The 57671-nt window shown below is 62.1% G+C and carries 48 protein-coding genes (1 of these 48 running past the window's edge); 28 read left to right on the top strand and 20 right to left on the bottom strand.

The annotated features are described in order from the left end of the window. On the top strand, positions 1-612 hold the 3' portion of the coding sequence (locus ILT44_RS18425; RefSeq protein WP_204241073.1) for an efflux RND transporter permease subunit. It extends 2472 nt beyond the left edge of the window; the window shows 612 of its 3084 coding nt (coding positions 2473-3084); the start codon falls outside the window, past its left edge; it ends in the stop codon at positions 610-612. Between the two features lie 81 nt (positions 613-693). Here the strand turns inward: ILT44_RS18425 and ILT44_RS18420 are convergent, their stop codons facing one another. The 7 genes from ILT44_RS18420 to ILT44_RS18390 form a co-directional block, all read right to left on the bottom strand. After that, positions 694-1146 (bottom strand): Fur family transcriptional regulator, encoded by a 453-nt coding sequence (locus tag ILT44_RS18420; protein ID WP_204241072.1) that lies wholly within the window; start codon positions 1144-1146, stop codon positions 694-696. A 199-nt stretch (positions 1147-1345) separates the two neighbouring features. Beyond that, positions 1346-1756 (bottom strand): Fur family transcriptional regulator, encoded by a 411-nt coding sequence (locus ILT44_RS18415; protein WP_204241071.1) that lies wholly within the window; start codon positions 1754-1756, stop codon positions 1346-1348. 124 nt (positions 1757-1880) lie between these two features. Continuing rightward, positions 1881-3056, bottom strand: a complete 1176-nt coding sequence (locus ILT44_RS18410; RefSeq protein ID WP_204241070.1) for a Gfo/Idh/MocA family protein — start codon at positions 3054-3056, stop codon at positions 1881-1883. 18 nt (positions 3057-3074) lie between these two features. Continuing rightward, complete coding sequence (locus tag ILT44_RS18405; RefSeq protein WP_204241069.1) at positions 3075-4136, bottom strand: sugar phosphate isomerase/epimerase family protein; 1062 nt, start codon at positions 4134-4136, stop codon at positions 3075-3077. Positions 4137-4255: 119 nt separating this feature from the next. After that, entirely contained in the window at positions 4256-5206 is a 951-nt protein-coding gene (locus ILT44_RS18400; protein WP_204241068.1) for an ABC transporter substrate-binding protein, read from the bottom strand. Positions 5207-5270: 64 nt separating this feature from the next. Continuing rightward, entirely contained in the window at positions 5271-6269 is a 999-nt protein-coding gene (locus ILT44_RS18395) for an ABC transporter permease (RefSeq protein WP_204241067.1), read from the bottom strand. Next, complete coding sequence (locus ILT44_RS18390) at positions 6266-7786, bottom strand: sugar ABC transporter ATP-binding protein (RefSeq protein ID WP_204241066.1); 1521 nt, start codon at positions 7784-7786, stop codon at positions 6266-6268. Before ILT44_RS18390 ends, ILT44_RS18395 begins: the two co-directional genes overlap by 4 nt. Before the next feature lie 255 nt (positions 7787-8041). Between ILT44_RS18390 and ILT44_RS18385 the strand changes: the two genes are divergently transcribed. Together ILT44_RS18385 and ILT44_RS18380 are read left to right on the top strand one after the other, a co-directional pair. Continuing rightward, positions 8042-9100 carry a LacI family DNA-binding transcriptional regulator gene (locus ILT44_RS18385; RefSeq protein WP_204241065.1) on the top strand — a complete coding sequence of 353 codons (1059 nt, stop codon included), beginning with the start codon at positions 8042-8044 and terminating at the stop codon, positions 9098-9100. A 119-nt stretch (positions 9101-9219) separates the two neighbouring features. Beyond that, positions 9220-9627, top strand: a complete 408-nt coding sequence (locus tag ILT44_RS18380) for a hypothetical protein (RefSeq protein ID WP_204241064.1) — start codon at positions 9220-9222, stop codon at positions 9625-9627. 7 nt (positions 9628-9634) lie between these two features. Here ILT44_RS18380 and ILT44_RS18375 read toward each other — a convergent pair whose 3' ends face one another. Further along, positions 9635-10015, bottom strand: a complete 381-nt coding sequence (locus tag ILT44_RS18375) for a hypothetical protein (RefSeq protein ID WP_204241063.1) — start codon at positions 10013-10015, stop codon at positions 9635-9637. A gap of 344 nt (positions 10016-10359) precedes the next feature. On the opposite strand from ILT44_RS18375, the gene ILT44_RS18370 reads away from it, so the two are divergent. Then, positions 10360-10773, top strand: a complete 414-nt coding sequence (locus tag ILT44_RS18370; protein ID WP_204241062.1) for a VOC family protein — start codon at positions 10360-10362, stop codon at positions 10771-10773. A gap of 27 nt (positions 10774-10800) precedes the next feature. On the opposite strand, the gene ILT44_RS18365 is transcribed toward ILT44_RS18370, so the two are convergent. Continuing rightward, positions 10801-12432, bottom strand: a complete 1632-nt coding sequence (locus ILT44_RS18365; protein ID WP_204241061.1) for an alpha-D-glucose phosphate-specific phosphoglucomutase — start codon at positions 12430-12432, stop codon at positions 10801-10803. A 321-nt stretch (positions 12433-12753) separates the two neighbouring features. Between ILT44_RS18365 and ILT44_RS18360 the strand changes: the two genes are divergently transcribed. Further along, entirely contained in the window at positions 12754-13740 is a 987-nt protein-coding gene (locus ILT44_RS18360) for a Bug family tripartite tricarboxylate transporter substrate binding protein (protein WP_204241060.1), read from the top strand. A gap of 118 nt (positions 13741-13858) precedes the next feature. On the opposite strand, the gene ILT44_RS18355 is transcribed toward ILT44_RS18360, so the two are convergent. Continuing rightward, positions 13859-14653, bottom strand: a complete 795-nt coding sequence (locus ILT44_RS18355) for a DUF1194 domain-containing protein (RefSeq protein WP_204241059.1) — start codon at positions 14651-14653, stop codon at positions 13859-13861. 235 nt (positions 14654-14888) lie between these two features. On the opposite strand from ILT44_RS18355, the gene ILT44_RS18350 reads away from it, so the two are divergent. From ILT44_RS18350 to ILT44_RS18335, 4 genes are all read left to right on the top strand, one after another. Further along, positions 14889-15308, top strand: a complete 420-nt coding sequence (locus ILT44_RS18350; RefSeq protein ID WP_204241058.1) for a DoxX family protein — start codon at positions 14889-14891, stop codon at positions 15306-15308. 190 nt (positions 15309-15498) lie between these two features. Then, a complete protein-coding gene (locus tag ILT44_RS18345) occupies positions 15499-15789 on the top strand; it encodes a hypothetical protein (RefSeq protein WP_204241057.1) in 291 nt (96 codons plus the stop codon). 856 nt (positions 15790-16645) lie between these two features. After that, entirely contained in the window at positions 16646-17410 is a 765-nt protein-coding gene (locus ILT44_RS18340) for a LuxR C-terminal-related transcriptional regulator (protein WP_204241056.1), read from the top strand. 259 nt (positions 17411-17669) lie between these two features. Next, positions 17670-17885: a hypothetical protein gene (locus tag ILT44_RS18335; RefSeq protein ID WP_204241055.1), complete on the top strand. Its 216-nt coding sequence runs from the start codon at positions 17670-17672 to the stop codon at positions 17883-17885. A gap of 100 nt (positions 17886-17985) precedes the next feature. Here the strand turns inward: ILT44_RS18335 and ILT44_RS18330 are convergent, their stop codons facing one another. After that, positions 17986-18186, bottom strand: coding sequence for a hypothetical protein (locus tag ILT44_RS18330; protein ID WP_204241054.1), 201 nt, complete (start codon positions 18184-18186; stop codon positions 17986-17988). Between the two features lie 150 nt (positions 18187-18336). After that, complete coding sequence (locus ILT44_RS18325; RefSeq protein ID WP_204241053.1) at positions 18337-19227, bottom strand: LysR family transcriptional regulator; 891 nt, start codon at positions 19225-19227, stop codon at positions 18337-18339. 435 nt (positions 19228-19662) lie between these two features. Between ILT44_RS18325 and ILT44_RS18320 the strand changes: the two genes are divergently transcribed. The 4 genes from ILT44_RS18320 to ILT44_RS18305 are packed head-to-tail and all read left to right on the top strand — an operon-like array spanning position 19663 to position 27602. After that, positions 19663-21357 carry a peptidase domain-containing ABC transporter gene (locus ILT44_RS18320; RefSeq protein ID WP_204241052.1) on the top strand — a complete coding sequence of 565 codons (1695 nt, stop codon included), beginning with the start codon at positions 19663-19665 and terminating at the stop codon, positions 21355-21357. After that, entirely contained in the window at positions 21354-23540 is a 2187-nt protein-coding gene (locus ILT44_RS18315) for a peptidase domain-containing ABC transporter (protein WP_204241051.1), read from the top strand. Before ILT44_RS18320 ends, ILT44_RS18315 begins: the two co-directional genes overlap by 4 nt. Further along, positions 23540-24988 carry an HlyD family type I secretion periplasmic adaptor subunit gene (locus ILT44_RS18310; RefSeq protein ID WP_204241050.1) on the top strand — a complete coding sequence of 483 codons (1449 nt, stop codon included), beginning with the start codon at positions 23540-23542 and terminating at the stop codon, positions 24986-24988. Before ILT44_RS18315 ends, ILT44_RS18310 begins: the two co-directional genes overlap by 1 nt. 13 nt (positions 24989-25001) lie before the next feature. After that, on the top strand, positions 25002-27602 hold the full coding sequence (locus tag ILT44_RS18305; RefSeq protein WP_204241049.1) for a hypothetical protein: 2601 nt from the start codon (positions 25002-25004) through the stop codon (positions 27600-27602). A gap of 54 nt (positions 27603-27656) precedes the next feature. On the opposite strand, the gene ILT44_RS18300 is transcribed toward ILT44_RS18305, so the two are convergent. Further along, a complete protein-coding gene (locus ILT44_RS18300; RefSeq protein WP_204241048.1) occupies positions 27657-27827 on the bottom strand; it encodes a hypothetical protein in 171 nt (56 codons plus the stop codon). Between the two features lie 217 nt (positions 27828-28044). Here ILT44_RS18300 and ILT44_RS18295 point away from each other — a divergent pair, with 217 nt between their 5' ends. Next, on the top strand, positions 28045-29217 hold the full coding sequence (locus ILT44_RS18295) for a YihY/virulence factor BrkB family protein (RefSeq protein WP_204241047.1): 1173 nt from the start codon (positions 28045-28047) through the stop codon (positions 29215-29217). 54 nt (positions 29218-29271) lie between these two features. Here the strand turns inward: ILT44_RS18295 and ILT44_RS18290 are convergent, their stop codons facing one another. The 3 genes from ILT44_RS18290 to ILT44_RS18280 form a co-directional block, all read right to left on the bottom strand. Further along, positions 29272-31698, bottom strand: coding sequence for an AI-2E family transporter (locus ILT44_RS18290; protein WP_204241046.1), 2427 nt, complete (start codon positions 31696-31698; stop codon positions 29272-29274). A gap of 254 nt (positions 31699-31952) precedes the next feature. Continuing rightward, a complete protein-coding gene (locus tag ILT44_RS18285; protein WP_204241045.1) occupies positions 31953-34370 on the bottom strand; it encodes an ATP-binding protein in 2418 nt (805 codons plus the stop codon). A 50-nt stretch (positions 34371-34420) separates the two neighbouring features. After that, positions 34421-36592 (bottom strand): GGDEF/EAL domain-containing response regulator, encoded by a 2172-nt coding sequence (locus tag ILT44_RS18280; RefSeq protein ID WP_204241044.1) that lies wholly within the window; start codon positions 36590-36592, stop codon positions 34421-34423. A gap of 566 nt (positions 36593-37158) precedes the next feature. Between ILT44_RS18280 and ILT44_RS18275 the strand changes: the two genes are divergently transcribed. Next, positions 37159-38115, top strand: a complete 957-nt coding sequence (locus ILT44_RS18275; RefSeq protein ID WP_204241043.1) for a crotonase/enoyl-CoA hydratase family protein — start codon at positions 37159-37161, stop codon at positions 38113-38115. 153 nt (positions 38116-38268) lie between these two features. Here the strand turns inward: ILT44_RS18275 and ILT44_RS18270 are convergent, their stop codons facing one another. Both ILT44_RS18270 and ILT44_RS18265 read right to left on the bottom strand, forming a co-directional pair. Continuing rightward, a complete protein-coding gene (locus ILT44_RS18270) occupies positions 38269-38775 on the bottom strand; it encodes a GAF domain-containing protein (protein ID WP_204241042.1) in 507 nt (168 codons plus the stop codon). Positions 38776-38928: 153 nt separating this feature from the next. Beyond that, on the bottom strand, positions 38929-39978 hold the full coding sequence (locus ILT44_RS18265) for an endo-1,4-beta-xylanase (RefSeq protein WP_239468351.1): 1050 nt from the start codon (positions 39976-39978) through the stop codon (positions 38929-38931). A 72-nt stretch (positions 39979-40050) separates the two neighbouring features. Between ILT44_RS18265 and ILT44_RS18260 the strand changes: the two genes are divergently transcribed. From ILT44_RS18260 to ILT44_RS18250, 3 genes are read left to right on the top strand one after another with little or no spacing between them, the layout of a single operon-like run. Then, positions 40051-42045 carry a PP2C family protein-serine/threonine phosphatase gene (locus ILT44_RS18260; protein ID WP_204241040.1) on the top strand — a complete coding sequence of 665 codons (1995 nt, stop codon included), beginning with the start codon at positions 40051-40053 and terminating at the stop codon, positions 42043-42045. Next, entirely contained in the window at positions 42032-42367 is a 336-nt protein-coding gene (locus ILT44_RS18255) for an STAS domain-containing protein (RefSeq protein WP_204241039.1), read from the top strand. Before ILT44_RS18260 ends, ILT44_RS18255 begins: the two co-directional genes overlap by 14 nt. A gap of 32 nt (positions 42368-42399) precedes the next feature. Then, the gene (locus tag ILT44_RS18250; RefSeq protein WP_204241038.1) at positions 42400-42843 is read left to right on the top strand and encodes an ATP-binding protein; all 444 of its coding nucleotides are present in this window, start codon (positions 42400-42402) and stop codon (positions 42841-42843) included. Between the two features lie 8 nt (positions 42844-42851). Here ILT44_RS18250 and ILT44_RS18245 read toward each other — a convergent pair whose 3' ends face one another. After that, complete coding sequence (locus ILT44_RS18245; protein WP_204241037.1) at positions 42852-43316, bottom strand: hypothetical protein; 465 nt, start codon at positions 43314-43316, stop codon at positions 42852-42854. 319 nt (positions 43317-43635) lie between these two features. Here ILT44_RS18245 and ILT44_RS18240 point away from each other — a divergent pair, with 319 nt between their 5' ends. Together ILT44_RS18240 and ILT44_RS18235 are read left to right on the top strand one after the other, a co-directional pair. Continuing rightward, complete coding sequence (locus ILT44_RS18240; protein ID WP_204241036.1) at positions 43636-44403, top strand: PIG-L deacetylase family protein; 768 nt, start codon at positions 43636-43638, stop codon at positions 44401-44403. 5 nt (positions 44404-44408) lie between these two features. Next, entirely contained in the window at positions 44409-44735 is a 327-nt protein-coding gene (locus ILT44_RS18235) for an STAS domain-containing protein (protein ID WP_204241035.1), read from the top strand. 114 nt (positions 44736-44849) lie between these two features. Here ILT44_RS18235 and ILT44_RS18230 read toward each other — a convergent pair whose 3' ends face one another. Then, entirely contained in the window at positions 44850-46601 is a 1752-nt protein-coding gene (locus tag ILT44_RS18230) for a glycosyltransferase family 2 protein (RefSeq protein ID WP_204241034.1), read from the bottom strand. 273 nt (positions 46602-46874) lie between these two features. Here ILT44_RS18230 and ILT44_RS18225 point away from each other — a divergent pair, with 273 nt between their 5' ends. From ILT44_RS18225 to ILT44_RS18190, 8 genes are all read left to right on the top strand, one after another. Then, positions 46875-50042: a tetratricopeptide repeat protein gene (locus tag ILT44_RS18225; protein ID WP_204241033.1), complete on the top strand. Its 3168-nt coding sequence runs from the start codon at positions 46875-46877 to the stop codon at positions 50040-50042. Positions 50043-50380: 338 nt separating this feature from the next. Further along, on the top strand, positions 50381-51388 hold the full coding sequence (locus ILT44_RS18220) for a LacI family DNA-binding transcriptional regulator (RefSeq protein WP_204241032.1): 1008 nt from the start codon (positions 50381-50383) through the stop codon (positions 51386-51388). Positions 51389-51455: 67 nt separating this feature from the next. Continuing rightward, positions 51456-52739, top strand: a complete 1284-nt coding sequence (locus tag ILT44_RS18215) for an extracellular solute-binding protein (protein ID WP_204241031.1) — start codon at positions 51456-51458, stop codon at positions 52737-52739. 62 nt (positions 52740-52801) lie between these two features. Then, a complete protein-coding gene (locus ILT44_RS18210; RefSeq protein ID WP_204241030.1) occupies positions 52802-53653 on the top strand; it encodes a carbohydrate ABC transporter permease in 852 nt (283 codons plus the stop codon). Positions 53654-53697: 44 nt separating this feature from the next. Further along, positions 53698-54510: a carbohydrate ABC transporter permease gene (locus ILT44_RS18205; protein WP_372441182.1), complete on the top strand. Its 813-nt coding sequence runs from the start codon at positions 53698-53700 to the stop codon at positions 54508-54510. A gap of 11 nt (positions 54511-54521) precedes the next feature. Next, the gene (locus ILT44_RS18200) at positions 54522-55571 is read left to right on the top strand and encodes an ABC transporter ATP-binding protein (protein ID WP_204241028.1); all 1050 of its coding nucleotides are present in this window, start codon (positions 54522-54524) and stop codon (positions 55569-55571) included. An 18-nt stretch (positions 55572-55589) separates the two neighbouring features. Next, on the top strand, positions 55590-56867 hold the full coding sequence (locus ILT44_RS18195) for an MGH1-like glycoside hydrolase domain-containing protein (RefSeq protein WP_204241027.1): 1278 nt from the start codon (positions 55590-55592) through the stop codon (positions 56865-56867). A gap of 91 nt (positions 56868-56958) precedes the next feature. Next, entirely contained in the window at positions 56959-57438 is a 480-nt protein-coding gene (locus tag ILT44_RS18190; protein ID WP_204241026.1) for a GNAT family N-acetyltransferase, read from the top strand. Positions 57439-57671 lie beyond the last annotated feature (233 nt).

Raw genomic sequence — 57671 nt, 5'->3', positions numbered from 1 at the left:
GTCATGCCGCAGGGCTTCTACGAGGATTATGCCGGTCAGTCGCGCCTGGAAATCCAGGAGGGCAACTCGATCTTCCTGGCCTTCGGGCTTGCCGTCATCGTGATCTACCTGGTGCTGGCGGCGCAGTTCGAGAGCTTCCGCGACCCGTTCATCATCATGATGTCGGTGCCACTTTCCATGTTCGGCGCCATGATCTTCCTGAACTTAGGTATGGCAACTCTCAACATCTATACGCAGGTGGGCCTGATCACCCTTGTGGGCCTGATTACCAAGCACGGCATTCTGATGGTGGAGTTTGCCAACGAGCAGAAGGAGAAGCATGGGGTCAGCAAGCGCGAGGCCATCGAGGAAGCGGCTCGCGTTCGTCTGCGGCCGATCCTCATGACCACCGCTGCCATGGTGCTCGGCGTCGCGCCGCTGCTCTATGCCAGCGGCGCCGGTGCTGCGGCTCGCTTCTCCATGGGCCTGGTGATCGCGTCCGGCATGTCGATCGGAACGATCTTCACCCTCTTCGTGGTACCGATGTTCTACACCTTCATCTCACGGGAGACGGTGCGGGCCGGTCGGGCGGAGGACAAGCCTCATCGCCATCAGGCTCTGGCGGCGGAATAATGAGAAAAGGCCGGGCGTTGCCCGGCCTTTTAAGCATCAGTCTCAAGAGGCAGGGTCGATGCCGACTCTGCCTCTTCTGCATTAATGGGCGATTTCGCCTTCGACTTCCATGAAGGGGGAGACCGACTTGAAGCCAGCCTGCTCCGCGGCCTTGCGGACCGCTTCGGCGACCTCGGTCGAGTGAACCTCAATGGTTTCGCCCGTCTTCGAATCGACGAACATGATCTTCATCGCGTTCACGTCCGGCTGGCCATGGGAGATGACGTAGGAGTTCTGGGTGGCCAGACGGTGGACGAGGCCTGCATCGCGCAGGAAGTCCAGAGCGCGATAGATGGTAACGGGAGCAAGACGCTTCTTCTCATTGCTGAGACGGTCGACCAGATCGTAAGCCCCGACCGGGCCTCCGCTCTGGACCAGTTCGCGATAAACGCGTTCGCGGATTGGCGTGAGCCTGAGATTGTTCTGCCGGCACAGATCATCTGCACGGCGAAGGAGGCTTTCCTCTTCTTCTTTCCTGAGGGCCTTGGTGCTCATGAGCCACACTCCTGTTATTACGGAACCTATATATTCATATAGGTAAAATATGCGTCTGACAATGTGCTATCGTTGCGAAATGTGCTTCTAGCTGTGCTTTTTCCGCTACGGAAGTATTATTAGGAGCATAATATAACTGAATTCAGCAATCTATCTTACGTAATAACGTACTAAAACCGGCATGGTTCCGCCAGCTGGGCTATTTTGTGCAATCCGCGCAGCGGCCACGGATCTCGACCGTCACCTTCTTGGCTGAAAAGTCGTGATCGTCGCTCCAGTGGGACAAGCGCTCGCTGATGTGAGGATCCGTGAACTCCTTCACGAAGCCACAATTCTCACAAATGGCAAAGGCCGCCATGTCATGCCCATGATGAGGGTGCTTGCAGGCCACATAGGCGTTGAGGCTCTCGAGGCGGTGGGCGAGACCCTTCTCGATCAGCTTGTCCAGGGAACGGTAGACAGTTGGCGGCGTGACGGCCCCTTTGGCCCGCATCTTGTCGAGAACCTCATAGGCCGAGAGCGGATTCTGGGCGGAGCACAGAATCCGGTGAACCCGCTTCTGGGTCTCGTTCAGGTCCTCGAGGCCGTGGTGGTGATGCGTGGAAACCATCTGAAATCATCAATTCCGCTTACGGGTGTGATCCCCCTATACGTCATGATTGCGGAAGCGATTTCAAGACAATCACGAGGAGGCCCCACCGGTTCGGCAGGGCTTTCCTTATGCCAGGAGCGGCTTAGAGCTCGACCCAGGCTGCCTTGCGTTGCGAGGAACGCACGGACGCCTCAATGAACCTTACGCCGCGTACCCCGTCGTCGACGGTTGGAACCTGGAGCGAAAAGGGATTGGGCTCGCGCTTCTCGATCCGCGCCGTGATCTGCTCGGCCACGTCCGTATAGAGCTGCGCAAAGCCTTCCAGATAGCCTTCCGGATGCCCTCCCGGAATGCGGGATGCGGCCCGGGACGCCTCATCGGCCCCATACCCGTTGCGGCGGATAATGCGGGGCGGCTCGCCGAGAGGAGAGAAAGTGAGGTAGTTCGGGTTCTCCTGGTGCCATTCGAGTCCGGCCTTCTCGCCATAGACACGGATGCGCAGGCCGTTCTCGAGGCCGGCCGCCACCTGGCTGCACCAGAGCATGCCCTTCGCGCCCGACGCAAAGCGCAGCATCATGTGCGCGTTGTCGTCGAGCCGGCGGCCTTCCACGAAGGTATGCAGCTCTGCGGAGAGCGATGCGACCTCGTCGCCCACGATGAACTCGGCGAGGTTGAAGGCATGGGTGCCGATATCGCCAACCGCACCGGCGGGACCCGAGCGGGCCGGGTCCGTGCGCCATTCGGCCTGCTTGCTGCCAGTCTCTTCCATGCGGGTAGCAAGCCAGTCCTGGGCGTATTCCACCTGCACGACACGGATCGCCCCCAGTTCGCCTGACTGCACCATGGCGCGAGCCTGCCGCACCAGAGGATAGCCGGTGTAGTTGTGGGTCACCGCAAAGATGAGCCCGGATTCACGCGCGAGCTTCGCGAGCTGGTCGGCCTCGCGGCGCGTGGTCGTCAGCGGCTTGTCGCAGATCACGTGGATGCCGGCCTTCAGGAAGGCCCGGGCGGCGGCGGCATGCGCATGGTTAGGCGTCACGATGGCCACCGCGTCGATGCCGTCCCTCAGCCGCCGCTCGCGGCGGGCCATTTCGTTGAAGTCGCCATAGATGCGGTCCGGCTTCAGGAGAAGATCCTCGCCGGAGGCCTTCGCCCGCTCCGGATCCGAGGAGAGAGCGCCTGCCACCAGCTCCCACCGGTCGTCGATGCGGGCGGCGATGCGGTGCACCGCGCCGATGAAGGCGCCGCGCCCGCCACCGACCATGCCGAGGCGCAAGCGGCGGTTCAGCTTCTGATCCGGAGATCCTGCAATCGTCATGTCCTGCCCCCTTCTCGCTTATGCCGCGCCGATGCCGAGCATCCGGCGGTTGGCCGCCTCATCCGTTCCGCCGGCGGCAAAGTCGTCGAAGGCCTTCTCCGTGACGCGAATGATGTGCGCCTTGATGAACTCGGCGCCTTCCCGTGCGCCGTCCTCCGGATGCTTCAAGGCGCATTCCCATTCAAGCACGGCCCAGGAATCGTAGTCGTACTGCGCGAGCTTGGAGAAGATCGCGCCGAAATCCACCTGCCCGTCGCCGAGCGAGCGGAACCGGCCGGCGCGTTCGATCCAGCTCTCGTAGCCGCCATAGACGCCGATGCGCCCGGACGGGTTGAACTCCGCATCCTTGGCGTGGAATGCCTTGATGCGCTCGTGATAAAGATCGATGAAGGCGACGTAGTCGAGCTGCTGCAGCAGGAAGTGGCTCGGATCGTAATTGATGCAGGCGCGGGCATGCCCGCCCACCGCATCGACGAAGCGCTCGAAGGTAGCGCCGTCATGGATATCCTCGCCGGGATGAATCTCGTAGCAGACGTCGCACCCCGCTTCCTCATACGCATCGAGGATGGGGCGCCAGCGCCGTCCCAGTTCCTCGAAGGCAGTCTCGACGAGGCCTGCGGGGCGCTGCGGCCACGGATACATGAAGGGCCAAGCCAGCGCGCCGGAGAAGGTGACGCTGGCTGCAAGGCCGAGACGCTTCGAGGCGCGGGCTGCCATCCGCATCTGCTCGACGGCCCATTCCTGGCGCGCCTTCGGATTGCCTCTGACCTCAGGCGCCGCAAACCCGTCGAAAGCCTCGTCATAGGCAGGGTGCACCGCTACGAGCTGACCCTGAAGATGCGTGGAGAGCTCCGTGATTTCCATGTCGTGCGAACGGACGATTCCCCGGATCTCGTCGCAATAGGCTTCAGACTCCGCTGCTTTCTTGAGGTCGATGAGGCGTGAATCCCAGGTGGGAATCTGCACCCCTTTGTAGCCGAGGGAGGCCGCCCATCGACAGATCGCGTCCAGAGAATTGAACGGAGCCTCATCGCCTGCGAACTGCGCAAGGAAAAGGCCGGGTCCCTTCATGGTCTTCATGGGTTAACTCCCGAAACGGCGTGAGTGAAGGCGAAATTCGGCAAGGGGAAGCCGCCCTGATCGGGAGCAGCTTGCCGTTGCCTCGCCCCTATCTGACGAAGGGGCGAGAGCCACGTTGCTTAGAAGGGCGAGTTCGGGAAGTAGTGGTCCTTGGCGTTGTCCTTGGTGATAAGCTGCGCATTCAGGACGAAGGTGCCGCGCATGGGCGCATTCGTGTAGAAGTTCGCAGCCGTCACGTGCATCGCGGTCGCGACCAATGCCGGCGGATAGGTGACGTTGACGGGGATCATCTTGTCGCCGTCCATGACGCGCTTGACCATCTCCTTCATGCCGGCGCCGCCGACCACGAACTTGATGTCCTCGCGCTTGGCTTGGCGGATGGCTTCGAGAACGCCGAGCGCCATGTCGTCGTCGGCTGCCCAGACGGCATCGATCTTCGGATGCTTGGAGAGGAAGTCCTGCATCACCTTGAAGGCGTCGTCCCGGTTCCAGTTGGCATACTGCCTGTCGAGAATCTTGACCCCAGAGCCTTGGATTGCCTTCTCGAAATTCGTCACGCGCTCGTCGTCGAGCACGGTCGGAATGCCGCGCAGCACGACGATATTGCCCTGCTTCAAGGTGTCGGCAAAGTACTTGCCGGCAATCCGCCCGAAGCCGGGATTGTCACCTGCCACGTAGATGTCCTGGATCGACGGATCCTTCAGGCCACGGTCGATGACGGTGACGAGGACACCCTTGTTCTTCACCTGCCTGACGGGATCCGTCAGCTCGTCGGAGTTGAAGGGTAGCACCACGAGCGCATCGATCTTCTGTGCTGTGAGATCGTCGAGGGCATTTGCCTGCGAGGCGCCATCCGGAGATGTCTTGACGATCACTTTCAAGCCGGGATGCGCCTTCTCGAGGGCCTTGGCGGTTTCCTGCGCATGGTAGACGGCTCCGCCAGTCCAGCCGTGCGTGGCGGCCGGAATTGAAACGCCGATCGTCACGTTCTTCTGCTGGGCGATCGCGCCGGTAGCAACGCCGGCCATGAGGCCTGCTGCCATCGCGATCTTCAGTACCGTTGCTTTCATCTCATTCCTCCCTGGGGGGTTGGTTTGGAGCCTTTGTCCCTTGGCCGGTAGGCCCGCACCGGTTTCATCGCCCGCGGTGAACTGACCGCTGCACGAGCATGGCGATAATGATGATGGCGCCCTGAACCGCTCCCACGAGAAACTCGGAGACGAAGTTCGACAGCACCATGATATTTGCGACGAGTTCGAGGATCACTGCGCCGACGACGGTGCCCCAGACGCGGCCGATGCCGCCTTTGAGGGCCGTGCCGCCGATGACGACGGCGGTAATGGCCTGCAGCTCCCACAACAGGCCTGTGGTTGGGGTGGCGGAGCCGAGGCGCGGCACGTAGACCAGGACGGCAATGCCGACGCATATGCCTTGAATGATGTAGGTCAGGGTCCGCACGCGCCAGATCGGCACGCCGGAATAGCGGGCGACGTCCTCATTGGAGCCGAGTGCCACCACATGACGGCCGAAGGAGGTGCGATAGAGGATCAGTGCACCGATGGCCGCCACCACCATAAAAGCGATGATCGGAACCGGGATGCCGAAGACGTTTCCGAAATAGACAGGGCGATAGAGTTCGCGCAGCTCCAGGTTGCGCATGGTGATGGTGCCGCCCGCCGCCAGCCAAATGACGAGCGAGCGGAAGATGCCCATGGTGCCGAGCGTCACGATGAAGGGCTCGATGCGCCCGAAGGTTACGATGAGGCCGTTCGCCAACCCGCAGGCGGCACTCAGGGCAATGGCCGCCAGCATGCCCAGCGCCAGGGTGCCCATGTCGGCGCTGCCCTGCGAATTCAGGGTCAGGATCATGATGCCTGCGGTCAGGGCCGCCATGGAACCGACCGACAGATCGAGCCCGCCGCTGGCGATCACGAAGGTGGCGCCCACTGCGATGATGGCGATGAAGGCCGAGCGCGTCACCACGTTGAGCAGGTTCGACGCGGTCAGGAAATCGGGATTGATCAGCGCGCCTGCAATGATGAGCACGATCAACGCGATGAAGGGCGAGAGTGCCCGCATGTCGATGGCGAACTTGCGCTTTTCGGCGCGGGTGGGAAGCACGGTTTCGGTCATGCGTGGCCCGCGGCGATTTCCGCCGCCCTTTCTTCATGAACACCTGTGGCGAGATAGACGATGGCATCTTCCGACAAGTCGGACTGGGATACTTCTCCCGCGACGCGCCCGTTGCGCATCACGACAACCCGGTGGCACAGGCCGATCAGTTCCTGCATCTCGGAGGAAATGACGACGACGGCCTTGCCCTCGGCGGCAAGGGAGGCGATGAAGCGGTAGATCTGCTCCTTGGTGCCGATATCGACACCACGCGTCGGCTCGTCGATGATGACGATGCGCGGCTCCAGCAGCATCATCTTGGCCAGCAGAAGCTTCTGCTGGTTGCCGCCGGAGAGCTGGCCTGCCAGCAGATCCCGGCTGCGGGTGCGGATGTCGAAATCCTTGATCGCCTGATCGAGCGCATTCTCCTCGGCCCTGCTGTCGATGAAGGACCCGCGGCTGAACTTGTCCAGGGCTGCGAGGGAGAGATTGATCCGGAGATTCTGCTGAAGGAGCAGGCCTTTGCCCTTGCGATCCTCGGAGAGGTATACGATCCCGGCAGCCATGGCTTCGCGTGCATCGCGAAAATGAACATTCTTCCCGTCGAGGGAGATCGTTCCATGGCCCGAGCGAAGGCCGACCAGGGCCTCAAAAAGTTCCGTGCGCCCTGCGCCGATCAGGCCGCCGAAGCCGAGGATTTCGCCGCGGCGGAGGCTGAAAGAGGCTTTCTCCACATAGCCGGGCACGACCATATCGCGCACGGTGAGGACGATCTGGTCGGATGCCGTTTTCGGTTTCTCCGGATAGAGCTTGGACATGTCGCGGCCGACCATGAGGCGGGCCATCTCGAGGGGCTCCAGTCCCTCGATGTCGCGGGTCGCGATCTGACGCCCGTCGCGCAGCACGGTGACGCGATCCGCAACCGCCTTCACCTCGTTCAAACGGTGCGAGATGTAGAGCACCGCCACACCCTGGGAGCGCAGCTTGCGGATGATCTCGAAGAGGCTCTCGGCCTCGATGGGGGTGAGAACGGCAGTCGGCTCGTCGAAGGCGACTACCTTATGGGGCACGAGAAGTGCCCGGGCGATCTGCACGAGCTGACGGTCGGCGATGGACAGGCGGCTGACCTCCCGGTCCGGTTCGATATTCGTGCCGAGCTCATGCAGGATGGATCGCGTCCGCTCCCGCATGGTCCTGTCGTCCACGAAACCGAAACGCTTGATCTCACGCCCGAGGAACAGATTTTGCGCTACCGTCAGATCCGGCGCGAGCAGGATCTCCTGATGGACGAGAACAATCCCATGGGCCTCGGCATCAACAGGGCCCGAAAACGTGATCGGCTGGCCGTTGAGGTGCAGGCTGCCTTTCGTCGGCGCGATATGGCCCGACAGGATGCGCATCAGGGTCGACTTGCCGGCCCCGTTCTCGCCGATGACGGCATGAACCTCGCCTGGCTTTAGATCCAGCGAAATGCCGCTCAGGACCTCGATGGGTCCGAAGGATTTCGAGATGTTCTCTGAGCGAAGAACGGAATCCATCAGTTGCTCCAGTGAGCGTCACTGCTCGCCGCCGCTCATGCGAAGGCGATCACGGAAAGGCTGCGCCGGAGGCGATCAACTGGATGAGATGTAAGCTGGCATTCGTTTCCTCCTGCTGTTCGATCAGCCCTCTGGCGGGACTTTCTTTGAAGTAGAGTTGTCGAACGGCTCGACAACAACCTCATGTAATCGATTACATGCAACTTTACCGAAACGGCCGCTTCTGTCAAACAGAACCAATGGAGGGGGAGATCCATGGACGAGGCGGGGCAGGGAGACAGGGCTGAGCAGGGTGCCATCCCGATTCGCGCAGCGCGAATTCAGGATGTCGCAAAGCTCGCCGACGTCTCGACCGCGACCGTGAGTCGGGCGCTCGCCACGCCGGAGCGGGTCTCGCCCGAGGCCCGGGCGCGGGTGCTGGAGGCCATCGCCAAGACCGGGTACGTGCCGAACCCTGCCGCACGCACCCTGCGCTCCCAGAAGACCTATATGGTGCTCGTTGTCTTGCCGGACCTGGCCAACACCTTCTTCTCCAAGATCCTGCGCGGCATCGAGGAAACGCTCTTCGAAGCCGGCTACGGCATGATCATCAGTGATCTCGACGGCTCGCCCGAGAAGGAGGCGCACTTCGCGGCCTTCACAGCGGCGGGGCGAGTGGACGGCGCCGTTCTTCTCAATGGGCATCTGTTCGGGCAGAGCCGGGAGGGGGAGGGGCAGCCGGCCAGGATCACGATTCCTCTCGTGGCGTTATGTGAGGCGATCCCAGGGGCCGACATTCCGCAGATCGAGATCGACAACCGCGCCGCCGCGTCGCGAATGACCCGGCATCTCGCCTCCCTGGGACATCGTCGCATCGCCTATGTGAGCGGGCCGGCGAACAATATCCTGGAGCGCGAGCGCTTTCAGGGTTTCAAGGACGGGTTAGAAGCCGCTGGACTGCCATACGATCCTGCCCTCATCCTTCCGGGCGATTATACGATCGAGGCGGGCGTGAGGGCGGGTCAGGACCTCGTAGCCCGGTCCACGCGCCCGACTGCTGTGTTCTGCACCAGCGACGAGATGGCCATCGGCCTCATGCGCACCCTTTTCTCGGCCGGGCTCAGAGTGCCCGAGGACATCTCGGTTGCCGGTTTCGACGATATCGAGTTCGCCGCCGTGGCCGAGCCGTCGCTGACAACCATCCATCAGCCGCGGCGGGAATTGGGACAGGCTGCGGCATCGGCCCTGATCGATCTCCTGCAGGGCCGGTCATCGCCCAAGCGAATCCGCCTGGAGACTGAACTGGTGATCCGAGACAGCGTGGCCCCGCTCTAGAGCAGGCCTCAGGCTAATCCCAAAAGGCCGTTCCGGTTCGGAGCTCGATGCTCTACGATCCCTAGACCAGTCTTCGGAAGCGAATTCGACGCCGCGCAGCCTTGCAGGAGATCGGCCCGATGACCAAAACTGTCACCTCGCTCTTCCATACCGAGCAGCATGCGGCGGCGGCGGCAGACCGTTTGGAGCAGGCAGGCATCCCGAGAGACACAATCGACATCTGGTCGACCCCGCACAACCTGGCTCCTCTTCTGGAGGACGACGGAATCTCCCGCTCGGACGCTTATGCCTATGTCGAGGGCGTCATCCGCGGCGGCTCCGTCATCATCGTGAAATGCGACGATGCCGAAGTCGGCCGGATCGTCGGCATTCTGGATCAGGAGGGAGTGTTGGATCTCGACGAGCGGCAGACGGCTTGGCGCTCCGAAGGGTGGGAAGGCATCGTCGATGCAGATCGGCCGGACGAAGGGAGCCACGGCCGGGTCCGCGTACGAGCCCATAAGCCGGAGCCTCCGGTACAGGAATAGGTGCAGATCATAAGATCGAGAAAGCGCCGACGAACAGCACCAATACCAAGCCGATGAAGCCGACAAAGGCATAAAGGGCCTTGCGCGAGTCCTGATGCGCGTAGCTGTCCTTCTCGGCGCCCTTCGTCCAGCGTGCGGACGATTCCTGACGGCGCGCCAGATCGACCTGTTCGGGTTTGGCCGGCGTGCCAGCGGCCTCATCGTCGGTGCCGAGCGGAGAGAGGCCGGGATCGAACGCCGCGTTCTTGTCCCCGGTGCGCCCGCTGTCGATATCACCCTTCAGCTGTGCCGTGGTCGAACCCTCGGTCAGGGGCGGCTCATCCATCGGCCTGATCGTATGCGTTGGTGGAATGTCGGTCTGGTTGGGATTGTCTGAACGGGTGGACATGGAAACTCTCCCGGGCTCCGCTTTGGGAGAAACCATCGGGATCATATGAGGTTCCTGGATCCACCCCGGTCGAGCCTTTGGCCTTTAGGCAAGAAAAAAGGCCGTTGTTGCCAACGGCCCGAAGTTTAGGGAGGAAACGCCCAAGAAGGGCTGCAACGCTGCGACGCCAATCGCCGTGTTGCACTGCAATAAGTAAGGAATATGCCGGCCGGTTTCAAGATCAAAAGGTCAGCATCATTGCCCAATTTTTCGGCGGACTGTCTGGCCTTAATCTCAAGGACATCTGGACAGGGCAGCGGAGTCGAAGATCAAATGGCAGGCATTGGGACGCCGCGAGGTCCGAGATGCCGAAGCTGAATGCAGTGATTGAAAGCGCTCTTTACGTGGACGACTTGGCCCGAGCTCAGAGCTTCTATGAAGGCAGCCTCGGCCTGCCGCTCCTGTTTGGCAATCAGCGCATGTGCGCTTTCGACATCGGCGGCAGGAATGTGCTCCTCCTCTTCCTGCGCGGCGGGTCGAACGAGGATATGAAAACCCCAGGGGGAACGATCCCCGGCCATGACGGGCAGGGGCCCTTGCATGTCGGCTTTGCCGTCGCGGCCGACGAGCTTGCTGCCTGGGAGGAGACGCTCATGGCGCGCGGCATTTCGATCGAGAGCCGGGTGAGCTGGTCCCGCGGCGGCACCAGCCTCTATTTTCGGGATCCAGACGGACACCTTCTCGAACTCGCGACGCCCGGGCTCTGGGCCACGTATTGACCCCGCCAAAGCCCGGACGCATTGGGTTCAGGTGATCACGCTCGGCTCGCTCCGCCCGGTGCGGGCCGCGATCTCTGCAATTTCATTCGCCGCCTGCACGACGGGCGCCAGAACCTCGGCTGTTGAAAGATTGTGGCGGCCGGCATCGGGCTCGAAGCGCTCCAGATAGACCCGCAACGTCGCGCCCGAGGTGCCCGTGCCCGACAGGCGGAACACGGCGCGGGCGTCTTCCTTGAAGAGAATCCGGATGCCCTGCTTCGGCGTGACGGATTTGTCGACGGGATCGGTATAAGCGAAGTCGTCGCAGGACTGGACCGTGAGGCTGCCGAAGCGCTGACCGGGCAGTGCGGGAAGCTTCTCCCGAAGGGCGTTCATCAGCTCGTTGGCCGGTCCCGTCTCAAGCTCCTCGTAGTCGTGGCGCGTGTAGTAGTCGCGCCCGAACGCGGCCCAGTGCTCGCGCACGATCTGATCGGCCGGCTTCTTCGTGACGGCCAGGATGTTGAGCCAGAGCAGCACGGCCCAAAGGCCGTCCTTCTCGCGGATGTGGTTCGAGCCCGTGCCCGCGCTCTCCTCGCCGCAGAGGGTGATGAGGCCTGCGTCCAGAAGGTTGGCGAAGAACTTCCAGCCCGTGGGCGTCTCGAAGCAGTTGATGCCGAGCTTCTTGGCCACCCGGTCGGCGGCACGGCTCGTCGGCATGGAGCGCGCCACGCCGGCCAGGACCTTGGCATAGCCGGGCGCCAGATGCGCATGGCTCGTGAGGATGGCAAGGCTGTCGCTCGGCGTCACGAACAGGCCAGGCGCCACGATCATGTTGCGGTCGCCGTCGCCATCCGAGGCGGCGCCGAAATCAGGCGCATCGGGGCCGAGCATCAACTCCATGAGGTCATGGGCATGGACCGGGTTCGGATCAGGATGGTGGCCGCCGAAATCAGGCTTCGGCTCCCCATTCACGACAGTGCCGGCCGGCGCACCGAGGCGGCCCTCGAGGATGGCCTTCGCATAGGGGCCGGTGATGGCGCTGAGCGCATCGAACCGCATGCGGAAGCCTGAGCGGAACAAGGTGGCGATGGCCTCGAAGTCGATCAGCTGCTCCATCAGCTCCGCGTAATCGGCCACCGGGTCGATGACGTCGACCGTCATCTCCCCGACCTTGATCGACCCGATGCGGCCAAGATCAATGTCGGGAGCATCGACGATCTTGTATTCGGTGAGGGCGCCCGCCCGTTTGAAGACGGCTTCCGTAAAAGCTTCCGGTGCCGGCCCGCCATGAGCCATGTTGAACTTGATTCCGAAGTCCCCGTCCGGCCCGCCCGGGTTATGGCTGGCGGAGAGCACAAGGCCGCCGATGGCCTTGTGCTTGCGGATTACGCAGGAGGCAGCCGGAGTCGACAGAAGCCCCCGCTGCCCGACGAGAACGCGGCCGAAGCCATGGGCGGCTGCCATCTTGATGGCGGTCTGAACCACGGCGTCATTGAAGAAGCGCCCATCGCCGCCGATCACCAGGGTAGACCCTTCAGCGCCATCGACATTGTCGAAGATCGACTGAATGAAGTTTTCCACATACCGGGGCTGCTGGAAGACAGTGACCTTCTTGCGCAGGCCTGATGTGCCGGGACGCTGATCGGAAAACGGCGTTGTCGGGATGCGTGTGGTCACCATTGGTGCTGATCACTTCCTTCAGTTGGCTCTTCAAGACCGGTTCACGACTGCTTGTCTCAAGCCCAGCAGGGGGCGTGGGTTCATTTTAGGGTTACGCCCGTGAGATGCCACTGCCGAGATGAAGGTAGGATGAAGGAATTCGCCCTTCTTTCCGATGACACTCCATTCAACAAGAAGACAGGGATGAAAGTCGCCCGTTGCAGGCGCTTTCGGCTTGTGGCCGAAAGGCCTTCCCATGAGTTCGGCTCTAGCCGCCGCAGGCGATCTCCCTATGTGCAGCCTTGCATCTGAACCATAACAGAACTGACTTGGGAGAACTTCATGAGCCAGACCCGCCGCAGCGTTCTCGTGACGATGGCTGCCGCTTCCGCAGCCTCAGCCCTTTCGCCATGGCGGGCCTTTGCCCAAGCCGATTACCCGACGAGGCCCGTCCGGGTCACCGTTCCCTATGCGGCGGGCGGCGGCACGGACTTTTTCGCCCGTCTTGTCTTTGCCGCCATGGGCGAGGAATTGGGACAGCAGTTCGTCATCGAGAACAAGCCGGGCGCCGGCACCAATATCGGCGCCGATGCCGTGGCCCGTGCGGAGCCTGATGGCTACACGCTGCTTTTGGGCGATTCGGCTACCTTCGCGACGAACCGCACCCTGTACCGGAAGCTCTCCTACGATCCCTACAAGGATTTCAGCCCGGTCTCCCTGACCGGCCGCTTCGCCCTGGTGCTGCTCGTCAACACGAGCAAGCTGCCGGTGAACTCCATTCAGGAACTTGTAGCCGAGGCGAAGAAGACGCCCGGTCGGATCAACTATGCGACGCCGGGCTTGGGGAGTCCGTTCCACCTGGCGAGCGAGCTTCTCTCGCAAGGCGCCGGCATCAAGCTCACCCACGTGCCCTATCGCGGCGCGGCCCCCGCCGTGCAGGATCTGGTGGCAGGACAGGTGGACATGATGTTCATCGATTTCGCGACTGCGCGCTCGCAGCTTTCCGGCCCCATCAAAGCGATCGCTGTGGCCTCTCCGAAGGAGTTTGCCGGTTTGCCGGGCGTACCTCCCGTCGCTGCCGATTTCCCGGGCTTCGAAGCCTGGGCCTGGCAGGGCTTCGTCGCGCCTGCCCGCACATCCCCCGAGATCATCGCCAAGCTCAACGAGACGTACCGACGCGTGGTCGGCAGGCAGGACATTCGCGACAAGCTGACCGGGGCTGGGATCGACGTTCTCCAGAGCTCCCCATCGGAAATGGCAGCCTACATGCAGGAGGAAGGCGCCAAGTGGGAGAAGGTCATCAGGATGACCAACATCACGCTGGAGTGAGGCGTCTGACAGTGATGGGGCTGCCTAAGAGCTGTTTCCACTTGCGTGGAATCATCTCTCTTGTTTGGCTTGCCGCATTTCTTGACGGCGAACCGGATCCACTTCGCCGAAAAATGCTCTAGTTGCGGTCCCACTGGTACATGCGCTGCTCGCCCTCGCCACAATTGATCGATGGCTCTGCCTGAACTTTCTGGATCAGCGACCGCGCAGGCAAGGCTGCGATCTCGCGGATGATCTTGGTCCGAATGGCATCTGCGAAATGCTGGCGCTCGCGCACCGGCACAATGAACGAGCCTTCACCGCCGATCACGCAGTTCCGGTAATAGAGATCGAGATGCTCCATGTCGCCAAAGCCGCTCGGCCGCTTGAGCATGATGGGCAAGCCGTTGATGGTGATGCCCTTGGCGACGGCCTCGTCGCGCGCCGCGACGACGCCCCGGCCGCTGCTGTTGGGCCCATCCCCCGAGATGTCGATGACCCGGCGGATCGGTTCGACCCCCGTCTGCTCCAGAAGCTTCACGCCGAAATCGATGGCGCCCGAAATCGAAGTTCGTCGAATACGGCCAATGGGAGTGGTGCTCAGGCCGTCGGCGAATTTCAGGGCGCCCTCGGGGCCGTCGATGAGGGTCCAGGGGACGATGACGTTCTGATATTCGACGCCGGACCATTCCACGTAGGTGACGATGATACGGCCCACCATGCCATTGCGGATGGCATCGTGCACCTGCGGCGAGCGGAAAGCCTCCATGAAGCCCTGACGCTGAAGCTCCTGCTCGTCCGGGTCCATGGAACGCGACACGTCGACGGCGAGCACCAGCGCGACATCGACCTCAGTCTCCGCACGGGCGCCGGGAGCACAGAGCCACAGCCCTGTCATTGCAGCGGCAAGAGCGCCAAGAAGCCTTCGGTTCATTCCTGCCTCCGTTCGTCAGAGGCAAGAAGCTGACAGGAAACGTCAGGCAGACAAAGTTCGAAGGCTCTCAATTTAGCGTGAATGCGCTGTGAAAAGCCTGCAGCCCAACCCGCCTTGGGATCCGGGAAGGAACGCCATCTCGCATGACTTCTCCTCCTGGTCCGGCGCGTTATATCGCCGGCATGGCGCCCGGACTTGCCGTGGCGGGTGGTGCCAGCAGGAGGAACTTTCACCGATGTCGGCTACTCTCGATCGATGGTCACCTTATGCCCTGGCTGTCCTGAGGATCGTCACGGCCCTGCTCTTCATGGAGCACGGAACGCAGAAGCTGTTCGGCTTCCCGGCTCCGCCCGAGACCGGTACGCCGCCCCTGTTGTCCCTTTTCGGCATCGGAGCCATCCTGGAGCTCATCGGTGGCCTGCTGATCCTGGTAGGGTGGTTCACCAGGCCTATCGCGTTCCTGCTCGCCGGCGAGATGGCCGTGGCCTACTGGATGTTCCATGCCCCGCAGAGCCCTTATCCGGTGTTGAACGGCGGGGATGCATCCATCCTGTTCTGCTTCGTGTTTCTGCTGCTCGTCTTTACAGGCCCCGGAGCGCTGAGCATCGATGGATCAAGGCAGCCTGCGGGTCCGCGACACTCCTGGGAACGCTGATAGGGTGCCGCTCTTCCTTGATGGGAAGAGTCTCTGGCCCCTACCTCGAAAGAGCTATTCGACGCGCCCAGTGTCTCGGAATCTCAACTGGAAGGGATACCGGTACACTCTAGATTATGATCGGAGCCGCATGACCTCCGCACCGGAAAAAGGTAAGAGCGGGGGCAGGTTTGTTGCGTAGGAGTAAAATATGGCCGAGATCATTGCCTTGAAGGATCTCAAGAAGATCGCCGACCGGTGCGAGGTATTGACGCTTTTCGAGCCGAAGCGTCCCTCGAAGCCCAAAGCCCAGTCCGAGAGCAGGACGTTCGATTTCCCGACTTCCCGTCCCTTCATTTCAGGAAACCTCACGGATCTCTTCGAGCAGGCTAATGCCGTCGCCATGCGCCACCATCATGGGGATCCCAAGGTGCCGGCCATCGTGGCTGAGAAGTGCTTGGAATTGATCCAGGCTCTGGAAGAGCATGCCCAGCCGGAATGAGCCTCCTATACGCAGAGGAAATGTCTGAAGATCATGATTTCCTTTGCAGCATTTGACCCGGCGAAGGACCATTAACTCTAACCATAGAAGCTTGATGGCACACGAATTCTTCGGTTGATTTTGTGAGTTCCTTATAGAATTTTACAGATGCTGACATAGCGCCCGTGGCGGGTTGAGTTGCTTGCATGACTATGCGCAACTCAAAGGCATGATGCCCTCCTGCCAGGCCGGTGGAAGTCCGGCAGGTTCCTCTCTCAAAAATTTCATTCGCTTGAGGTCGACCGTTCGACAGACTGTCGTTCGAACGCGGTCGAGAGGTGTTCCGTGTTGGACATGTTCAAGAGGCTTTTTTCGCTCGATAGCGCAGAGTGGCCCTTTGTTCGTGGCGTTACCCTTGGCCGCGCGTGGGAGGGAAGTTCGACGGAACTTCCTCCACAGGGCGGGCTGCAACGAAGTGCAGGGTTTCCTGTTATCGAAGGCAGTATCGGAGGAGCAACTTACACGGACGCTAAGTCATTCGCCCCAGAAGCAGGTCTCCAACTACACAGAAGGCTTACATCTGCTAAGAACCAGATAAGCTTAAATAATACTGCGGCTCGAAGAATATAATCACTCATCAGAACCGGATATGACATGATGTTCCATAACTTTACGGCAGGGAGGGTTACCTCTTAGGAGATTGCAAAAGAGCGGAACAAAATCTTCTAGGGGCTGTTATCGCCACGCCTGATCCAATTCTGGATCGGCTTCTTGGTCATGGTTCCCACCTTCTGGCTTCTTCGGCTGCGCATTTGGGGTAACGGCGCCATGATCCTCGACGGCATATCATTGAACAATATCAGGGGGCAGAGCCAATATGGCCCATAGCGTCGTCTACAAAGAGCAGATCCTGCCCATTGCTCAAGATCCTTTCCAGAACGTCACGACTGTTCTGATCTGCCAGAATATTCTCCTGCGGACAGGCATCAGCCATATCCTTTCAGGGACCCGCTTCAACATCTCGGAAGAGGTCGGTGACGATCTCTCAGACTTTTCCGCCTTTCCTGGTGGAGTTCCGGTGCTGTTTCTCATCTGCGACGTCCGCTCCACATCCGAATATGCCCAAACGATCCAGGATCTGAAGGCCCGATGCCCTTCCGCCCGCGTGGTCGTTCTTGCGGACAGCATGGATCCGCAGGCGGTTCTTCAGATCTGCAAGGAAGGCCTGGATGGTTTCTGCATGACGACCATGGATCGCCATGCCATCGTCAAGGCACTGGAGATCGTGATGCTGGGCGAAACTTTCATTCCGGGATCCATCGGGCTTGGTCTGCTCGACCAAATTCGGGACGGTCAGGGTACCGGTCTCGGACAGTCCGTTGCCCTCGCGCCGGCGAACAATCCGACTGTGCTCCTGAACAAACTGTCCGAGCGGGAGGCGCAAATCCTGCGTTGCCTGACGCAGGGCGCCTCAAACAAGCTGATCGCCCGGGAACTCGGCGTGGCAGAGGCGACCGTGAAGGTGCACATCAAGGCAATCCTAAGGAAGGTGAAGGCTGCAAACCGGACCCAGGCAGCCATGTGGGCTGCAGGACACCTTGCCTCCGCACAGGAGAACAGCCCCCTGGTTCCAGGCGAGTAAGATCGCATTCATTCTGCCCGCTCGATCAGGCGGCGGATCATGGAATTACATTCTTATCCGGATCGTGGCGGCAGGCATAAGGAGCTTGCCGCCACTACCTCTTTAGGGGTAGCCCATGTGGCGAGTTGCGGATCAGTCTGCACCAAAGGTAAGCCTGACAGCACCCTGATGGTGCGCCGGATTAATAACCCAGTAATCGCGTACTGACGCCCCAGGTTCGAACTTATAACAATCGCTAAAACGATGCGGTGGGGCAAACATGGATTATCAGGTGGAATTGGTGGCGCGTGCCTTCTATGAAGCGGAGCACGAGGATTTTTCGTGGGACGGCGAAGCGGAATTGGTCAGAGATGAATTCCGCGAATATGCCCGCAATGCCATCGGTTTGCTTCACGAAGACATCGGAGTGCTTCTTCTGGCGCTGCAACGCGCGGTCGCTGAGGAGCATCCTGAGAGATCCAGGGCCGCAGCCTGAGCCGCACGGCTCATAGGGGATCTTGAGGATCCCTTGTTCAAGACAGGTTCCTCAAGATCGTCGGTCGTCGGAACACGCTTATCGTGAAGCGTGCCTGCGATCAGTGAGCATCCGGCGGCAGATCGGCAATGCGCTTGATCTCGTAGACGACCAACATCAGGACAATCGACATCACCACGAGCCCGAGGGCGTTCGTGAAGACGCTTGCGCTGACGCCTGAGGACGAAGAGACAATCGCGAGCAGGATCAGAAACGGCAGCCCAAGGGCAATAGCGAGGACGGCAAGAAAAGATCGTGGCATAGGGGCAAATCCCCGGGGTTCGAGGGAAACATCTTAGTAGCCCTCAAATCGTGGAGAAAGTGAGGTTCAGCTTCGGCCTGCCTCGTTTCCCCGAAAGCCGTTGCCGAAAATGCTCCGAAAAGGTCTGCCGCCGCGCAGGAAAGCGCAGGCCTAGAAGTCCCAGCGCTGCGCCTTGGAGACGAGGAAGTCGCGGAACACTTGAACGCGTGCAACGGAGCGCAGCTCTTCCGGATAAGCCAGATAGCTGTCGAGGGTCGGCATCTGCACGTCCCGTAAAACCTGCTTCACTCGTGGATTGCTGCTCATGGCGTAATCCGGTGCCATGCCGATGCCGGCGCCGTCCTCGATCGCCGTCCGGAGCGCCAGGCTGTCGTTGACCATCAATCGGCTAGGACGAGGGTCCTTAGGATCGCGGCCCAGGCTCGTCAGCCGGTGCAGGTCCAGGATGAAGGCCGGCTGATCGCCTCCCAGGCAGAGGATGGAATGATTGTCGAGGTCTTCGATGCGCTCGGGCTCGCCGAACCGCTCGAGATAAGTATGGGCGGCGTAGGCATGATACTGGATGGTGAAGAGCCGGCGCTGGATCAGATCCGGCTGCGCCGGCCGGCGCAGCCGGATGGCGATGTCGGCCTCCCGCATGGCTAGATCCAGTTCATCGTTCGTCAGGATCAGCTGGATGCGGACATCGGGATAGAGATCGAGGAACTCCCTGATGCGCCGCGCCAACCAGATCCCGCCGATGCCGACCGTCGCCGTCACCCTGAGATCGCCGGCCGGTCGCTCGCTGGTCTCCGTGAGGCGCTGGCGCGTCTCGTCCAGGCGCAGGCGGATGTCCTGTGCCGCGCGGAAGAGCACCTCCCCATGCTCCGTCAGAATGAGGCCGCGGGGATGGCGATGAAAGAGGGGGACCTTCAATTCGTGTTCGAGAGCACTGATCTGGCGGCTTACCGACGACTGGTTGACCCCGAGCTTCTCGCCGGCGCGTGTGAAATTCCCGGCGCTGACCACCTCGTAGAACAATCTGATTTTGTCCCAGTCCAAGACAGATCCTCAAGAGGGAAGCGGGTTCACCGGTATCCGGAAGCCGGCCCATGTTGGGATTATTCCAGATCAGGGAGGTTTTGCCACAGGAACGGCGGATGCGCCATCACCAAAGGCGATGCCGTCCATGTTCAAGTATCCGCAGTTTACGCTTTCGTAGAATTCCATGGAGAATGCTCGAAAGCCGGCAGCATATTTCGTTAACTTTACCTAAGGGTAATAATAGGTCACAGAAGGCATTTATTGACTTTCAAGCCGGTATTGTGAAAATCCAGACTAGCAATACGCTCTATTCATGGCGGGTTGGTAGGCTCACTCTAAGTGAAGCGCGTCCAAAGGCATGATGCCGCCCCGTCATACCGGTGAGAGCCCGGTATGCTTCCCCGAAAACTTGAGCTTCTGCACCCTCATGGCTGAACGGCCGAAGGTAGCGCTATGGATAGGTCTGCCGCCTCATCAGGGGCCTTGGCGCCCTTGGGCCCTTGGCTGACACGCCCCTTCCGGGGCTTGATCGGTCGATTCGGCATCGCCTTTTTCATGCCGGTGCTCGAGGCGACGCTGCTGATCACTCTGCTGGCGCTGGCGCTGCCCATCGCATTGCTGCAGGTCTATGACCGCATCCTGCCGAACAAGGCGACCGGCACCCTGATCGTTCTCGCCATCATGGTTGCTCTGGCCATTATGCTGGAGGCGCTGCTGCGGCACGTGCGCGGCAGGCTTCTGGCTCGCATGGCGGCGACCTCCGAGGCGCAGGCGCATCGTCAGGCCATGGAGTGCCTGCTTCATGCTCCTCTCTCGGCGCTGGAGGCCAACGGCAACGGCTATTACGCGGAGCGCCTCTCCGCCATCGGCACTCTGCGTGAGGCTTGGTCGGGACCGGCTCTTCAGGCAATGCTCGACCTGCCTTTCGCGCTGCTTTACCTCGTCGGCATCTGGTATCTCGCTGGTCCGCTGGTTCTGGTGCCGCTGGCTCTTCTCGGTGGCATCGGTCTGCTTGCTGCCCTGACGGGCCGGCGCGTGCGCCGTGCCGCGCATAACCTCGCTCTGGCCGAGGAGCGCCGCTTCAACTTCCTGTTCGATACGCTGAGCTGCGTTCATGCCATGAAGGTTCTCGGTGCCGAGCCTCTGCTCGAGCGCCGCTACGAGCGTCTGCAAGGTGGCTCCGCGCAGATGCGCCGAACCCTGGCGCATGCCATATCGGCAGGGCAGGAGGGCGGCCAATTGTTTGCTCAGGCCGCCACCATCGGCGTCGCAGCCTTCGGCTGCCACATGGTGCTCAACGGTCAGCTCAGCGTCGGCGGACTCGGCGCTTGCACCATGCTGGTTGGCCGCACGATGCAGCCTCTCCTTGGCGGCGTTGCACTCTGGTCGCGGCTCCAGTCTCTTGCGGAGAGCCGCCGGCGCGTTGCGGAAATTGCCCTGATCCCGCAGGAGCGGCAGCTCGACCGGCCACCGCTCAAGGTGACCGGCGGGCATGTCGTTCTCGAGAACGTTCGGCTGCGCACTCCACCTCATTCCGAATGGCTGTTCGATGGACTGATGCTGGAGGCCAAGCCCGGCGAGATCATTGGCGTCACCGGCGCCAATGGCTCCGGCCGTTCGGCCCTGCTGCGCCTGATCGCCGGCGACCTGCAGCCGAGTCAGGGGCGGGTCACGATCGACGGGCAGGACCTCGCACAGGTCGGAATCGGACCTGCGCGCCGGCAGATTGCTCTGGTGCCGCCCGATCCGGCTCTCGTGCGCGGCACGCTCCTGCAGAATCTGACCATGCATCAGCCGCATCGAGAAGCCGCGGCCCTTCGCTTGGCGACCGAACTGGGTCTGGATCAGGTGGCGAGTGCCCTGCCGGGCGACTGGCACACACCTGTGGGTGTTGCGGCAACGCCTCTGCCGCGCGGCGCGGCGCAGCGCATCGGCGTCGTGCGCGCCCTGATCGAGGAGCCGCGCATCCTGCTTCTCGACGACATCACCTCGCAGATCGATGGCGACAGCGACGCGCGGCTTGCCCGGCTGCTGGCGGGGCTGCGCGGCAAGGTGACAGTGATCATCGTGACGCACCGTCCCTCGACCCTCGGCATTGCCGACCGCGTGTTTGCGATCCGAGACGGCAGATTGGAGCGCGTGCCGTGAGCTTCCTCGCCGACGCCTGCCCGCGCGTTCCTGTGCAACTGCCGGAGGATCTGCTAGCTCCCTCGGATCTTGCCCGATGCCTTCCGGTTTTATTGTGGCTCATGGATTGGTCGGGCAGCTCGGACGACCTTCTGGCAGCCCTGCCGCACGCCAAGCCGGATATTGATGTGACCGATCTGCGCAACACGCTGGCGGTTCTGGGCTACCCGACACGGATGCAGCGGCTGCGGCGGGGGCATTTCGATCTGCGCTGCCTTCCCGCAATCCTGCTGCCTCCAGGACGGGCTGCCGCGATCGTATACCGGGACGAACGCGGACAGGTTCTTCTGTTCGACGGCGCTTCCGGCGAGGTGAAGCCTTGCGCGCCCGAAAAACTGCGCGGCACTCTGCTCCTTGTAGCCGAGGCGAGCGTCGCATCATCCCGCCAGAGCTGGTTCAACGGCATCGCGCGGCGATTTCAGGGAGCTCTGCCGCCGCTGCTTGCGATCAGCGGGCTGATGGCCGTGCTCGGGCTGGCGGTGCCGATCTTCACCATGGCGGTGTTCGATACCGTCGTTGCCGGCTACAGTCCCGAAACACTGCCGATGCTCGTCATGGGCGTCGTGGCCGCGGTGGTGCTGGAAGTGCTGTTCCGCGTCATCCGACAGCGCGCGCTGCTGCGCATCGCGGAAAGGCTAGACCGGCTGGTTCCGAGCGCCGTGTTCACGCAGCTGATGTCCTTGCCGACAGCGCTCGTGGAGCGCGCCGGCACCGCATCCCAGGTATCCCGCCTGCGCGATTTTGCGGCCATCCGCGAATTCCTGACTGGCAGTTTCGCCGTCGCGCTGCTCGACATGCCGTTCACCCTGCTCGTCGTGCTGCTCATGGTGGTGCTCGGGGGCTGGATCGCTCTGGTGCCCGTGGGTACAGCCTTGGGCTTCGCCCTTCTGTTCTGGGTCTCACGTGGATCGATGCGGCTGGCCATCGATCAGGCTGCCCGCGCCAACCAGGCCCGTGAGGCCCTGGCGGTTGAGGCGCTGGAAACCGTGCGCGTTCTGAAGCTCGGGGGAGCCGAAGAGCGCTGGATCGATCGTTATGGTGCAGCCTCCGCCGCAGCCGCCGTGGCTTCCGCACGGGTCAGCACCCTGACGGGTTCAGTTCTCGCTGCGAGCCAGGCGCTCGTGACCCTGTCCGGTCTCGCTGCCGTGGTTCTGGGGGTGCTCTCTGTCCTGTCAGGCGCGATGACCGCCGGCGCGCTGATTGCCGGCATGATGCTGATCTGGCGCATCTTAAGCCCGATGCAGACATGCTTCGTCATGTTCTCGCGCTGGGAGCAGACGCAGGCCTCGATCCGCCAGGTCGATGGATTGATGGCTCTGGAAACGGAAAGGCCCAGTCCCCTCGAGGCGCGCATGGCACCCCCGGAGCAGGGCGCCATCGTTTTCCACCGTGTCACCCTGCGCTACCTGCCCCAATCGGAGCCCGTGCTGGCTGGTGCCAGCTTCGCCATTCAGCCCGGACAGGTCGTGGCGGTCACCGGTTCCGAGGGCACGGGCAAGTCGACCCTGCTGCTGCTGATTGCCGGACTATACCGGCCGCAGGGCGGCTTGGTGCGAATCGACGGGCACGACGTACGCTCCTTCAATCCGGCCGTTCTCCGGCGCAGCATAGGCTGGGTGCCGCAATCGCCGGGATTGCTCTACGGCACGATCGCGCAGAACCTGCGCTTGGCCCGGCCCAGCGCGACCGATGCGGACCTGCGTGCGGCCGCCGCGGAGGCCGGCGTGCTCGAGGCCATCGAAGCGATGCCGAGCGGTTTCGACACCCGCGTCGGCGACAATCACAGCAGCCGTCTGCCACGCAGTATCCTGCAGCGCATTGCACTCGCCGGCGCCCTGCTGCGGGAGGCGCCGATCCTGCTTCTGGACGAGCCGGTGGCCGGGCTCGACGATGCTTGCGCCAAAGCTTTCACGGATGTCATTGCCTCCCGCAGAGGCCGCTGCACGATCCTCATGGCAACGCACAGGCCGAGCCATATCCGAATGGCCGACCGCGTGCTTCGCCTGCGTGACGGACAGGTGGAGGAGGTGGAGCAGTCCACCGCTCCCTCCGGCCCGCGGCCGACGCGGACTCCGGTGGGAATGTCTCTGGCAAACGCCGCCTTCGCAAATCTATCTGCCGCTAACACCTCCAGAGTTGGTTGATGAGCACCACCGCAGCACTCGCTTCCGAGGTCAAGAACCTGCCCCTGGCTGCGGATCGTCACGCCATGGAGCTCTTGCCCCGTGCCGGTCGGCAGCCGAGGCCCGACAGTCACGTGCTCGCGCTGGAGGAGCTGCGTATCCATGGCCTGGAACGTGCTGTCGTTCTGGGTACCGGATTTCTGGTGGCGGCAACCCTGGCCTGGGCCACGCTGACCCATGTGCCGGAGGTTGCAATCGGCATCGGTGATCTCGCACCCAAGGAGGCGCCTGCGCCCGTACAGCACTTCGAGGGCGGGATCGTCACGGAGGTGCTGGTTCACGAGGGTGATCTCGTTGAAGCCGGCCAGCCCTTGCTGCGCATGAACGATGCCGCGGCACAGTCCGAGCTGGCTCAGGCCCGTCTCCGCCTCGAGTCGCTGCAACTGCAGGCACAGCGCCTGACGGCAGCGGCGGAGGGCAACATCACGGCGATGGAATTGCGTGGCCGTCAGGCATCGGCCGGTCTTGTCGTTGCCGATGCGGGGGGCGGCTCCATGCCGTCCCTGTCCACCAGCCTCTTCATCGGACCCCAGCGCGCAGCCCTCGACGCGCGCCTGCGGTCCCTGAACGACCGGATCGCAGTGCTTCACGAACAGGTGGCTCAGCGGCGCAGTGAGCTGGCGACCCTGTCAGGCCAGATCTCCGCTGTGGGAGAGCAGATGGCGCTGCACTCCAAGGAGCTCGGCATCCGCGAGGATCTCGCTCGCAATGGCCTGACGACCCGGCTTGCCGTCCTTGAGGCGCAACGCCTGCTGATGAGCGCGAAAGCCGAGCATGAGCGCCTCAGCGGTCAGCACGTCACGGCCCTGCGCAGTCTGGCCGAGGCCGAGGCGCGCATCGCCGAGATGCAGTCCTCCGCCGTGGACGACGCCCGGCAGGAGGCCGCTCGCGTGGCGCTGGAAGTCGCCGAGACAACGGAAGTCGTCCGCAAGCTCGAGGACCGTGCGGAGCGCACCCTCCTGCGCGCGCCGACGGCGGGCGTTCTGCGAGGAATGGCCGTTCACCGCCCTGGCACCGTGCTTCCGCCCGGCGGGCTGATCGCCGAGATCATGCCTCAGGAGGCGCCTCTCGTTGCCGATGTGCGGATCACGCCGCGCGACATCGGCTTCATCGAAGTCGGGCAACGTGTGCACGTCAAGGTGCAGGCCTTCGACTACGCACGCTACGGCGCCGTGGAGGGCGTTGTGGAGCGCATCTCGGCAGGTACGTTCCTGGATGAGCAGCGGCAGCCGCATTACTGGGTGCGCGTCTCGCTCAGCCAGCAGCATGTGGGCCGCGACTCCGCCAAGGCGCAGCTCGTACCCGGCATGACCGTTCAGGCCGACATCACGACCGGCAACAAGACCGTGCTGCAATACCTCCTGAAGCCGATCTATTCCGCCGCGGCGGCATCATTCCACGAGCGCTGAGGACGCTGATCGCATGAGCCAGCAACCCGATCCGACCATCCCGTTCGATGCCAGCGTCGTTGACGAGGAAGCCCTGCGCGCCCTTCGTGCCGTGCAGCGAAACCTTCCCATGGGCGATGGCGGCGCCAGCGGCAATCTGGTGGGCGGGACGGAAGCGGTTGCGGCTTTCGGTATGGTGAAAGGCGGTCCCAGCGGCGGGATAGCCGTCAGGCCGCATGAGATCGCCTCGCTTGAGACGGGCGCAGCATCCGCTCCAGAAGAAGAGCCGCTGAAGACGCTCGACCTTGCGCCGCCCGTTCAATCTTCGATCGTCCTGGATCAAGCACAGTTCGATGGCGATGCATTGACATTGTCCGCAACGGTACCGCCTACGCCTCTCAGAAGCCCAAGGGTCGCCACTGCGCAAGGATCTTCAGGAGACCGTCCAGCCGAGACGGATACTCCGTTCGTGCGGGAGATATCTCCGGCGGCCGCAGACGCGCCCGAAGATCCGCAGGTGCCGACGCCACCTGCCGCCGAGAACCCCGAGCCGGAAGAACCGGCCGACGTATCAGCCGACCCTCCTGCTGTCGCTTCGCGTGATGTTTCTGGTTTGGAGGATGCGGCGATTGGGCTTGACCTGTCGGCGGCTCTGACCGACCGCGACGGCTCGGAGGGGCTCACGCTGAGCCTGCTCGGCATGCCCGACGGCGCCTCTCTCTCGCACGGCTCCCGCCAGCCCGACGGCTCGTGGAGCGTGCCGGCCTCTGATCTCGCCCATCTCACCCTGACCCCGCCGAAGGATTTCGCCGGCACGATCGAGCTGACCCTGCGCGCCACCGCCCAGGAGCAGTCCAGCGGCGGCAGCACCACCCTCGAGACCAGCTTCCGGGTCCAGGTGGCAGCGGTGGCCGATGCGCCCGCCGTGATCGTGGCCGATGCGCGCGGCTCCGAGGACACGCCGGTCAGCCTGGCAGGGCTTGGCGGGGCGCTGCGCGATGGGGACGGCTCCGAGGCTCTCAGCTTCGTGCTCAGTGGCGTCCCGGCCGATGCCAGCCTGAGCGCCGGGGTGCGCCAGGCGGATGGCAGCTGGAAGCTCCTGCCGGATCAATTGGCAGGTCTGACCCTGCGTCCCCCCGCCCACTTCTCCGGCAGCTACACTCTCACCCTGACGGCGATTTCCAGCGAGAGCAGCAACGGGGCGAGTGCCAAAACCTCGGCCAGCTTCACCGTGGGCTTCGATCCGGTGGCGGATGCCGGCACGATTGCGGGCGCCAGTGCGGGGGCGGAGGACAGCGCCATCGTGATCCGGCCGGCCTTCGTCACGCCGGATCCTTCCGAGAGCTGGTCGGCGCTGAGCCTGGTGTCGGGGGTGCCGGCGGGCGCCAGCCTGAGCCAGGGGCGGGAGATTGCCCCGGGCACCTGGGAGGTGGCCACCACCGAGCTGCAGGCGGGGCGGGTGAGCTTACGGCCGCCGGAGCATGCGGATGCGGACTTTAGCCTCACCATCAAGGCGGTGCTGACGGATACGGGCAACGGCATCAGCGTGAGCCGGGAGGTGACGGGCACGCATGGGGTGACGGTGCATGCGGTGGCGGATGCGCCGCAGGTGAGGGCGGGGAACGTGACGGGGCAGGAAGATCAGGCCGTCGCGCTCGATCTTGCCGCAGCGCTGACCGATACCGACGGATCCGAAACGCTCGCGGTGAGCATCTTCGGAGTGCCGGAGGGCTTCACGCTTTCCGCCGGAACGGTACAGAGCGGAGGCGAATGGCGGGTGCCCGCTGCAAGCCTCCATGACCTCAAGCTGGTGCCGCTTCCGGATTGGAGCGGGACGCTGAACCTGACGATCCGCGCTATCAGCACCGAGGCGAGTACCGGTGGCTCGGCCACGACAGCCAAGTCTTTCACGGTCACCATCGATCCGGTGAACGATGCGCCCGAACTGACCCTGAACTCCGCTGAGCACGCGGATGCCGGTGTTCACCAGGCCGATGTTTTCGGCGCAACGCATGCGGAGGATATCGACAGCGCGCAGCTCGGCGGCGCCGTCATCACGCTCTCCGGAGCCCAGCCGGGTGACAGGCTCGATCTTGAAGGCTTTACCCTGCACAGCGAGAACGGGCGCATGATGATCGGCGACACGGGCATCGAGGTGATCGGAGGAGCCTATGCCGGCGAGGCGGGGACCCTGACGCTGAGCGGCCATGCCTCGCCTGAGACATACGCGAATGTGCTGCAGTCGTTGATGCTCGAAAGCGGAGATCAGTCAGGACTTGCGGCCGGTACCCGCAGCATCGGTGTCGTCCTGTTCGACAGCGAGGGGGCTGCCTCGACGCAGCAATCCGTCGACGTGGTGATCGATGAAGTGGACCCTGTTCAAGGGGAAGAACAAGGCTTTGCCGCCACAAGCTTCGATGCGATGCAGAGCGGAGCGGGATCGGACATGATCCTCCTGATGGCCGACGGGGAGAGCGACACGAGCCACAGCGTCACCGGGTCATGGACGGAGCAGATCGACGCCGATGACAATGCGGCTACTTCCCATAACGTGGGGCATCTCGATCAGCCGACGGAGCATGTCCAGATCATCGACGATCTCCAGGCAGACGCTGCGCGGATAAGCTGGTCCTGACGATCACCGGATCAGGGGCGGAGCCTTCGCCAGCCCCGCCCCGCCAAGGCAAATTCACTGGGTCCCCGGCTGGATGATCGGCACATCAGCAGGAGCGGGTGGAACGTCGGAGGGCTCCTCGTTGTCCGCCGGTTCGAGTGGGTCGAGCGAGGGAAACTCGGGGAGAGGGCCCGGAACGTCGGGCACTTCTTCCGGAGAGGATTCAGGCTTAGGTGTGTCTGACATGAGACCTCCGACGATTGGATTGTCTCCTTGGGAAAACACAGGTGCCTGTTACGTTCCCGCCACCAAATTGAATTGTCTTCGTTTGTAGCAGCCTGCGCCGCGAGCGGCACGATCGCATCGACATGGCTGCAGGCTGGAACCGCCACCTTATGGTCGAGGTTACCTCAAGGCCAAGCCTGGCCGCAGGCCTTGGGCTCACGAGGATCCTTACTGCACCATGACCATCGCCACGCCGCCATCCCGCCACCCGAACGAGGCGACCTCCTCCTACACCTCCATTCTCTTGGCCGCTGCGGCCGGATGGGCGTTGCTCAAGCTCGTATCGGGAGGAAGCAGGGTTCCCGCGCCCGTTCGAGGCAACCATCGGCAGCGAACGGAGCCGGCGGAGGAGGCGATACAGGCCCCGGCTGGCGAGCGGCATGCGCCTGTTTCCGCAGCCTCCGAGCCGGGCAGGGGACGGCAGGCGGATACGCCGACCGAAATCCCAGCCAAAGGATGGAAGGACATCCTCTGGCGCACCTATGAGGAGTTCAGCGCCGATCGCATCCTGTCCATCGCGGCGGGCGTGACCTACTATGCGCTCCTGGCGCTGTTTCCGGCGCTCGCGGCCCTGGTGTCGCTCTACGGCCTGTTTGCCGATCCCGCCACGATCCGGGATCATCTGGCCGCCCTGTCGAACATTCTTCCCAGCGGCGCAATCGAGATCATCGGCGAGCAGGTCTCCCGCATCGCCTCGACAGGCGAGGACACTCTCGGAGTGAGCTTCGTGATCGGGCTCGGCGTGTCGTTGTGGAGCGCCAATGCGGGCATGAAGGCTTTCTTGGACGCGCTCAACATCGTCTACGACGAGGACGAGAAGCGCGGATTCATCGGGCTCAATGTGAGATCGCTTGCTTTCACGCTCGGCGCCGTTCTTTTCATCCTCATCGCTTTGGCCGGGATCGTCGTCCTGCCCGTCGTTCTCGCCTTCGTGGGTCTCGCCAGCAGCACCGCATGGCTGCTGGCGATCGCCCGCTGGCCGATCCTGCTCGCCGGCGTCACCCTTGGGCTGGCGGTGGTCTATCGTTATGGCCCCAGTCGTGATCAGGCGAAATGGAAGTGGGTGACACCCGGCAGCATCGTCGCGGCCGTGCTTTGGCTCGCCGTATCCATGCTGTTCTCCTGGTATGCGGCGAATTTCGGCAGCTACAACGAGACATACGGCTCGCTGGGCGCTGTCATCGGCTTCATGACGTGGATCTGGATCTCATCGGTGGTGATGTTGCTGGGCGCCGAGATCAACGCCGAGATGGAGCACCAGACCGCCAAAGACACCACCAAAGGCCCCGATCGCCCGATGGGCGCCCGAGGAGCGACCATGGCCGACAACCTTGGCGCCGCGAAGGTGTAGCATCCCCTTCCAATGCCCCGCCGAGATCCACGCGCTCCCGATCGTCGGCGCGTCTCAAGTCCTGCCGGCCGCATCGGCAGAACTGACCTGAGCTGCGGCGGACTGCTCCGTGGCGCGATTCTCGATCTTGACCATCAGCTCGTCTGCCATCTGCTGGAGCCGCTGGCGGTTCGGTTCCGGAAATTCGCGCGGCCGGGTGTCGATGATGCACAGGCTGCCGACGACCACGCCGGAGGATGTTCGCAACGGGGCTCCGGCGTAGAAGCGGATACCCTTTTCCAGAACGCGAGGATCATCGGCAAAGCGCGGATCCTCGGTCACATCCTCGGACACGAGCACCTCGTTTGCTGCGATGACATGCGCGTCGAGAGCTTCCTCATGGAGAGCCCGCCCCGAGCCCTGTGCCTCAGGATGCTGCGCCGCACCCTCGGATTGGGTGCGATGCACGTCGTCGACAAAGGAGACGAGGGCGATCGGGACGTCGAAGGATTGCGCCACGGTCCTGGAAACCTCATCGAACTTCCGCTCTTTGAAGGAGGCGAGGCCCAAATCCTGCAAGGCCGTGAGCTGTTCCTGTTCGCTATCGGGAGCGACCGGGGGCGGGCCTTGGGAGGATGACGGGAGCGAGACCCAGGCCTCCACCTGATCGACACAGCCTTCGAGGGAGACGAACACCGCATCGGCCGCCATCTGCCTCTTCACATCCTCCGTCTGTCCCGTGCTCGGTGCGAGATTCCAGCAGCAGACGACCAGCTTCAGGTGGGGAGCCCTGCGGCGCAGGCGGCGGCAGATGTAGCGGGCGTAAACCTGCGGCTGCGGATGAAGGTAGGACAGGCACACTACGTCCACGCCTTTGAGGTCGAGCTGCCCCAAAGCGCCCTGGCTGACGGCGATCGGAGGCATCACGCGTGTGCCGATGCCGCGCTCGTCCAGGACCTCCGCCATCATCTCGGCCGCTGCGCGATCGAGTTCGGTCCGACCCGCAAGGCAGAGGACCGACGATGGCCGTGCCTCTTTGGCCTCCTTGGCGGATGCCGAGCGCCCGTTGCCGGGCTCATTGGCGGAGGCAGCCTTCTCGCGGACGTGGTCCTCGATCTCGCGGACGACACAGATGGCCGTGTCTGCCACGAGCCGCCGGTAGTTCGTGTCCGTGGTGCTGCGCTGGCGGTCGTTCTCAGCCAGGCGCAGGGCCGGGATCGCGACATTGTCGTAGAACTGCCGCGATGAGAACTCATCGACATAGTCCTCGGCCATCTCCACCGCCTCTTCGAGGTTGCCGGCAACGAGGCGCTGGTAGAGGCGCTCCTCCGGTGCGAGCACTGGATCGCTGCCCAGAAGGACGCCCAGAAATTCGAGCTGAGGCACATAGCGGCCGATGACGACGAGACACACGGTCAGGGGCGTTGCCAGAAACAGGCCGACCGGACCCCATAGGCTCGTCCAGAAAATTGCAGCCATGATGATGGCCAGCGACGACAGGCCCGTGCTGGAGCCGTAGAGCCACGGCTCGATGACGTTGTTGCTGACGAGCTCAGCGGCGAGAAACAGTCCGACGACCCAGAACAGCATCGTCCAGCCAGGGTCGACCGCGATTGCAAGGGCGATGGGAAAGAGGGCGGCCAGGAAGGGACCGAGATAAGGAACAAACCGCAGAACAGCTGCCAGCAATCCCCAAAGAACGGCGTTAGGCACGCCAATCAAGTAGAGGGCCACGCCAATGGGAATGCCGTAGGTGAGATTCACCACAAGCTGCATCAGGAGGTAGCGGCTGACACGAGCAGCCGCATCGTTGATGGCCTGGGTGCTCTTCTGGAGATCTCCTGCTCCTGCAAGCTTGATGAAGCGGTCGCGCAAATCTTCCCGTTCGAGCAGCACGAAGATCACGAAAATGACCACGAGTCCCGCCGTCGCGAGAGGCGCGAGCAAAGGGCCGACGATGCTTTGGATGATCTGGAGAGGCTTGGCCTGCGGCGGCTCCAGCCGCACGGTGACCGGCTCCTGCGGTGCAGGCCCTGCGCCGAGTCCAGGTCGCGGCGCTTCGGGTTTCTTCTCCTCGCCGGAGATTTCCTTGCCGAGATCCTCGATGGTGGTTGTGACCCTCTCGACCACACCGCCACCAGGCGCGGATTGCTGGAGGGAACGGATCTTCTGCGTGATGGTGGTCTGGTAGGAGGGGAGATTGTCGGCAAGCTGGACGAGCTGGCGGCCGACCACGAAAGCCACGCCGACAAGGAGGATGAAGGCGAGGGAAACAGCGACGAGCACCGCGGCAATGCGGGGGAGCCTGAGGCGCCTGAGCCAGTTGACCAAGGGAGTCAGGGCGAAGCTTAGTAGGATGGCCAAGGCAAACGGGATGAAGATGTCCTGACCGAAGTAGAGCGCCCCGATTGCCAGGACGATCCCGCCTGCGGTGAGGATCGGAGAGCTTGCAGGCGGCGCAGCAGGAGGAAGCTGAGGCGGTGGCAGGGCCGGATCGGCCATGGGGCGAGCTTTCGGCTAAGATTGGCGGAAGGACAACTCGGCATCGATCCATTGGATCCGAAGCAGGCGAAATGAGCAGAACAGGCCCATCATCGCCCCTGCCGATGCCGATGCTCGCCTCACGGATCGCAGGGTTGCGGCTGAAGAGACTGAGCTTTGCAGTGCATCAGGCCTTCCCGTGCCCAAAGCGCTAGGTCGATCCAGCCGGAATCCGTCCTTCAGTGCTTGTGTCCGCTTTTCAAACCCTGCGAGGGTCAGACCAAGCTGATCGAATTCGACGCCATGGCCTCTCGCGAGAGATGCTTCTTCAGCATGGCGTGAGTTCGCTCGAGTTCCCGTGCCAGACGGTCGACCTGCTCCGTTCCGTTCCGCAGAAGATCAGCGCCCGTGACTTTTCTCCAGCCAACGCAGATCTCGTGGACCGTCCTCGCCCCGACATTGGCAGACGCGCTCTGCAAACCATGAGCCTCAAGGCGGAATCTGTGAGAATCTCCTGAAGCGGCCGCATCGCGAAGCTCGCCGATGAGGTGATCCGCGTCCGAGAAGAACTCTTCCACCAGGGTCACCACAAAATCTCTCCCGCCCAATTGTTCGAGTTCGACGAGCAGCGACTCGTCTATCGCGGAGGCATGGCCGCTCGACGGAGCGGAAACATCGAAGGTGTTGGTAATGGTGGAACTGGCAGGACGAGAGCCAGCGTGCTCCTCGATGGCCCGCAGCAGCGTCGCAGGCTGCACCGGCTTGGTCAGGCAGGCATCCATGCCGGCTTCAAGAGTTTGGGCGACCACCTCTGGGGTCGCATCGGCCGTCAAGGCAATAACAGGAGTACGGCTGCCCGGCGGTTCCGTGAACCTGAACAGCTTGGTGGCTTCGGTTCCGGTCATCACGGGCATGTTGATGTCCATGATCACCAGGTCGAACGGCTCTTTCTCAAGCGCGTTGAGCGCATCCTCGCCATTTGCAACGCATTGGGAGGAGTGGCCTCCACGCTCGAGAATTTTGGAGATCACCAGGCGGTTTGTGGCGTTGTCGTCGGCCACAAGGATCGAGAGAGGGCGTGAGGCGATGGGAAGCTCGGCCTCGGTTGGTCCACTCCACAAGGACTGAGCCCATGAAGTTTGTGCAGCCGCGGCAAAAGCAGCAGTCCTTGCCTCGGCCTGCGTGAAGTCAGGCGCCAGCAGGCTGCTCGATACATTCGCCAGTTCCGGAGCCGCAATGCTCCGGGACGCCTGCGGGCGTATCAGAACCGGAGCACTGGGCAGGCCCGCGCTTGCGATTTCAGCGGCGACGCGGTCTTCCGGCAAGTCGCTGTAGTAGAACAGGAGAGGCTGCCTGTCGCCGTTCCGGCGCGCCCAGTCGTTTGCATCGGCCAGGGTATTGACGACAGGGAGATCCCCGCCTCCAAGACGGAGGGCGAAAACGTCTGCCAGAGCCGGGTCGGAGCAGATGAGAAGAGGCTGGAACTGATGTGACAAGTGCTGGTCTGCGTTCTCCTGCTTCGACGCATCCATCGGGAGGGTGAACCAGAAGGAGCTGCCAAGACCTTCCCGGCTGTCAACTCCGATCGTCCCGCCCAAGGCTTCTATCAGTTGACGACAGATGGAGAGCCCCAGACCAGTGCCGCCATAACGGTTGATGATGGTCTCATCCGCTTGGGTGAAACTCTCAAATATCCTGCCGATAGCGTGAGGGGCAATGCCGATGCCCGTGTCGGATACGATGAAGCGAATGAAGGTTTTCTGGTCCGCGGTCACGGGATGCGCTGCGAGCGTGATATATCCCTGTTCCGTAAACTTGACGGCATTGCCGAGAAGATTGAGCAGGATCTCTTCCAGGTGGTGCTTTGGACCGTGGAGGTGCAGGGGTGTCTGCGGAGCGAGATGGATCGTCAGCTGAAGGCCCTTTTGGAGAGCCTGGGTGAGGACCATTGCCCGAGCGGTGGACAGAACTTCCAGCAGATCGAAATCGACAGGATCGACTGGCATCCTCCCTGCCTCGATACGGGAGAGGTTCAAGATACTATTGATCTGCCTGAGCAAGGACTCGCCGGCGGACCCGATCGTGCGAATGATGCCCCGCTGCTCACCATCGAGGTTCGTTCCGGCCATGAGCCCTGACAGACCGATGATGGCGTTCAGCGGAGTTCTCAGCTCATGGCTGACGCTTGCAAGGAAGAGCGTCTTCGCCCGATTGGCCGCCTCCGCCTGGGCCTTGGCGTTGGAGAGCTTGCGGATCAGCGTGCTTGCATAAAGGGGAAGCACGACCAGGCTCAGCAGCAGGCTTGCAGACAGGTAGATGTCCTCGCGCCACCTCGGTGTGGTGTAGATCACCACGACAAAGCACGCGACCGAGACGGCCAGCGCGATATAAAGAAATTTAACCCCGAAGCGGAACCCGTTTCCGAACGTCACCCACAGATACAGCAGAAAAAGAACGGAAGAGGTCTCGCCCACGTAATGCAGCTGAAATGATGCGGTGGCGAGATCGCTGACGATGGCGATGATGCGCCGGACCGTCGATTGAAGGGGCTTGAGAAGAATATGAACGACGATGCCGATGGAAATGACGGCGAAGATTGTCGCGCTGATCAAGGCTTCCCTGGGAACGGAAGGATTGATCCAGAACGTGTAGGCAACGATCAGGGATAGAAAGACGAGCCTGTTGAGGCTCATCTCATGCTCGCGATCAGGACTATTCTTCAACCGCGATAGGATACTGGCTATCACGAGCTCTGTGCCTTCTTGGACGATGAGCTCTGCCTGGGAAACAGATAACGTGGGTTTTCCTTCAGCAGCATCTCAAACACGTCGGGCGCGACGGGGCGGCTGAAGAGATAGCCCTGAGCCTCCTCACAGGAATGGCTGAGCAGGCACGCAAGCTGGGGCTTGCTCTCGACGCCCTCCGCAATCACCCGCAATTCGAGGCTTTGGGCCAGCGAAATGATCGCTCTGACGATCGCCTCGTCACGGCTTCCGGCCAAGAGACTTGAAATGAAGGATCTATCGATCTTCAAGGTGTCGACGGCAAAATTCTTCAGATAGCTGAGGGAGGAAAAGCCTACGCCGAAGTCGTCGATGGCTATTTTCACCCCGAGACGCTTGAGACTTTGGAGAACCAGCTTGGTTCTCTCGATATCCTTGAGAAGGCTGCCCTCGGTGAGCTCGAGCTCAAGGTATTCCGGCTTCAACCCTGTCGCCTGTAGCGTCTCTTCGACGAGTTGCACAATATCCTGGCGCAGGAACTGGACAGGCGACAGGTTGACCGCGATCCGCAGCGGCGCATGTCCGAGATTCTGCCACGCGGCCGCCTGTGCGCAGGCCTTCCTGAGCACCCAGGCGCCGATCTCGTTGATCAGTCCTGTTTCTTCGGCGATGTCGATGAAGACGTTTGGAGGCGTCAGGCCGAATTCAGGCCTGATCCATCTCAGGAGTGCCTCTGCCCCTGCGATGGATCCTTTCTCCAGATCGATCTGGGGCTGATAGTGAAGGATGAACTGCTCCTCGAAAAGCGCTTTACGAAGGTCGGTCTCCAAGCCGATGTTGTTCCATGAGATGCTGTCCATCTCAGGCGAGTAGAACCGAACGGTATTTCTTCCTTCGGCTTTTGCCTGATACATGGCAAGGTCGGCGTATCTGAGGAGTTTTTCGGCGCTTTCGCCATCCCGCGGACCCAGTGCTATTCCTATCGTGCAACCGATTCTGACCTCATGGCCGTCCAGGAGGAAGGGCGAGGAGAGGGAATCGATGATCTTGCGTGCAAGCTCTTCCGCGTCGGCGGCGGCCCCCACATTCGACTGCACGACGACGAACTCGTCGCCAGACATTCTGGCGACCAGGTCTGTGCTCGACATATTTCCAACGAGCCGGCTTGCCGCCTGTTGAAGAATCCGGTCGCCGCCCGCATGACCAAGGGCATCGTTCACGGCCTTGAAACGGTCGAGATCGATGAGATGCAAGGCGAACTGGGGCTGCTCACCCGAGAGCTTCTGTTGGATCCAGTCGTAGAGCATCCTCCGGTTGGGCAGGTCGGTGAGCGTATCATGCAGCGCGATGTGCCGTAACGTACTTTCCGCTTGCTTTCGCTCGGTTATATCGATGGAGGTCGTTAGAACGCTTGTCGAACCACCCGCAAGCTCGCGCATGGACGTTTTCGTTGTCAGGAAAGCGCGCGCCGCCCCTGAGGTGTCGGTGATGTTTTCCTCGAAGCTCACGGAAGGCCGCTGGTTCTTCAGGACGGATCTGTGGGCATGCAGGCTGAATTCCAGCTTGTTGCTTTGAATGGCTTCACTTAAAGGCTTCCCCATGAGAGCTTCCGGGGTGGATCTTACAAATTCGGCAAAGTAGGCGTTGACGAAGACGATCCGGCTGTCCTTGTCGGTCGCGCTGATCATCGCCGGCACGGTGTCGATCACCTGGGCCAGTGCCTCCCGGCTGCTCCGCACCAATTCCTCTTGGGAGCGCTCGCTGATGCGCAGTTGCTGCTCCAGCGCTTGCGCCCGACCTTTGATTTGCTGCTGCTGACGCTGCATCTTGAGGAGATTGCGCGCGCGGGTGATAAATTCGTAGTGATCGACAGGCGATCTGAGAAAATCCGTAGCACCGGCTTCCAGCGCGCGGAGCCGGAAGGCTCTGTCATCGTAGGCCGTTATGACGATGATCGGAACATCGACCCCATTCACGCTGCTGCGGACGTGCTGCGTGAACTCCGCACCATCCATCCCCGGCATGCGGAAATCCGTCAGGATAAGGTCGGGGCAATGGCCGCTCAGCCATTCGAGGGCCTCTTTCGGCGAGGCAACGGCATGGACGACCGCGCCTTCCTCGATGGTCTGAGCCAGGCGGGCATAGATGTTGCGATTGGTGCTCTTGTCATCCAGGATCAGAATCACTGCCATGTTTTGCCCCCCGGCATCCCGCGGCCTACGAGGCGGATCGATCTCCTGGATGGCTGAGCGAGGTCAGTCGGCAACCCAGGTGTCTGCTCTGCTTCGTTGCTACCGGCTCACGAATCGTGATGTGTGTACCAGCGCCGTGCCGTTTCATTCCTCTTGAGAAGTCTTCTGTTTGTACGCAGGTAACGCCAGAGTATTCTGATACTATATTTCAGGTCAGATTACACAGCACTCCTATTGAATTCACTATTCATATCGCAATACCGTAAGTGAGAGATGCTGTGCCGCTCTCAAATTTGTTGCTGTGGTTAATGCAAGATGTTTATTGCGGCTCAAATAAACTTTGCGCGAGACCAAGATCGGATGCCTTTGAGCCATTAGGCGTAGTCAGGGCTCGCATAAATTAACCAAGGCACTCAGCAAATCTTAGATGGTACTATCCTTGGCTGCGTTAAGGGACCATTATCCTTAAGGAAGGTCGCCTTTCCCAACCGAGGCCGACCACGCAGCGAGATGAAGCTCGCTGTCGACACGAATTCTCTATGACGGAGAGCAGGATGCCAGCCCCATTGGCCAAGGCCAATGAACGTGCCTATACCGACGTTCAATTGATCGACGACCGGGAAGTGCCGACTCCCGCCGCTCCTCCGCCGAAGGAACACTTCGCGCCGGCTCAGCCAAACCCTACAAAGCTTTTGCTTCCGCACATCGATGTTAAGCTCGATTTCGAGCAGAAGATCTATTGGGCCGCCATGCGCCCGAGCCAGCATCCGATGATCACCATGGAACTGCTGCGTGACATGATGTGCGTGCAGGAATCCATACGTGCGATCATGGAAGAGGGAAACCGCCAGCATCTGGATTACTTCGTCGCCGCCTCGCAGACTCCAGGCGTGTATAACTTCGGCGGAAACCTCATTTATTTCGCGGATTGCATTCGGCGCAGGGATTATGAGGGCCTGCGGGAGTATGCCTATGCCTGCATCGACGTGGTTTATGGAAATGCCATGGCGTTTCATACGCCTCTGATTACGATCGCGCTGGTTCAAGGTGACGCCCTGGGCGGGGGATTTGAATGTGCGCTCTCCTTCGATGTGCTCGTCGCCGAGAAGAGCGCCAAGATGGGCTTGCCGGAGGTGCTGTTCAATCTGTTCCCCGGCATGGGAGCATACAGTTTTCTGTCCCGTAAGATCGGCGCCGCGGCCGCTGAGAAGCTCATCATGAGTGGCAGCGTCTACACCGCTGAGGAGCTCCATCGTCTCGGGGTCGTCGACGTCCTTGCTGAGGACGGTCAAGGCGAGAATGCAGTTCAGGATTATATCGCCCGCAGCAGACGAAGGCATAATGCGCATAAGGCGATCTATCGGATGAAGCGGCGTGTCAATCCGCTGCCATACGAAGAGCTGAGGGACGTCGTTGATATCTGGCTGGATGCTGCGATGAACCTGGAAGAGCATGACCTGCGCAAGATGATGCGGCTCGTCGCTGCCCAGGAGCGGCGTCTGGGCAGTCAGGATAAGAAATGACGAGGTGCAGGGCAGATCACAGGCCCATGCATGCTCGCACTCAAGGATCTGCGGTGACCCGTCGCAGATTTCCCGCTGCTGACGTCAGCCTCTTCAGCATTTGTGGATTGCTCATCAGGTCTTTGCCGCGTCCGGACATGACGATTGATCTGCCTATCGGCGGTCCGCTTTTTCGAATTCCTGCGCGGCGATCTCTCGTACGATCCTGGCCGCATAAAGCTGCAACTCGGCCTTGTCGCCGCGGGAAAACGAGCGGGGCTTCGTATCGAGCAGGCACAGGGCGCCAAGCCTGATATTTTCCAGGAAAATCAGAGGGGCGCCCGCATAGAAGCGAATGAAGGGGTGGTTTGTGACGAAAGGGTTGTCCTTGAAGCGTTCGTCCTCCAGGGCGTCCGGGACCACGAAAACGTCGTCACTCAGGATCGTATAATTGCAGAAGGCAACATTCCGCGGCGTTTCACCCGGCTCTATGCCCTGCGCCGCCTTGATGCGCTGTCGGGCCTGGTCGAGCAGGGTGAGCGTGCAAATCGGGACATCGAAGTGCAGGCAGGCTTCGTCGCAGATCCTGTCAAAGATTGGGTCTGTTTCGGAATCAAGAGCGCCGGTCTCCAGGAGAATCCGCAGACGCTCTTCCTCATGGGGACCGACCGGAAAGGACATGGCTCTGGATCCTACGACTTTCTCGCTGAGGCCCCTCCAAGAAGGAAATCGTGACGGGACGTAACAGGCAGTAACTATGATACTCTCATAATCCAGGATCCAGCTGAAGGTAAGCCGCGGATTATCCAATACCCTATTTGCGTTAATGCCTGTCTATTGTGAGGCCTGAACGGGGTCGGAGGCGCCTTGCCCTTCGTGGAGGAGGGCAGCCTTGACGGCGTGCCAGGCCGGCTTTTTTCGGATGGCCCGGTCGAAGAGAAGCGGTCGCTGCGGGGCGCCATCGGGCCTGGGGTGGAAACCATTCAGCCAAGTCCGGTTGTCGGACAGGCACCAGGTGCTCACGGCAAGAACCCTGACCTCGTCGAGGACGAGATCGAGATATCCCCGGTACGTATCGGCAATGATGGCGTCGCGCTGCTTCCGATCCCGGGGGCAAAGGTGATCCGACACATCCATCTCGGTGACCATGACGCTCAGGCCCAGTCCGCGAACTTCACGAAGGAAGCCGCGCAGCTCCGGATGATCGTGAGGCTGCTCCAAGGCGGTGAGGTGCGACTGGATGCCCAGACAGCCGATCGGAGTGCCTCTGCCCAGCTCCCGCTCGAGCAGAGCGAGCATCTGCCGGCGCTTCCGCTCGGCCGCTGGTGAGACGTATTCAAGTCCCATTTCGTTGAGAACGAGAACGGCGTTGGGGTCGAGAAGCGATGCTTGGCGGAAGGCGGTCTCGATATATTCAGGCCCAAAGGCGCCAAGAAAGGGCGTTGCGCGCAGGCCATCCCCTCGATCGTGGGCGGGCTCCAGGGGTTCGTTCACAACATCCCAGGAATGCACCTGTCCGGCATACCGGGTCACCGTCGTCCGCAGGTGATCCAGTGCGGCATCGGAGAAGCGCTTCCCGGATGCGTTCCGAAGTGCGGACGGAACCGCCTCATGCCACCAGAGCGCGTGCCCGTGGAGTGCCAGCCCGTTTGCCGAGGAGAACGTCATCAACTGGTCGGAGGCGGAGTAGTCGGATCGGCCTGAATCTCGAGCAATGGCATCCCATTTCATCTCGTATTCAGGCGTTATGATGTTGCAATTGTGCAAGATTGCGTCGGCGAGAGGTTGCAACTGAAGATCGGAGGTGCAAAGAGCAGTGCCGAAAAGCAGACCCTTCTGAGCAGCAGCGCTCGACAAGCTGTTTGCTTTTGGCTCATGCTGCATCATCTATTCCTAGTCCCAAAACGATATTACAGGCATAGTCCTGTCCCATAGATACCGCTACAGACTCCATCGATGAAGATCCGCCACATCCTGTTGATCCTGACGGCAATCCTCGGCGCTGCCTTGCTGATCGCTGTCGCGTCTCAGATTCGGGACGAAGTGCTCGAATATCAGACCGCGCAAAGGATGGTGGCGTCAAATACCGTCCGGGAGCAGCTTCTGCTTGGCACCGATGCCATGGCCAGTGAGCGCAGCCAGACATATGTGCTGCTCATCGGGCAAAGAAACGCAGCCAGCGGTGTCATGGAACTCCGCGATACGCGACGACAGGTCGATGATCTGTTGAGCGCAGCCGAGCGCAAGATCGCGGCAACACAGGGATCCTTGATCAACACCAGCAGCAACCTGGAGTCCCTATCGCGGATTCGCCGGGAGATCACGGCCCTCAGGCAGCAGGCGGACGACTATCTGGGGCCAGCGGAGGGGGCAAGGGGCGAGAAATTCGCGCCGCGCTGGTTCCAGGAGGCGACGCGCCTCGTCGAAGAACTGCAGTCATCGCGAATGACCATTCTGCAACGGGAAAGGCCTCTGGACCCAATCCTCCGAACCGAGGCCAATTTGAGAACCTTCGGGGCAATCCTCAGTGAGAGCATTGCCCGCAATCAGGCGCTGATGAGCCGAGCTCTTGGAAATCCAACGGACATCGGCGCTCTCGAGGTTAACGCGATCAGTCAGAACGCCGGGCGCGCAGAGCTCTCGTGGGAGCTGATCTCCGGCCAAATGGCCGCGTCGCTGGGCGAGAGCGTCAAGAAGGCGGTTTCATCGACCCATGAGAATTACAGCTCCACCTTCGCACCTCTTCAAAAAACTTTGTTGGCCGCTCTCCTTGGAAAAGTGCCGCCCGCGCTGGGCCCTGAGGAATGGTATGAATCGACAGGGAGAACTCTCAGCAGCATCGCGCTGATGCAGCAGGAACTCCTTGGCAGTTCGCGGGATCGGCTTGAAGCGGAACTGAGTCGCGCTCAAAGATTGGTGGCCCTATGGTCTGCCCTGCTCCTGCTGGGGGCAACGGCCGTGCTCGCCAGCATCCTGGTCGTACGCCGACGGGTGGTTCAGCCATTGGAAGGCCTCAGTCAGGCCATGCTCAGGCTGGCGGATAATGATTTGGAAATTCCCCTGCCACGTTCCACTCGGGCGGACGAAATCGGGGAGATGAACGACGCGCTTCGGGTCTTCAAAGCCAATGCGATTCAGCGGCAGAGGACCCAGAACGAGAAGCAAGTTCTCCATGCCCGCCTGCGTGATGCCTACGGCCAGCTTCAGAAGGATCTTGAGGCTGCTGCGGTCATTCAAAGAACAATGCTTCCGCCATCCTCGACGGTCGAGGGTGTTGAATATCGCGGCCTGTTCCGCCCCTCGAGTCTCATTGCCGGCGACACCTACAACGTGGTGCGGCGCAACGACGGCGCGGTCGGATTCTTCCAAGTCGATGTTGCCGGCCACGGTGCTCCGGCTGCTCTTGTGTCCGTTGCCTGTCACCATGCCCTGTCGCAGGCGATCTTGACGCGGACCCAAGGTACGCCGCTTGAAGAGATCGCCGTGCATATCAACGAGGAATGGCCGGAGGATCTGCCCTATTTTACGATGATCCTGGGCGAGATCGATGCTCGCTCCCGGCGTGCCAGCATCATTCAAGCGGGCCATCCGTCGCCGCTGGTGATCCGTTCCGATGGGACCGTGGAGGTAATCGGCGACGGAGGGTTCCCTATCGGAATGATCCCTGCCGCTTCTTACGAAAGAGTCGAGTTCGACCTTGGGCCGGGTGACCGGCTCTTCGTCTACTCGGATGGATTGGTCGAGGCTGAAGGCCAGGACGGCGAGCAGTTTTCCGAAGCGCGCTTGCGCACTCTCGTGCGCGATACCGCCGCGGAGCCAAGCTCCGTGCTGCTTGACCGGCTCGATGAGGTCTTGCGGAACTGGCGGGGCTCTGAAACCCTGGACGATGACTTGAGCGTTCTCATGCTGGAGCGCCTGGCCGAAAGGATCCCTGCGAATGCTGTCCACTGACCTCCGCGGTAATATTCTCGTCATCCGGGTTGAGGAGAAGCGGATCGATGCCAGCAAAGCCCCGGCTTTCAAGGAGAAGATGACACAGTGCATCGAAGCCGGGCAGAATCAGATCGTTCTCGACCTGAGCCATGTCGAATTCATCGACAGCTCGGGCCTCGGCGCTCTCGTCTCCTGCCTCAAGCGCCTCGGGCCGAGGGGGAGCCTGGCGGTTGCGGGGGCCACGGGAGCCGTCAGCCGCCTTTTCACCCTCACCCGCATGGACCGGGTTTTCGCCCTTCACCCGAATGTGGATGCCGCGGTCGAACAGCTTTCTGCTTGATCCATCCGCGCCAAAGCGCAGAAAGAGCCACGATGGTTTCCTCCATCAGCCTCTCAATCGATAGCGACCTCGACAAGGTGTCGCTCCTCGCCCGCGCCGTGCGGGCCCTCTGCGAGGATCTGCTGAGTCCGGAGGACCAGGATGCGGTGGAGCTCAGCCTCGTCGAGGCTATCAACAACGTCATCAAGCACGGATACCATGGGGAGCGTGGCAAGGACGTCCAGGTGGCGGTCGGGCTTCAGGCCGATCAGGTCATGATCGAGGTGATCGATCATGCTCCCCCCATGCCCGCTCAGGTGCTCGACAAGGCCTCGGAGGACGCCTTCGCCTTCGACGAAACCGATCTCGCCGACATCCCCGAGGGCGGCATGGGCTTGGCGCTCATCCGCATGAACATGGACGAGGTCGAGTATCATTCAAGCGAATCCGAGAACCGCCTGCGCATGGTCAAGCGGATCGATCAACGGTCGAGATAGCCTCCGGCTTACGGTGCAGAAGCCAGACCTGCGATCCTGCCCTGCAGCGAAGGGAAAGCGACAGCTGCAGCGCCCAAGGCGGAGACGAGCACGGGCGTAACCTCGCCTTTCTGGCGCTCCATGTCGGCAATGATCCTCTGGACCCTCGTCAAGCCATCCTCGGGCTTCAGGATGCTGAGCTGCACCGCGGAAGCAAGGGATACCAGCAAAGCCGCGCGGGAAACCGCCGCGTCCGGCTCAGCGGAATAAACCTCTTCCGACCGTTGAAGGTTGGCTCTCACCCTTGCGTCGATTGCAGGCGAAATGCTCGGGGGAGCATTCCTCTGTCGTGCGAGCTCAGCTGCAACACGGCCCTGGATCCGCTCTTCCGTATCGAGGGTCTCGAGATAGATGATGATTCCCGTCGAGATCGCCAGCGCCGCAATGAAGGTGATCTGCCCTCGGGCCTTGAGGAGGCCTTCTCTGAAAATCAACGTTGAGCCTCCGGTAAGCTTGGAACGCAGTACGACACGGATCCGCCGTGGGAAAGAGGCTCGAAAACTAATCGCCCGACGCCGGAGAATGCAAGAGAGATGCCGCCCCGGTGGGAGCGAGCATCACTTGTTTTATCGAAATCGAGTAACATTTGACCGGCGGCAGCATTGCCGCCACAGGCAGTCGCACCTTGGTGCGGTCTTTCTCAAATCGGGTTATGCGTCCGGGCGATTCGCCCGTCCGGCCAAAAAGGCTCTTGGAGCTTAGGTCAGGTGGGGGATTGGCCAAATCGAGTGAAGTAGACTTATGAATTCTCCCATGTTCGGACCCTCGCTCTTCATCCAGCCGCATTATGACGATGTTCCCCTGTCCTGTGGCGGGACTCTGGCTCTTCTGGCGGAGAGCGGGCATGAACCGCGCATGGTGACGGTATTTGCCGGCGAGCTGGTCGGTGAGTTCGCGGCCTGGAAGCATCAGCGGTGGAAGGTCACCGATGCGGAGCAGGTCCTGGCCGTTCGCCGCAAGGAGGATGCGGAGGCCGCCCGCACCCTCGGCTCCTCCGTTCGCTGGCTCGGCCTGCCGGATGCCATCTACCGGGGAGAGCGCTACAGGTCCGACCCCGAGCTCTTCGGTGCTTTGAAAGCCGAGGAGCTCGAACTCGCCGCGCATCTTGCGGAGGAAGTTCGGGAGCTGCCAGAGTGGCGCGACGATATGCAGGTCTTCGTTCCTTTGGGCGTCGGCTCCCACGTGGATCACCAGCTGGTGTTCGAGGCCGGCCGCCATCTCGCGTCTGCGGGCGTCAGGGTCCACGCCTATGAAGACTGCCCCTATGCGATCCATACGCCCGCCGGGGTCGAGGCGCGGTTGGCGATCCTGGGAGAGGCGGTCGGCGATCCTGTCGTCGTCCCCATCGCACAGACCCTCCAGAAACGCCTCGATTCGATCGCGTGCTACCAATCCCAGGTTCCCGTGATCTTCCGGTTTACGTCGGATTTTAGAACAACCGTCACCAAATTCGCGCTAGAGACAGGCGGCGATGCCGGGCCCGCCGAGCGGTTCTGGCCGGTTCATCCGCACGGTGGATAGAGGTCATGGTTGAAATCGAGCAAACGGAGCAGGGGATCGCCCTTGTCCGCCTCTCTGGGCGGTTGGACGCCGCTGCGGCACCTCATGTCCTGGCTCGCCTGAAGGACGCAGTGGCTGAGGGAAGAAGCCGTCTTGCCGTTGATCTCTCGGAGGTCTCGTTCATCGACAGCACCGGGCTCGGCACCCTTGTGTCCGGCCTCAAGGCTGCCCGCAGAGCCGAGGGTGACCTGCGCCTTATCGCACCCAGCGCCCAGGCGCAGCGTCTGCTGCGCCTGACGACCCTCGATCGGGTGTTCATCATTTCCGGCACGCTCGAAACCGCATGGGCCTGAGGTGTCGACGTCGGTCACCGACATTTGGAGCTGTTTCCACTGACGTGGAGTCATCTCTTGTTTGGCTTGCCGCATTTTTGGCGGCGAACCGGATTCACTTCGCCGAAAAATGCGCTAGGACGGCAGCGCGCCTTCAACGATAGCAGCCTCGAATTCGGGATCGGGCTGCCAATAGGCAGCCCGGATCACGGGGAGCATCGACAGGGCATTGCTCAAGCCCCAGAGGGTGTTGGCGATCATGGCTCCGAGCGTATAGCCCTCGCGTCCCATCCCATAGGCGGTCCAGCCCCAGACGAGACCGCCCAGGGTAGCGACGACCAGCGCGATCTGCCATCTGACGAGACGGCCATAGGTTCCGACCTGCCGGTCCTTGGGCGTGACAGGAAATGAGATCTTGTGCCCCCGCACGACGGCCCAGAGCGCCTGAAGATTTAGCGGGAACATGGCGAGGTACCAGGCGCGGCCCTTGGCGTTCGAGTTGCCCCACATGGCGACAAGCTGCGACAGCTCGTTGAGCAGCAGGAACGGCGCGATATGCACGAAAAAATCGAGCGAGTAGCCCGAGACGGGAGCGATGCCTGAGGCCAGGAAGACGATGGGCGAGATGAGGAAGACGATGTTCCAGAGCGGAGCCAGGTACGAGTAGAAGGTCGATCCGTACATGAGCTTCTGCGGCAGCGTCAGCCCGCGCCGGAACAGCGGGTTGTCGTGGGCGAGGATGTCCAGGGTCCCGCCCGCATATTTGAACCGCTGGATCGTCCAGCTGAGGAGATCGTTGGGGGACAGCATCCTCGCCTGAACCACGGGATGCAGAACCGACTTCCACCCGCGTTCCCGGTCGCTGTGCAGGACGATGGACGTGTAGATGTCTTCCGAGACGTGGAACTTGTAGGGCTGGAACTCCTCCTCCAGCGCACTCTGCCAGCGCATGACATCGCTGATCGAATCGGTGATGGCCTGCTCGCCCGTCAGCTGGCGGGCGGCCTTTTCATGGCGCCCGGCTGCAGCTGCGACCTGATCGGACCATTGGCGAAGAGCCGCCTCCATGACGGCCTCCCGGCGATGGATTGAACCCGCGCCGCAGCAGAAGCTTGCATTCGCCCAGTTGCGCCGGCGCAGAATGACGTCGAAAAAAAGCTGGGGATCGTTGGCGAACGGATCCTCCCCGACCTGAACCGGCCCGAAGACGCGCTCGAACGCCCGGCCGACCCCTCGACCCAAGGCACCGAGCCGGCGTTCGAGCACGGCCGGCAACGGTATGCCTGGAGGGATGTCGTAGAACCAGTGCGGTGTCTGGACCCACGCAACCTTCGGATCCCTGAAATAGCCGAGCGTCTCCTCCAGGAAGGTGGGAAACGGATGCATGTCGGCATCGCAGATCAGAATGAAATCTCCGGACGTGGAGGCCATGGCATTTCTGAGGTTGCCGGCCTTGAAGCCCACATTGTCGGAGCGGGTGAGATAGTTCACCCCTTCTTCCCGTGCCACCGCCTCCATGGCAGGGCGCTTGCCATCGTCCAGGACGTGAACCTGCAGATCGATCGGATAGGGATAGGTGAGTTTCTTGGCAGCCTGCAGGCCGACCCGAACGAGTTCAGGGTCCTCGCTGTAGGTGGCGAAGAAGACATCCACGGAGACGGGCCTGTCGGGAATGTCCGGGTGGTCGGTGCAGTCGTGGACTGTGCCCGGAAGAGGAGCCCGCACCGGGGACCGCGCAGTCCAGAGATTCGCCGTGAAGAGGACGAGGCCGATAAAGGAGCCCGTCTCGGCGATCAGGAGCGGGATCGAGAACCACAGGGCGCCGTAGTTGATCGAGGCAAGCCACCGCCAGCCGATGTACCACGCTCCAAAGACAAGGCTCGACACGCAGAGAAACTGCCATATTGTTTCATGGAAGGGAGAATACGGCAGTGGAGTCCAGGGCTTTTGGGTTTGGAAACGGGAAGAGGGGCGGGACAAGCAGGACGTCTCCGAACAAAGTTTTAAGGCGAAGCCACTGGCTCAGGGAAGAAAGCAGGTTATTTTCTAGGAAAGAAAGTGAGGTGAGGCGGTGCTATCGCCAAATCCGATCTTTACCTGCCATAAGGGCAAAATCCAGATACTGCCCCTCCTGAAATTGTGATTCGAGACTTTGTGACGATGCATCAGCGTAGGCTTGCTCTTCGGACCCGGTTCGCAAGCCTCGTTTTCCTCTGTGGGCTCGGGCTGGGCGTGTCGTCCGCTCTCGCTCAATCCGCTCAGGAACTGCTGGAGCAGGCTCGGCAGGCGGCCTCCACCAACGACAACCGCGAGGCTGCCCGTCTCTTCGAGCAGGCCATCACCGCTGCTCCCGAGCGTCGAAGCGAGCTCCTGCTCGAATATGCGGATCAGATTGCCTATTCCGGCCGCCCCGCAGAAGCCGTGCCGCTCTATCGTGAGCGTCTGACCGACCCCGGCCTCGACGCCGCAAACCGGGAACGGGCGGAGCGGGGTCTAGCCTTCGCTCTCCTGTGGAGCAGCCGGTTTCAGGAAGCGGTTCCCGCCTGGGAAGCTCGTCTGAGGGCGGATCCCGGCAGCGACGAAGCCCGGAAGGCGCTGTCCGACGCTTTCGTCGGGGCAGCCCGACAGGCAGGGGAACGCTCCGACAATGCGAATGCCAGGACGCTTTTCGGCCGTGCCATCGAGACGGCGCCCCAGCGCCGCCAGGAGCTGCTGCCGGAATTCGCCGATCAGACGGCTTATGCCGGCCAGCCGGACCAGGCTGTGCCCCTCTACCGCGAGGCCCTGCGGGACGGCAGCCGTCCCGAGGAACAGCAGCGTCGCCTGAGGCGTGGATTGGCCTTTGCCCTGCTGTGGAGCGGCCAGTTTTCGCCCGCCATCGCGGCCCTTGAGGATGTGCTGCGGGCATCTCCGGATGATGCTCAGGTCCGGCAGGGACTTGCGGAGGCCCATGCCGGCCGCGAGAGAGGACGTGCACAAGGAGGGCAGCCTTCCCAGCCCGCTCCATCCCAAGCCCCGTCTTCGCAAGCGCCCGCCGCTCCTGCCTCGCCCGCCGACGCAGCGATCGCCGCGGCCCAAGAGGCGGCAGGACGCGGCGCCAACAAAGAAGCGGTTTCGCTCTTTGAGAGAGCGATTTCGCTCGATTCGTCCAAACGCAATCAGATCGGTCGCGAGTATGCCGACCAGCTCGCTTTCTCCGGAGAGCCGGGAAGGGCCGTTCCCGTCTACCGCGAGGTTCTCGCCCGCCGCGACCTTTCTCCGGTGGAACGTCAGCAGGCGACCCGCTCGTTGGCGTTCGCGCTCCTGTGGAGCAGCCAGTTCCAGCCGGCGATCGAGGCTTGGGGCGACATCCTGCGGACGGATCGGAACGACGCGGAAGCGCGCAAGGCGCTTTCCGATGCCTATGTGGGTGCCGCCCGGCAATCGGCCGAACGCACCCGCAACGCCGATGCCGCCGCCTTCTTCCTGAGAGCCGTCGAAACCGCTCCGCAACGACGCCAGGAACTCCTGCCGGAATATGCCGATCAGGTCGCCTATTCCGGCAATCTGGCGGGTGCGGTGCCTTTGTACCGGGAGGCCCTGCGCGATGGCCAGCGCCCTGAGGCGGAGCGTCGGCGCGTGCGCCGGGGCCTTGCCTTCGCGCTTCTCTGGAGCAACCAGTTTCGCGAAGCCATCGCAGCCTGGCAGCTCCTGTACAGGGAGAACCCGCGCGACGAGGAAACCCGCAAGGCTTTCTCCGATGCGCTTGTGGGCGCGGCTCGCCAGGCTGCGGGACAAGCCCGCAATGCGGAAGCGGTGAACCTCTTCGAGCGCGCCTTGGCCGTCATGCCGGGGCGGCGCCGGGAGCTGCTGCGGGAATATGCGGAGCAGGTTCTCTATGCGGGTCAGCCGTTGAGGGCCATTCCTCTCTTCCAGGAGGTGCTTCAGCGCTCTGATCTGAATGCGCGTGAGAGACGGGACGCCCAGCTCGGGCTTGCCCGTGCGCTGGCCTGGAGCGGCCAGCAGAAGATTGCGATCCCAGTCTTCAGCGAGATCCTCGCATCGAACCCCAATGACGTCGATGCACTCATCGGGCGCGGCAACGCCCTCAACGACATCACGGACCACAGGGCTGCCCTGGCCGATTTCGAGGTGGTCCTTGCCCTTCAGCCCAGCAATGTGGAGGCGATCCGCGGCGCGGCAACGGCCGAGAGGTCCATGGGCCTTCCCCGGGCCGCCTTGGCCCGGCTCGAGCCCCTGATCGCCAGCGGTGATCGGAATCCCGCAACGCTTTTCATTGCGGCACAGGCGCGGCGGGAGATGGGACGGCCAGATCTGTCGGAGGACTTCGCGAAGGCCGTCCTGGCGCAAAAACCCGGAGATCCCGGTGCTTTGGCGCTGCTCGATCAGCTCTATCTCGAGCGCCGGCCCCTGACGCGGATCGAGAGCTGGTATGCCCGCCGCTCGGACGATCTTGCGATCTGGTCGCTGCAGGCATCCCATCAGCTGACCTTCAACGACGGTCTGACGACATTCGGGCCTCTGGCCCGCTTCCTGCGCTACCGCGGCGATGAATTCCCGAGCGTCGACTTGTACAGCATCGGTGTTTCGGGCCTGCACAGGTTTAACGATTATGTCGCACTCACATCATTGCTCTTCCTGAACCTCGAAGAGGAGACGCGGCGCAACCGTCCTGACGGTGATGATCAGGATGTCACGCTGACCTACGAAACGAGTTTGAGCCTGATCCCATCGGACCTGCTCCGGTTCGACCTTGCCCTCACGCGCCGCTACGCGGACGAGAACACACGTTCGATCGTGAACGATGTTCTGGCGAACGATTTCGGTTTCAACGTGCTTGTGACGCCGGACAATGCGACCCGCTTCGGCGCTCAGGCGATCTATAGCCGCTATTCCGATGGCAACGAGCGTGCCTGGGGGCAGGTTGAATTCGCCAAGCGCTTTACGGCCAATCCCTATTTCTGGCTGGGCGCGCGCTACACGGCTTTCGATTTCAAGAACGTCGTCGATCACGGATACTGGAATCCGGATCGCTACCAATCCTTGGAGGCGAGCGTCCATTTCTATGGCCCGCTGGCTGAGAGATGGTGGTTCGATCTTCAGGGAGCTGCCGGATACGGCTGGAGCGAGCCCGGGGAGGCAGGCTTCGTCTCCTATGCTGCCGCACGCCTGAACTACGACTTCACCTCGCAGGCAACCTTCGCCCTCTACGCAAGCCACCTCGTGTCCTATGCGCGCTCCTCCGAGGACGACGGAAACTTTGCCTTCGGTGACGATGAGCCGTTCAGCCGCTGGTCCATGGGCGGTGAGCTGAGGATCAGGTGGTAGGCAGCTCTCCCAAGCGCATCACTGCAGGGAGCAACGCATGCCGATCATCCTGATCCTCGTGACATAAAATTTCCGCTCTATGCTGTCTTCTGATCCAGAGCAGACCTTCGGCTCGGAGGGTATGATGGAGGTGTTTGCTCCATCTCAGGATCGTAATAGGGCGTGAGCTCGAAGCGGAATGTAATTTGAGTTTTGCCAAGCAGCAAAACTCAATGCAGGCAGAAAGCCTCAGATCTGCTCTCGATCAGTGTTGCCCCATATCGTGGGTTTCGGTCCTCTAGCTTGACTTTCCAAAACGTTTTGGGAATCTATTTCCGTTCAAGGAGAGGTCGCTCCCTGTGTCGAGCCTGAAGCACCTCGCGCAATCGCTGGGCTTGTCGATCACGACAGTGTCGCGGGCTCTCGACGGCTATTCCGATGTGGCACCGGCGACCCGAGAGCGTGTTCGGGCGGCCGCACAGGCTATTCACTACCAACCGAATTCTGCAGCTCGCAGCCTACGTCGGCGCAGGGCCGATGCGGTGGCGGTGACCCTGCCGACAGAGCCGGGACGGTTCGGCCCGCCGACCTTTCTGAACATGCTGGCGGCCTGCGGCCAGAGGCTCGCCGAGGAGAGTCTGGATCTGATGCTGCTGCCGACCGCCGGCCGCGCGGAGGAGATGGAGACCTACCGGCGGCTTCTGGACGGTCGAAGGGCCGATGCGGTGATCGTGGTGCGCACGAGGCTGGACGATGAGCGCGTGGCCTTCCTGAAGGAACGCGGCATCCCCTTCGTCACCCATGGCCGCACCGCCCGGCCCGATGAGCACGCCTTCATCGACGGAGATGGCGAGGCTGGTTTTCGAGACGCCGCGCGGCATCTGGCATCCCTGGGACACCGCCGCATCGCTCATATTGCGGCTCCGCAGGATCTGGCCTTCGCGCATCTCCGCCGCAAGGGCTGGCTGGCAGCGCTCGAAGAAGTCGGCTTCGCAGACAGGCCTGAATTCACGGCGCAGCCGACGGAAGCGGGTGGTTACGAGGCCGCACGACGGCTCATGCAGCAGAGCACCCCTCCGACAGCTCTTTTATGCGCCACCGACAGCATGGCGATTGGTGCGTTGAGCGCTCTCAAGGAAAGGGGCCTCATGGCTGGACGCGATATAGCCGTGATCGGCCATGATAATCTGCCCGCTGCGGCATTCACCGATCCGCCGCTCTCGACCATGGAAATAGCCGCTCCCGATGTGGGCCGGCAGCTGGCGGAGATGCTGATCGCTCGCCTAGGTGGGCGCGACAGTCGCGAGCTGCAGACAATTCTGCCGGTTCGGCAGGTTCCGAGGACCACCCACGGACCCGTGAACTGAGCCCAATGCTCTCGACCTTCCGGCCCCGGGTCGAGCGGCATCAAGAAGGGACCGATGGAGGAAGGACATGACGCATCCGGTATCGCTTCGCGCCATCGCCGCCGCTGCCGCTCTTTTCGGAGGGGTTACCGTGGCACAGGCGCAGGAAACCATCTTCTACTCGACGCAGCTTCGCCCGATCGAGGAAGCCACGAAGGTTCGTGAGGTTCTGCTGAAAGGCCTGTCGGGCAAAACCACTTACGTGGTGGACGAGCCCCCGGCCTTCGCTGTCCGCATGAAGGCCGAAACGCAGGCTGGCAAGCGCACCGCGAGCGTCGTCGGCGCCTTGCACGGCGAGCTCCAGCCCCATGTTCCAGCCGATCTCCAACCGGTCGATGACGTGGCCGCAAAACTGACGGATCGCGGCATTCCGGCAAGCCTGATGGACCTCGGCAAGCTCGGCACGAACCAGCAGCAATACATCCCGTGGATGCAGGCGACCTACGTGATGGTCGCCAATAAGCAGGCGCTGCAATACCTGCCGGCGGGCGCGGACGTGAACAGCCTCACTTATGCGCAGCTGCAGCAATGGGGCAAGAACATCGTCGACAAGACCGGCCAGCGCCGTCTCGGCTTCCCGGCCGGCCCGACAGGCCTCATGCCGCGCTTCTTCCAAGGCTATTTCTATCCGTCCTTCACGGGCGGCGTGGTCACGACCTTCAAGTCGGCGGATGCCGAAGCCGGGTGGAACGCGCTAAAGGAGCTTTGGGCGGTATCGAGCCCCAACTCCACCAACTACAATTTCATGCAGGAACCGCTGCTCGCCGGCGAGGTCTGGGTCGCGTGGGATCACATCGCTCGCGTGAAGGAGGCGCTCACCTTGCAGCCCGATCAGTTCGTGGCTTTCCCGGCCCCGGCGGGCCCGAAGGGGCGCGGTTACATGCCGGTGATTGCGGGTCTCGCGATTCCAAAGGATGCACCGAACCGCGCTGGCGCCGTCGCTGTGATCGAGCACATGACAAAGCCCGAGACGCAGCTCGCGACCGCCGCCGAAGTCGGCTTCTTCCCGGTCGTGAAGGCGGAACTTCCGCCGAACCTCGCGCCCGGCATCAAGCTGCTCGCCGGAGCGGTGGCCGCTACGCAGAATGCGAAGGACGCCCTTGTTTCCCTTCTGCCTGTAGGCCTCGGCGCCAAGGGCGGCGAGTTCAACAAGGTCTATACGGACAGCTTCCAGCGCATCGTGCTGCGCAACGAGCCGGTCAAGGACGTGCTTGAGGCTCAGGCGAAGGTTCTCGATGCACTCATGAAGGATACCGGCGCACCGTGCTGGGCTCCGGACAAGCCGAGCCAGGGCGCCTGCTCCGTTCAGTAACCGATGACACGGCCCGGCGGAGATGGCTTCGCCGGGCTTCCCCTTCGCAAGTGGAGGGCTTGATGCCTGCGCGCACATCCTGGATTCCCTATGCGCTGATCGCACCTTCGGTTGCTTTTCTGGCCGCGCTGTTTCTCATGCCGCTCGTGCAGACGATCTGGCTGTCGTTCTCCGCCGGCGACGCGCTTTCGCTGGAGAACTACCGGCGCATGGCGGGCGACCTGAACTTCTCGCTCGCCGTCAAGAACACCTTCCTGCTCACCCTCGTGGTGGTGCCTCTCCAGGTGGTGCTGGCGCTCGCCATGGCCACCATGGTGACGAAGCTCGACAAGGGCCGCGATCTCGTTCTGTGGGTGCTTACCATCCCGCTCGGCATCTCGGATCTTGCAGCGGGCCTTGCCTGGCTCGCGCTGCTTCAGAACACCGGCTATCTGAACTCCGCTCTTTATGCGCTCGGACTGATCGAGGGGCCGACGGGCTGGCTATCTCAGGAGACGCCCTGGTCTTTGTTCTTCGCCATCGTTCTCGCCGAACTCTGGCGCGCCACAGCGATCGTATTGGTGATCCTGATCGCAGGATTGCAATTGATCCCGAAGGAGTTTTCGGAAGCTGCGGAAATCTTCGGCGCGAAGCCTTGGACGCGCTTCACCAGGATCACCCTGCCGCTTTTAAAGCCCAGCCTGCAATCGGCGCTGATCCTGCGCACGGTGCTCGCCTTCGAGGTCTTCGCCGTCGTCTATGCGCTGGGTGGACGTAATTTCCCCGTTCTCGCCGGCGAGGCTTATGTCTGGCAGAACGACAACCAGAACTACGGCATCGCTGCAGCGTACGCAGTGCTCATCATGGCGATCTCGCTCGCCGCGACAGCCGTTTACCTGCGTGTCCTGAGAACACGTCCGGAGCAGCTCCCATGACAATTCAAGCTGCCGAACTCCCACAGACCGGCAAGAGCCGAAGCATGACCCTTCCCTCGGCCCGGCGCCTTCTGCTTTGGACAGGGCTTGCGGTGCTGCTTGCCTGGGTGCTTGTGCCGATTTACTTCGTCGCGCTTGGCGCCTTCGGCGGCAGGCTCGGCGTGTTCCGCTGGCCCAAAACCATCTGGCCCACGGACCTGTCGCTCGCGGCGATGACGCAGTTCCTCGCCATCGAGGGCGTGTTCAACGCGCTCGTCAACTCGCTCATCGCTGCTGGGCTCACCGTTTTGTTTTCTGTTTTCTTGGGAGCCCCGGCGGGCTATGCGCTGGCACGCTACAGCTTCCGCGGGCAGAACGTCTATCGTCTCCTCGTTCTCCTCACGCGCGCCTTCCCGCTCGCTATCCTGGCGCTGCCGCTCACGGTCTCCTTCATCCGCCTCGGCCTCTACGACACGCCATTCGGCGTCTCCCTCATTCACACGGTGCTGGCTCTGCCCTTCGCGGTGCTCGTCACGCAAAGCCTCTTTATGGGGATCCCGCGCGAATATGAGGAGGCGGCCTGGGTCTTCGGCTGCACCCGCTTCCAGGCCTTCATGAAGGTGGTTCTGCCGCTGGCGCTGCCGGGTCTTGCCGCAACCGCGATCTTCGCTTTCGTCATCTCCTGGAACGAGGTCTTCGCCGCCTCGATCCTCACCGTGCGTGAGCGGACGCTCACCGCCTACCTGCTTCGGATTCTTGCCGAGAGCCCCCTGCATTACCGCTTCGCCGGCGGATTCATCCTCATCATCCCCTCCGTGCTCTTCATCTTCGCGGTGAGACGATATCTCTTCGCGGTGTGGGGCATCGCCAGCAAGTAACGGATCACCCCATGGCTGATATCGTCATCGATCGCGTCGTCAAGGAATTCGGCACCTTCCGTGCTCTGCAGGAGGTCTCCCTTACCGTGAATGACGGCGAGTTCGTAGCCCTGCTCGGCCCCTCGGGCTGCGGCAAGACCACGCTCTTGCGCATCATCGCAGGCCTTGAGACCCAGACCTCCGGCCGCATCGTGATCGGCGGACAGGATGTGAGCAACCTCGTACCGCGCAAGCGGGGATTGGCGATGGTGTTCCAGAACTATGCCGTCTTCCCGCACATGACCGTATTCGAGAACGTGGCCTTCGGCCTGAGGATGCAGAAGGCACAGCAGGCGGAGGTCAAGCGCAAGGTGGAGCGTGCAGCCGCGTTGCTTCACATCGAGAGCTATCTCGACCGCTATCCGGCCAAACTCTCCGGCGGCCAGCGCCAGCGCGTGGCCGTCGCCCGCGCACTCGCCGTCGAGCCTGCCGTGCTGCTCATGGACGAGCCGCTCTCGAATCTCGATGCGCTCCTGCGGCTGGAGATGCGCACGGAGCTGAAGGCGGTCTTGCGCGAGGCCGGCACCACGACAATCTACGTGACCCACGACCAGACCGAGGCCATGGGCCTCGCCGACCGTATTGCCGTGATGTATGGCGGCAAGATCGAGCAGATCGGCTCGCCGCTCGAGATCTACGCGACGCCGGCAACGCGCTTCGTCGGTGGCTTCATCGGCTCGCCGCCCATGAATTTCATCAAGGTGCAGTGCAGCCAGGGCACGGCGCGCATCGGTGACGCCGCTCTGCCGTGCCCTGCAACGGGCAAGGACATGGAACTCGGGTTGCGCGGCGAGGATGCGAGCCTTTCGCCCAATGGCTCCGGCATACCGTTCGACATCCGCGTCGTGGAGCCGATGGGATCGCATCTGCTCCTGACGGGCTCCATCGACGGTCAGCCTGCTCGTATCGTCGCGCCGCCGATCGCGAAGGTGAATCCCGGCGAGCGCGTGGGCCTCACCGTCGATCCCGCCCGCGTGACCTGGATCGACAGCACCACCGGACGCGCGATCGCCCAGCCCTGAGGGAAGGATATCTTCGACATGACCACGCTTCGCATGGAAGAGGCTGCGCACGCCATCCTCGCGCGCAACGACCGCGGCGGCTACACGGTGCCCACCGACCGGCTCTATCCGTTTCAGTGGAACTGGGACTCGGCCTTCGTCGCCATGGGATTTGCCACCTTCGACGTCGACCGAGCCTATCGCGAGCTCGAGCGTTTGGTCGAAGGTCAGTGGGACGATGGCATGATCCCGCACATCGTGTTCCACGCTCCCAGCGACACCTATTTCCCGGGTCCGGACGTGTGGGGCACGCGACACCGGGTTCCAACATCCGGCATCACGCAGCCGCCGGTCTTCGGCATGGCCCTGCGCCATGTTCACGAGGCTGCCCTTACGAGCGGCATGGCCGATGCCGAGGCGCGCACGAAAGCGTTGTTTCAGGCAGCACTCCGCTCGCACCGCTGGTGGCTCGACGCGCGCGATCCGGAAGGTCTCGGGCTCGTATCGATCCTGCATCCCTGGGAGAGCGGCAGCGACAACTCGCCGGCCTGGGATGAGGCGCTCGCCCGCGTGCCCACTACCACGACAACCGCGATTCGACGCAAGGACACGGGCCACGTGGATGCCTCCATGCGCCCGCGCGACGAGGATTACCAGCGCTTCATCCACCTCGTCGATGTCTATCGGGATTGCGACTGGGACCCGAAGCGGCAATGGAAGAAGGCGCCCTTCAAGGTGGCCGATGTACAAATGACTGCGATTCTCGCACGGGCCACAGCCGATCTCACGCATCTGGCGGAGGCCTTTGGAACCGAGGAGGATAGAACCGAGCTGGCGCAAATGCGCCGCAGACTCGGCGACGGTCTAGCCCGCCGCTGGCGTCCCCATCTTTCCCGTTTCGTCTCCCTCGACTTGATCTCGGGGGCTGACATCGAGGCTCCAACGCAGGCAGGCTTCATCCCCCTCGTCGCGCTGACACTGGATGACGCCCAGCGAAGCGCCGTCACGGCGGAGATCGGGCGCTGGCTTGACGGCATGGCTGTCGGCGTCCCCTCGACGCCGGCTTTTTCTCTCGCCTTCGAGCCGAAACGCTACTGGCGCGGTCCGGTCTGGGCCGTCATCAACTGGCTCATCGCGGACGGGCTGCGCCTCAACGGGGCGGAGGACCTCGCCCGCCGAATCGAACAATCCACTGTTCGCGCCATTGAGAATGCCGGCTTCTGCGAATATTTCGACCCAACCACCGGAGAGGGCCTCGGTGGCGACACCTTCTCTTGGACCGCTGCCGCTTATCTTGTTCTCGGCGGGCGCCAATAGGCTCGTGGAAGGCAGACGATTCACCTTATCTGCCGTGTTTCATGTCCCGTTCTGCAAATCACTCGAGCCGGATCATTTAGTTTGGAATGGCATGGCGAGTTACACGCTGATCACCATATCGCTGGAGGAGGATCCCAACGGAGCCTTCGCGGACGAGGTTGAGCGCGAACTTCTCGCAGCACTTCGTCAGAATGTGCCTCCCAGCGATGGGAGGCCCCTCACGCTGGTGGCGCGGGACATCCAGGGAAGCATGGTTGGCGGCCTTATCGGCTCCACATCCTATGGCTGGCTTCATGTAAAGATGCTCTGGGTCGCAGAGGAGCTTCGGGGTCAGGGTTTCGGAGCAAGGATCATGGCGGAGGCCGAGACCATCGCCCGGTCGGGCGGCTGCCACGGGGCATGGCTCGATACATCCAGCGCAAGAGCCGAACGTTTCTACATCAGGCTAGGTTATGAGCCATTTGGAGGCTTGACGAATGGTCCTGGGGATCGGCCCCAGGGCCATCGCCGCGCCTTTCTCGCCAAGCGCCTGATCGAGGCATGGCCCGCCAAGCCTGGAACTACTCCATAAACATCCTTCCGTAGAATTGCGCCTCTACAAGAGTGCGATCCATCGTGAGGGAGGTATGGCCCGAATGTCTCCTTCTGGCACATTCCGGACCTTAGCCGAATTCCCGCTTTTGAGTTGAATGCGGTCATTGATCAAAGCGATTGCTCCCGCACTGCCTGTCACGCCACAACCAGACTGGGCGCTTTTCAGGTGGAGAACGGACGCAGAGTAGGAGCCCTGAAGGCCCTCTTTGG

This window comes from Microvirga arvi, from assembly GCF_016892765.1.
In the GTDB taxonomy this organism is placed as follows: domain Bacteria; phylum Pseudomonadota; class Alphaproteobacteria; order Rhizobiales; family Beijerinckiaceae; genus Microvirga; species Microvirga arvi.
This window is presented reverse-complemented; position numbering and strand designations above follow the sequence as displayed.

Excerpts from the sequence above, each read along its gene's own strand:
- ILT44_RS18400 (WP_204241068.1), bottom strand. The coding sequence starts at position 5,206 with ATGAAAGCAACGGTACTGAAGATCGCGATGGCAGCAGGCCTCATGGCC.
- ILT44_RS18345 (WP_204241057.1), top strand. The coding sequence starts at position 15,499 with ATGGCCGAGATCATTGCCTTGAAGGATCTCAAGAAGATCGCCGACCGG.
- ILT44_RS18290 (WP_204241046.1), bottom strand. The coding sequence starts at position 31,698 with ATGGCCGATCCGGCCCTGCCACCGCCTCAGCTTCCTCCTGCTGCGCCG.
- ILT44_RS18305 (WP_204241049.1), top strand. The coding sequence starts at position 25,002 with ATGAGCCAGCAACCCGATCCGACCATCCCGTTCGATGCCAGCGTCGTT.
- ILT44_RS18310 (WP_204241050.1), top strand. The coding sequence starts at position 23,540 with ATGAGCACCACCGCAGCACTCGCTTCCGAGGTCAAGAACCTGCCCCTG.
- ILT44_RS18235 (WP_204241035.1), top strand. The coding sequence starts at position 44,409 with ATGGTTGAAATCGAGCAAACGGAGCAGGGGATCGCCCTTGTCCGCCTC.
- ILT44_RS18240 (WP_204241036.1), top strand. The coding sequence starts at position 43,636 with ATGTTCGGACCCTCGCTCTTCATCCAGCCGCATTATGACGATGTTCCC.
- ILT44_RS18300 (WP_204241048.1), bottom strand. The coding sequence starts at position 27,827 with ATGTCAGACACACCTAAGCCTGAATCCTCTCCGGAAGAAGTGCCCGAC.
- ILT44_RS18255 (WP_204241039.1), top strand. The coding sequence starts at position 42,032 with ATGCTGTCCACTGACCTCCGCGGTAATATTCTCGTCATCCGGGTTGAG.
- ILT44_RS18385 (WP_204241065.1), top strand. The coding sequence starts at position 8,042 with ATGGACGAGGCGGGGCAGGGAGACAGGGCTGAGCAGGGTGCCATCCCG.
- ILT44_RS18215 (WP_204241031.1), top strand. The coding sequence starts at position 51,456 with ATGACGCATCCGGTATCGCTTCGCGCCATCGCCGCCGCTGCCGCTCTT.
- ILT44_RS18340 (WP_204241056.1), top strand. The coding sequence starts at position 16,646 with ATGGCCCATAGCGTCGTCTACAAAGAGCAGATCCTGCCCATTGCTCAA.
- ILT44_RS18280 (WP_204241044.1), bottom strand. The coding sequence starts at position 36,592 with ATGGCAGTGATTCTGATCCTGGATGACAAGAGCACCAATCGCAACATC.
- ILT44_RS18420 (WP_204241072.1), bottom strand. The coding sequence starts at position 1,146 with ATGAGCACCAAGGCCCTCAGGAAAGAAGAAGAGGAAAGCCTCCTTCGC.
- ILT44_RS18375 (WP_204241063.1), bottom strand. The coding sequence starts at position 10,015 with ATGTCCACCCGTTCAGACAATCCCAACCAGACCGACATTCCACCAACG.
- ILT44_RS18205 (WP_372441182.1), top strand. The coding sequence starts at position 53,698 with ATGACCCTTCCCTCGGCCCGGCGCCTTCTGCTTTGGACAGGGCTTGCG.
- ILT44_RS18320 (WP_204241052.1), top strand. The coding sequence starts at position 19,663 with ATGGATAGGTCTGCCGCCTCATCAGGGGCCTTGGCGCCCTTGGGCCCT.
- ILT44_RS18295 (WP_204241047.1), top strand. The coding sequence starts at position 28,045 with ATGACCATCGCCACGCCGCCATCCCGCCACCCGAACGAGGCGACCTCC.
- ILT44_RS18410 (WP_204241070.1), bottom strand. The coding sequence starts at position 3,056 with ATGACGATTGCAGGATCTCCGGATCAGAAGCTGAACCGCCGCTTGCGC.
- ILT44_RS18190 (WP_204241026.1), top strand. The coding sequence starts at position 56,959 with ATGGCGAGTTACACGCTGATCACCATATCGCTGGAGGAGGATCCCAAC.
- ILT44_RS18350 (WP_204241058.1), top strand. The coding sequence starts at position 14,889 with ATGTCGGCTACTCTCGATCGATGGTCACCTTATGCCCTGGCTGTCCTG.
- ILT44_RS18360 (WP_204241060.1), top strand. The coding sequence starts at position 12,754 with ATGAGCCAGACCCGCCGCAGCGTTCTCGTGACGATGGCTGCCGCTTCC.
- ILT44_RS18210 (WP_204241030.1), top strand. The coding sequence starts at position 52,802 with ATGCCTGCGCGCACATCCTGGATTCCCTATGCGCTGATCGCACCTTCG.
- ILT44_RS18380 (WP_204241064.1), top strand. The coding sequence starts at position 9,220 with ATGACCAAAACTGTCACCTCGCTCTTCCATACCGAGCAGCATGCGGCG.
- ILT44_RS18355 (WP_204241059.1), bottom strand. The coding sequence starts at position 14,653 with ATGAACCGAAGGCTTCTTGGCGCTCTTGCCGCTGCAATGACAGGGCTG.
- ILT44_RS18260 (WP_204241040.1), top strand. The coding sequence starts at position 40,051 with ATGAAGATCCGCCACATCCTGTTGATCCTGACGGCAATCCTCGGCGCT.
- ILT44_RS18370 (WP_204241062.1), top strand. The coding sequence starts at position 10,360 with ATGCCGAAGCTGAATGCAGTGATTGAAAGCGCTCTTTACGTGGACGAC.
- ILT44_RS18200 (WP_204241028.1), top strand. The coding sequence starts at position 54,522 with ATGGCTGATATCGTCATCGATCGCGTCGTCAAGGAATTCGGCACCTTC.
- ILT44_RS18365 (WP_204241061.1), bottom strand. The coding sequence starts at position 12,432 with ATGGTGACCACACGCATCCCGACAACGCCGTTTTCCGATCAGCGTCCC.
- ILT44_RS18390 (WP_204241066.1), bottom strand. The coding sequence starts at position 7,786 with ATGGATTCCGTTCTTCGCTCAGAGAACATCTCGAAATCCTTCGGACCC.
- ILT44_RS18335 (WP_204241055.1), top strand. The coding sequence starts at position 17,670 with ATGGATTATCAGGTGGAATTGGTGGCGCGTGCCTTCTATGAAGCGGAG.
- ILT44_RS18250 (WP_204241038.1), top strand. The coding sequence starts at position 42,400 with ATGGTTTCCTCCATCAGCCTCTCAATCGATAGCGACCTCGACAAGGTG.
- ILT44_RS18225 (WP_204241033.1), top strand. The coding sequence starts at position 46,875 with ATGCATCAGCGTAGGCTTGCTCTTCGGACCCGGTTCGCAAGCCTCGTT.
- ILT44_RS18195 (WP_204241027.1), top strand. The coding sequence starts at position 55,590 with ATGACCACGCTTCGCATGGAAGAGGCTGCGCACGCCATCCTCGCGCGC.
- ILT44_RS18330 (WP_204241054.1), bottom strand. The coding sequence starts at position 18,186 with ATGCCACGATCTTTTCTTGCCGTCCTCGCTATTGCCCTTGGGCTGCCG.
- ILT44_RS18395 (WP_204241067.1), bottom strand. The coding sequence starts at position 6,269 with ATGACCGAAACCGTGCTTCCCACCCGCGCCGAAAAGCGCAAGTTCGCC.
- ILT44_RS18265 (WP_239468351.1), bottom strand. The coding sequence starts at position 39,978 with ATGCAGCATGAGCCAAAAGCAAACAGCTTGTCGAGCGCTGCTGCTCAG.
- ILT44_RS18285 (WP_204241045.1), bottom strand. The coding sequence starts at position 34,370 with ATGAGCCTCAACAGGCTCGTCTTTCTATCCCTGATCGTTGCCTACACG.
- ILT44_RS18405 (WP_204241069.1), bottom strand. The coding sequence starts at position 4,136 with ATGAAGACCATGAAGGGACCCGGCCTTTTCCTTGCGCAGTTCGCAGGC.
- ILT44_RS18270 (WP_204241042.1), bottom strand. The coding sequence starts at position 38,775 with ATGTCCTTTCCGGTCGGTCCCCATGAGGAAGAGCGTCTGCGGATTCTC.
- ILT44_RS18415 (WP_204241071.1), bottom strand. The coding sequence starts at position 1,756 with ATGGTTTCCACGCATCACCACCACGGCCTCGAGGACCTGAACGAGACC.